Origin of the sequence: Sulfitobacter sp. 1A13421 (assembly GCF_043557285.1) — a bacterium.
In the GTDB taxonomy this organism is placed as follows: domain Bacteria; phylum Pseudomonadota; class Alphaproteobacteria; order Rhodobacterales; family Rhodobacteraceae; genus Sulfitobacter; species Sulfitobacter faviae.
In genome coordinates this window covers 1-56,408 of the sequence record NZ_JBIFFQ010000006.1, presented here as the reverse complement: position 1 = coordinate 56,408, position 56,408 = coordinate 1, and the positions used below count along the sequence as shown (strand labels likewise).

Sequence of the window (56,408 nt, the reverse complement as noted above, 5' to 3'; positions counted from 1 at the left end):
GCGCCGAGGCTGGCCTCGCCACCGCTTCGGGCATGGGGGCGATCACCTCGACGCTCTGGTCCTTCCTGCAGGCGGGCGACGAGATCATCATCGACAAAACGCTTTATGGCTGCACCTTCGCCTTCATGACCCACGGACTGCCGCGCTTTGGCGTCAAGGTGACGCTGGTCGACATGACCGAGCCTGCAAACCTCGCCGAGGTGATCAGCGACCAGACCAAGGTGGTCTATTTCGAAACTCCCGCGAACCCGAACAACCGGCTGGTGGACATCGCCGCCATCTCCGAGATCGCGCATCGCGTGGGCGCCAAGGTGGTTGTCGACAACACCTATGCCACGCCGGTCATCACCCGCCCCATCGAACATGGCGCCGACATCGTGCTGCATTCGGCGACGAAGTTCCTTTCCGGCCATGGCGACGTGGTTGCGGGCCTCGTGGTGGGCAATGCCGAGGACATGATGCAGGTGCGGCTCGTGGGTCTGAAAGACATGACCGGCGCGGTGATGTCGCCGCTCACCGCCATGCTGCTCTTGCGCGGGATCAAGACGCTGGAACTGCGCATGGAGCGTCACTGTGCCACCGCTGCCAAGGTCGCCGAGGCGCTGGAGCAGCACCCGGCGGTGCTGCATGTCGCGTATCCGGGACTGGAAAGCTTCCCGCAGGCCGAGCTTGCGCGCCGGCAGATGGGCAACTTCGGCGGCATGATCCCCTTCGAGGTCAAGGGCGGCAAGGCGGGCGGCATCGCCTTCATGAACCGGCTGAAGCTCATTCAGCGCGCGGTGAGCCTTGGCGACGCGGAAAGCCTGATCCAGCACCCCGCCAGCATGACCCATTCCACCTATTCCCCCGAGGAACGCGCCGAACACGGCATCGCCGAGGGGTTGGTGCGGCTTTCGGTCGGGCTGGAATCTGCGGAGGACATCATTGATGACCTTTACGCCGCGCTTGGGGCGCATAACATGCAAGCGGCCTGATCCGGCACGAACCGGACCAGTCGCGGGCGGTGTCGAGGAGGGCACCGCCCGAGGGATCCTCAGAATGAAAGACCTGCCATGACCGCTCTCGCCCCTGAACAGCTGAAGACCATCGAACAACGTCTGCTGTGGCTGTCGCACTGGATGATCCACAACGCCAACCACATCCGGCCCAAGGTGGACGGGATCAAGGTGGGCGGGCATCAGGCATCTTCGGCCTCCATGGTGTCGATCATGACGGCGCTTTACTTCAGTGCCCTGCGGCCCGAGGACCGGGTGGCGGTAAAGCCGCATGCCTCGCCGATCTTCCATGCGATGCAATACCTGATGGGCAACCAGACCCGCGAGAAGATGGAGAACTTCCGCGGGTTTCAGGGTGTGCAGAGCTACCCGAGCCGGACCAAGGACGTGGACGATGTGGATTTCTCCACCGGGTCGGTCGGGCTTGGCGTGGCGGTGACCTCCTTCGGCTCGCTGGTGCAGGACTACATCACCGCGAAAGACTGGGGCGCGGATGTCGATCTGGGCCGCATGGTCGCCTTGGTGGGCGATGCCGAGTTGGACGAGGGCAACATCTACGAGGCCCTGCAGGAGGGCTGGAAGAACGACCTGCGCAACACTTGGTGGATCATCGACTACAACCGCCAGTCGCTCGACGGGGTGGTGCGCGAGGGGCTGTTCAAACGCATCGAGCAGATTTTCGACGCCTTCGGCTGGGACGTGGTCAAGGTGAAATACGGCGCCCTGCAGCGTGCGGCGTTCGAGGAGCCCGGCGGCGACAAGCTGCGCGACTGGATCGACAATTGCCCCAACCAGCTCTACTCGGCGCTGACCTATCAGGGCGGCGCGGTCTGGCGCGAGCGACTGATGGAGGCGCTTGGCGATCAGGGCGATGTCACGGCGCTGATCGACGCGCGCTCGGATGTCGAACTGGCCGAGCTGATGGAGAACCTCGGCGGCAACTGCGTGCAGACGATGGCCGAGACCTTCGACGCCATCGACCACGACCGCCCGGTCTGCTTCCTCGCCTATACCATCAAGGGGTGGGGCACACCGATTGCGGGGCACAAGGACAACCACGGCGGTCTGATGACCAAGACCCAGATGGCCGACTGGCAGAAACACATGGGCGTGGCCGAGGGGGAGGAATGGGAGCCTTTCGCCACCGTCGAGGACCCGCAAGCGTTGCAGGCGGCGCTCGACCGCGTGCCCTTCTTCGCCAAGGGCCGCCGCCGCTACAATGACACGACACTGCCGGTACCGCAGATCGAACTGTCGAGCGACCGCGAAATCTCCACGCAGATGGCCTTCGGCAAGATCCTCGACGATCTGTCGAAGGGCGACAGTGATCTCGCCTCCCGCATCGTGACCATGTCGCCGGACGTGACCGGCACCACGAACCTTGGGCCATGGGTGAACCGGCGCAAGCTCTTCGCGCGCAGCGAACAGGCCGATACTTTCGTCAACGAGAAGATCCCCTCCACCGCGAAATGGGAATTCACGCCCGAGGGCCAGCATATCGAGTTGGGCATCGCCGAAATGAACCTCTTCCTGCTTCTGGGCGCCGCGGGCCTGTCGCATTCGCTCTTCGGCAAGCGGGTCATTCCTATCGGCACGGTCTACGACCCCTTCGTCGCCCGCGGCTTGGACGCGCTGAACTACGCGTGCTATCAGGATGCACGTTTCATGATCGTGGGCACCCCCTCGGGCGTGACGCTCGCGCCCGAAGGCGGGGCGCATCAATCCATCGGCACGCCGCTCATCGGCATGAGCCAGGACGGGCTGGCGAGCTTCGAGCCCGCCTTCGCCGACGAGTTGGCGGTCATCATGCAGTGGGCCTTCGACTACCTGCAACGCGACGGCGAGGGCGACCCGGACGAGCGCACATGGCTGCGCGACGAGACCGGCGGCTCGGTCTATCTGCGGCTCACCACCAACCCCATCGAACAGCCCGGCAAACGCGTCGACGAGGACTTCCGCCAAGGTGCCATCGACGGGGCCTATTGGCTGCGCAAGCCGGGGCCGAACTGCGACGTGGTGATCGCCTATCAAGGCGCCGTGGCCCCCGAGGCGATCAAGGCCGCGGGCAGCATCGCCGAGGGCCGCCGCGACGTAGGCGTGCTGGCGGTGACCTCCGCCGACCGGCTGAACGCCGGCTGGACCGCGGCACAGCGCGCCCGGGCGCGCGGCAATCACGCGGCGCAGAGCCATATCGAAACGCTGTTAGGTCAGCTGCCGCGCGACTGCAAGCTGGTGACGGTGATCGACGGCCATCCGGCGACGCTGTCCTGGCTGGGCGCGGTCGTGGGGCATCAGACGGTGCCGCTTGGGGTCGAGCACTTCGGCCAGACCGGCACCATCGCGGACCTCTACCGGCATTTCGGCATCGACGCGCGTTCAATCGTCGAAAAGGTGCAGGGTCTGACCCCGGGGCGGCAGATGCTCCACCGGGTGGCAGGTTAAGGTTCGAAGGGGGGCAAGCTGCCCCCCTCATCACCCGACGAACTTGGCTTTCAGATAGGCCAGATAGGCCGTCGGGTCGTAGGCCCCTGCCCCGATCCCGGCGAGGATCTCGGCCCGGCTGCGCGACCGACCATGCTGCCAGACGAGATCGCCCAATGCCGCATGAAGCGGCGCGTAGTCGCCCGCCGTCACGCCCGAGCGCACCTCCGGCTGCGTCGCATCCAGATGCGCCATGATCTGCGCGGCGGTCGAATTGCCCACCGTATAAGTGGGGAAGGAGCCGATATAGCCGTGCGACCAATGCACGTCCTGCAAACAGCCCGCGCTGTCGTCCGGCACCTCCAGCCCCAAATCCTCGCGCATCGCCGCGTTCCACGCCTCGGGCACGTCGGCGACCTTCAGCGAGCCGTCCATCAGCGCCATCTCGATCTTCACGCGCAACATGACGTGCAGATCATAGGTCAGCTCGTCCGCCTCGACCCGGGTGAGGCCGGGGGAGACGCGGTTGATGGCGGCGACGAATTCCTCTTCGCTCACGTCGCCGAGCTGCTCGGGGAAGGTGTCGCGCAGCCGCCCGTAGTGCACCGCCCAGAAGGCGGGCGAGCGGCCGATGTGGTTTTCCAGCAGGCGCGACTGGCTTTCGTGCATCCCGAAGCTGGTCCCCGCCACGGCATAGAGCCCGATCATATCCGTCGCATGCGCCCCGCGCGTGAGCGCCGGATCGGCGCCCATCTCGTAGAGCGCATGGCCCGCCTCGTGGATCGTGCCGAAGATCGACATCGGCAGGTAGTTCGGGTTCCAGCGCGAGGTGATCCGCACGTCGTTGCGGGTCATGGAAATCTCGAAGGGATGCACCGCCGTGTCGAGCCGCCCACGGTCCATGTCATAGCCCAAGGCCTCGGCGATATAGGCACAAAAGGCCTGCTGGCCGGCGACGGGATAGTCGCGGAACAGGAACTCGCTGCGCGGCACGGGCCGGGCGAGCGCCGCGTTGAGGATCGGGCGGATGCCGTCGCGGAGCTGGTCGAAGAACCGGGTGAGCTGCACCGCGGTGGCGCCGGGCTCGAAAACATCGGCAATTGGATCGTAGGGGTGGCCGTCATGGCCGAGCGCCTCAGCCTTCTCGCGCGCCAGATCGACGATGCTTTGAAGATGCGGCTGGAACAGGGCGAAATCGCCGGTGCGGTGCGCCTCGGTCCAGGCGGCGCCGGCGGTGATCGATTGCTCGGCCTGTCGGCGCAGCAAGGCTGCGGGGATGCGGGCGTGATGGGTGCGCGCCTCCTGCACCGATTGCGCGGCGCGGCGCTCGATCTCGGGCGCGTCGCTCTTGAGCACGGCTTCGGCGGCCTTGCCCATCTCGGGGTCGAGGATCATCTCACGCGCGATGCCCATCAAGGTGGCGATCTGGTGGCCGCGCGTCTCGGCCCCGCCCTTGGGCATCATCACCCGCGCGTCCCAGTTCAGCAGGTTTACCGAGACGAGCACGTCGTTCAGCCGCCCCACGCGGTCGGTCAGGGTCAGGCTCATGCGGCGGCTCCTGTTTCGGCGCCGGTGCCCCCGTCATGCAGGTGGCAGGCGACGCTGCGGTTGTCTTTCGGGTTCACGAGGCGCGGCACCTCGGTCTTGCAACGCGGCCCCGCAAACGGGCAGCGCGGGTGGAAGGCGCAGCCTTTCGGCGGGTTGATCGGCGAGGGGATCTCGCCTTTGATCGGGTGGAAATTGGCGCGCCCGGTGCCGAGGGTCGGCACGGAGGCAAAGAGCGCCTCGGTATAGGGGTGCAGCGGCTTGGCGTAGAGTTCATCCGCCGGCGCCGTCTCGACCACCCGGCCGAGGTACATGATCGCCACCCGGTCGCAGACGTGGCGCACGACCGAGAGGTCGTGGCTGATGAACAGCGCCGTGAGGTTCAACTCGCGCCGCAGCTTCATGAAGAGGTTGAGCACCTGCGCCTGAATGGACACGTCGAGCGAGGCGACGGCCTCGTCCAGCACCAGAAGCTCCGGTTGCATTGCCAGAGCGCGTGCGATGGCGACCCGCTGGCGCTGCCCGCCCGAGAACTGGTGCGGCAATCGGTTGGCGTAGGCGCCCTCCAGCCCCACCTGTTCAAGCAGGCTGCGCACCCGCTCCTGCACCTCGCGCGCCGGGATCAGCCCGTGGATGCGCGGGCCTTCGGCGATGATCTCGCCCACCTTCATGCGGGGGTTGAGGCTCGCGAAAGGGTCCTGGTGGATCATCTGCACGCGGGTCGTGAGCTTGTCGACATTGCCGCGATGGTCGCGCGCCACCGGCTGGCCTTCGAGCGTCACCGTGCCCTCACTCGGCGCATAGATGCCCGAGACGACGCGCCCCAAGGTGGACTTGCCGCAGCCGCTCTCACCGACGATGCCCAGCACCTCGCCGCGCGGAACGCTTAAATTGACGTCGTTCACGGCATGGACGGTCTGGGTGGAGTCGCGCCCCGACAGGCGGTCCAGCCCCCGGACCACCAGCCCCGGCTTGCGGGTGAACCGTTTGGAGACGCCCTCGATTTTCAGAATGGGATCGGTCATGTGGCCTCGATCGGATGGTGGCACAGGACGGAATGTGCCTCGGTTCCAGTGTTGGGTGGGAGCGTCGCGCAAACCTCGCTTGCCCGCGGGCAGCGCGGGCGGAACGGGCAGCCCGAAGGCAGGTTCGCCAGCTGCGGGGTCGAGCCCGGGATCTGCGGCAAATCGCGGCCCGGCTCGTGCAGGCCGGGGACCGAGTCGATCAGCCCGCGCGTATAGGGATGACGCGGATGGGCGATGACCTCCTCGGCGCTGCCGCTTTCGACGATCCGGCCTGCGTACATCACCGCGATGTCGTCGGCGAGCGAGGAGACCACGGCGAGGTCATGGGTGACCCAGACGATAGCCGTGCCGGTCTCATCCGCCAGCCGCCGCACCTCGGCGAGGATCTGGCCCTGGATCGAGACGTCGAGCGCGGTGGTCGGCTCATCGGCGAGGATCACGGCGGGGCGGTGCAGCAGGGCCGTGGCAATGGCGACGCGCTGACGCATGCCGCCAGAGAGCTGATGCGGATAGGCTTGCAACCGCTCGGCGGGCGCCGGAATGCCGACGATCTCAAGCGCTTCGCGGGCACGCTCCCATGCGGCGGCCTTGCTGACCTTGTCGTGCACCCGCACCGCCATGGCCATCTGGTCGCCCACCCGCAGCACGGGGTTGAGGGTCATCATCGGGTCCTGAAACACCATCGAGACATTGCGACCGCGCATCTGGCGTCGGCCCTCGGCGCTGAGGCTGCGCATATCGGTGCCCTGCACCAGAACCTCGCCTGCGGTGATCCGACCGGGTTCGTCGATGAGCCCCATGATCGAAAACCCTGTGACGCTCTTGCCCGAGCCGCTCTCGCCCACCAGCCCGAGGATGCGCCCCGGCTGGACTGAAAAGCTCACGTCATTGACGGCGGTGACGGCCCCCTTGCGGGTGCTGAATTGCGTGGTCAGTCCCCTGACCTCCAGTGCGGCGCTCATCGGCTGTTCCTCGGGTCGAGCACCTTGCGGACCTGATCGCCCACGAGGTTGATTGCGACAACGGTCACCATCAGCGCCAATCCGGGATAGATCGACAGCCAGTAGCGGTCCGAATGGATGTATTTGAACCCGTTGGAGATCAGCGATCCCAGCGAGGGTTCCGTCAGCGGCAGGCCCACGCCGAGGAAGGACAGCGTCGCCTCCAGCGCGATGGCGCTCGCGACCTGCACCGTGGCCACAACGATCAGCGGCGGCAGCACGTTGGGCAGCAGGTGCCGGAACAGCACCCGGCGCGTCGGCAGCGGCGTGGAGCGCGCGGCCTCGATATAGTCCTTGCCACGCTCGACCTTGGCCGCGCCGTGCGTGGTGCGGGCGAAATAGGCGTATTGCGCGACCACCAGCGCAAGGATGATCTGCACGATACCTTGGCCCAGCATCGCCACCAGCACCAGCGCCAGCAGGATCGCGGGCATCGAGAGTTGCAGGTCGACGATCCGCATCAAGAGCGCCTCGATCCGCCCCCCGAAATAGGCCGCGGTGAGACCAACCGCGATGCCGACCAACAGCGCCAGTGCCCCGGCGGACAGGCCGATCACGAAGCTGGTGCGCAGCCCGTAGAAAATGGCCGAGAGCATGTCGCGGCCCGCGTTGTCGGTGCCCAGCAGATGGACATAGCCGCCCGAGCCTTCGGTGCCCGGGCGCAAGAAAGCGTCGAGCCAATCGAGCGCGGCCATGTCGTAGGGGTCCTGCGGCGAGACCAGCGGCGCGCCGAAGGAGAGGAACAGAAGCACGGCAATCACGATGAGCGCGCCCACGGCGACCCAGCTTTCGCGGAAGTCCGACCAGAAGTTGCGCAGCCGCTCGGCGCGCGTCTCCACCGGCGGGGCCGAGGGCACGGCCATGGTGTTTTCAGCGACGATCTCGGGCATCATGCGCCTCCTTTCAGGCGGACCCGCGGGTCCAGTCGGGCGTAGACCAGATCAACCACGAGGTTGATGAGGACAAAGAGGATCACGACCATGATGAGGTAGGAGACCATCACCGGGCGGTCGAGTTGCAGGATCGAGTCGATGATCAGCTTGCCCACGCCCGGCCAGTTGAACACGCTTTCGGTCACCACCGCGAAGGCCAGCGTCGAGCCAAGCTCGAGCCCCAGCACCGTGACGATTGGGATCGAGATGTTGCGCAGGATGTGGCGAAAGACGATCTGCCGGTCCGGCAGGCCCTGCGCGCGGGCGAACTTGACGTAGTCGGTGCCCATCGCCTCTACCATGCCGGCGCGGGTGAGGCGGATCATCAGGCCCATCTTGAAGAGCGACAGGTTGATCGCGGGCATGATGACATGGCTCCAGCCATCGGGGGTGAAGAGCGAGGAGGTGATGCCAAGGAAGGTCGCCTCGTCGCCGCGCCCGCCCGAGGGCAACCAGCCAAGCTCGACGGCGAAGCCCATGATCAGCAGCATGCCGATCCAGAAAGTCGGCACCGAGAAACCCAGCACCGAGAGCGCCATGATCATCTTCGCGCCGAGGCTCTCGGGGCGGTAACCGGCCCAGAGACCGGCGGGAATGCCCACGCCCACGGCGATCAGCACCGAGGTCAGCACCAGTTCCAGCGTGGCGGGAAAGCGCGAGAAGACGAGGTCGACGACCGGGATGTTATAGACCATCGAGGTGCCCAGATCGCCCTGGGCCACGTTCTGGAGGAAGGTCCAGTACTGCACGACCAGCGGTTGATCGAGCCCGTATTGCTCGATCAGCTTCTGGCGGATCTCGGCGGTGGCGCCCGGATCGATCATCACGTCGATCGGATTGCCGATGGCAAAGACGCCGACAAAGACGATCACCGACATGGCAAAGACCACGACCACCGCCTGTGCCAACCGGGTTACAAAATAGCTGAGCATTCGACCTCGCCCATCAGACTTGAAAAAAAGAGGCGCCCGCCGGCTAGCAGCGGGCGCCCGGTGCGTTATGCAGCCTTATTCGACCGGGGTGATCGCATAGGCGCGGGTTTCCTGATCGACGCGGGGCGTCATCTCGATGGTGTCGGCATTGGCCGCCCAGACGGTCTGCAAGATCACCGTCGGGATCAGCGCGCGGTCTTCCATCGCGATGAAGGAGGCCTCTTCATAGAGCTTCTTGCGCGCTTCCGGGTCGAGGGTCTGGGCGCCTTCGCCGAAGACCTTGTCGAACTCGGGGTTGGAATAGCCCGCGCGGTTGAAGTTGCCGAAGCCCTTCTCGGGGTCTTTGGTGTGCACCAGCGCGCCGTAGGTATAGGCGGCCTCACCGGTGAGCGTGCCCCATGCGGACATGGTCATGGTGTATTCCTCACGCGCGGCGGCGGGGAAGAAGACCGTGCCATTGAGCGCCTGTGCGTTCACCTTCAGACCCAGACGCGACCACATCTGCGCCAGCGCCTCGCAGACCACGGCATCGCCGGGCACGCGGTTGTTGGTGCAGGTGAAATCGATCTCAAAACCCTCGGGGTAGCCGGCCTCGGCCAGCAGCTCCTTGGCTTTCTCGATGTCATACTCGCGCTTGCCCAGTTCCGGGCTGTAGCCAAAGAAACCTTCGGGCATCAGCTGGTTGGCGGGCGTGCCCAGACCTTCGAGCACCACGTTGACCAGCACGTCGCGGTTGATCGCCAGGTCCAGCGCCTTGCGCACACGCAGATCCTGCAGCGGGTTGCCCTCGACCTCTTCGCCGTTGACCTTAATCGGCTGCGGCTCTTCGTCCTTCACCGACGGCGCGATGTTCAGGATATAGACCGAGTCGGAGACGAATGTTTCGATGTCGCCATCATTCTTCATCGCGAGGTAGTCGGAGGCGGGAACGTAGTTGATCAGGTCAACCTCACCCGAACGCAGCGCCGCGACGCGAGAGGTGTCTTCGGGGATCTCGCGGCGGGTGACGGTTTCCCACGCGGCCTGACCGCCCCAGTAGTCGTCGAAACGCTCAAGCACCAGATCGCCTTTGGGCTGCCAAGAGACGAAGGTATAGGGACCGGTGCCAATCGCCTTCTCGCCCGAGTTGAACTCCTCGTTGCCCGCTTCCATGCCGGTCTCAGACGGCACGACGAAGAGGCGGGTGAAGTCGTTCGGCAGCGAAGGCGCCATGCCCTTGGTCTTCACGCGCAGGGTGTAGTCATCGACCACTTCGACGCTGTCGACATATTTTGTGTAGAGGGTCATCGGCATTGGGCCGGTCACCTGCGGGATACGCTCGATCGAGAATTTCGCGTCCTCGGCGGTGAAGTCGGTGCCATCATGAAATTTCACGCCTTCGCGCATCTTGAATTCCCATGTGGTGTCGTCGATCGGCTCCCAGCTGACGGCAAGGCCGGGCTTCAGCTGCAGCTTCTCGTCGACATCGACGAGCGTGTCGAAGACATGGCGCAGGGCTTCGGCCTGCGAGCCCAAGGTCGACCAATGCGGGTCAATCGAATCCGGGCCGGCACGCAGGCCGATCACCAGATCGGCGGCCATCGCTGCTGGCGCGGCAGCGATCAGCGCCAATGCGGCGACGGCGGATTTCAGGGTAAGCTTCTTCATTGGTCAAAACCTCCATGTGTTATATCTTGCAGTTACACTAGACAGCTATAATTGTGACGGTCAACACAAATATGTAACATTGGAACCTTCGACCGCCGCATAAGCCCAATATATAAGCTTGTCGCGCTACTGTTTTTGAGGCAGTGTTACAGGCATGAGTGACAAACAGGCAAAATTTGAACGGGCAATGGATCGAATCGTACAGGCGATGGATCGCAGCTCGTCCGTATCTCTTTCCGTTCAGCTCCGCGGAGCGCTGGAATTCGGGATCGCGTCGGGCGAATTGCCCTCCGACGCGCGCCTGCCCTCGGTCCGCGCTTTGGCCGCGCGGATGAAGATTTCCCCGGTCACGGTCAGCAATGTCTACGCCGCGCTGCAATCCTCGGGGTTGGTCGAGGGGCGCGTCGGTTCGGGTACATTCGTCAGCGGCGGTGGCAGCCGCGCCCACGACGGGCGCTTTCGGCAGCTTGATCAACAGATCGCTGAACTGTTGAGCCTTGCGAAATCCTGTGGCGTCAGCGCGTCGGAACTGGCTGTGCGCATTTCCATGGCCAGCAGCGCCAGCCCGCGCCCGCTGCGCATTCTGATGGTCGGCAATTTCATCGACGCGACCCGCGCTTATGCCGATGAACTGCGCCAGCATCTGCCCGAGGGCGATGAGATCGACGCCGCCGTTCTGGATGAGATCGCACCCAATCCACCCAAGGACATCGACCTGATTATCGCACCCAAAACTCTGCTGTCCAAAACGCGAGAAATCTTGCCGAATGTCGAAGTGCTCGGCCTGACGCTCATCCCCAACGAGGCGACCCGCGTGGCACTGGCTTCGATCCCGCCTGACGCCAAGACGCTCGCTTACTCCTATTTTCCCGGCTTCGTTACGATCATGAAAGCGGGCATCCTGCGGTTTGCCCCCCATGTCACGCAGTTGACCATGAAGGTTCGTGACGAGAATGGCCTGTCATCGGCCATGCGCGAGGCAGATGTGGTCATCTATGCCACCGGTGCCGACTACCTTCGTGGCGCGTTGCGCCCCGAGCAGACCGCTTTTGAATACCGTCACACCCCAGACGTACACGCCATCCGTTCAGAAATCCTGCCCGCCATTGAGACATGCCGGGCCTCTCTCAAATCCGCAAAGGCCGCCGAAGAATGAAGATATCCGAAAGCAATTGGTTCGAGATCGAAGAATACCTCAAGACCGACGACCGCTGTGTCCTGCCCTTGGGCAGCACCGAGCAGCACGCCTACCTCAGCCTCTCGGTCGATTCGATCCTGTCGGAGAAGGTCGCCGCCGATGCCGCCGAACCTCTGGGCGTGCCGGTGTTTCCGGCCGTGGCCTATGGTCTGACGCCCTATTTCATGGGTTTCCCCGGCTCGGTCTCGCTGAAGCTTTCGACCTATGCGGCGCTTTTGCGCGACATCCTCGACAGCCTCTATGCCACCGGCTTTCGCCGTGTGCTCATCGTCAACGGTCACGGCGGCAACAGCCCGGTCCAGCCCGTCACGATGGAGTGGATGGAGGCCAATGAAGGCGCCCGCTGCCGCTTCCATGACTGGTGGCGTGCGCCCGAGACGTGGAACTGCGTGCAGGAGATCGACCCCGTCGCCTCCCATGCCTCCTGGATGGAGAACTTCCCCTGGACCCGCCTGCCCGGTCGTGAGCTTCCGGACGAGCAGAAACCCTTCGTCGATTTCGATCGCCTGCGCGACCGCAACGCCGCGGGCGTGCGCGCGCTCATTGGGGACGGCAACTACGGCGGCGTCTACCAGAAGCCCGACGCCGACACCGACCGCCTGTGGGAGATCGCCGTGCGCGAAACCCGCGCGCAGCTTGAGGGGGACTGGGCATGAGCGAGACCCCGATCCTGATCTGGGGCGCCGGTGCCATCGGCGGCATCCTCGGCGCCTATTTCGCCCGCGCAGGTCATGCCGTGCATATGGTCGATGTCGTGGAAGAGCATGTCGAAGCAATGCGCAGCAGCGGGCTGCGCATTGAAGGCCCGGTCGAAGCATTTACTCAAGTCCTCCCGGCCAGCACGCCGGACGAACTGACTGGCCAATACGACCGCATTTTCCTCTGCGTGAAGGCGCACCACACCGCCGCCGCTTTGGAGATGCTTGCCCCCCATCTCGCGCCGGGCGGCTATGTCGTCTCGGCCCAGAACGGGCTCAACGAAAAGGTCATCGCCGCGCGCATCGGGGCCGAGAACACGGTGGGCTGTTTCGTCAACTTCGGCGCTGACTGGTTGGAGCCGGGCCGCATCCTCTTCGGCAACCGCGCCGCCGTAGCTGTGGGGGAACTCGACGGGCGCATGAGCGACCGCGTGGCCGAGGTGCATGAGCTGTTGCAACTGGTCGAGCCCGAGGCCGTCGCCACCGACAACATCTGGGGCTACCTCTGGGGCAAGATGGGCTACGGTGCGCTGCTCTTTTGTACCGCCCTCACCCCCGACAGCATGTCCGACGCCATGGCCCGCGACGAACACCGCGCCGCCTACCGCGCGCTTGGTCACGAGGTGATGACACTGGCCGCGCATGAGGGCGTCTCCCCCCTCGGTTTCAACGGGTTCGACCCGGAAGCCTTCCGCAAGAACGATACCGCGGCCATCGACGCCGCGATGGAGAAGATGATCGCCCACAACCGCAAGACCGCCAAGACCCACTCCGGCATCTGGCGCGACCTCGCGGTGCGCAAGCGCAAGACCGAGGTCGACGCACAGATCGGTGTCATGGTCGAGTTGGGCCGGGAGGCAGGCATCTCGGTGCCGACACTGGCGCGCATGGTGGACCTCATCCACGACATCGAGGACGGCAAGCGCGCCCAATCCGCCGACCTCGTCAATTTGCTGGTGGCGGCATGAAGATCGATCTGACCGGCAAGGTCTTTGCCGTAACGGGCGCGGCCCAGGGCATCGGTGCCGCGATCCTTAGCGAGCTGCGCGACGCCGGGGCCACCGTGGCCGCGATGGACATCGACGCCGCGGGCCTCGCCCCGCTGGAGGCCGAGGGCGTGACGCTGCATAGCGGCGATCTGGGCAACCGCGAAACAACCCTCGCGCTCTGCGCCGAGATCGTCGAACGGCACGGACGGATCGACGGGCTGGTGACCTCCGCCGGTGGCGTGCGCGGTCAGGTCGGCCGCCCGCTCGATGAGATCAGCGAAGCCGATTGGCAGGCGATCTTTCAAGCCAATGTCGATGCCGCCATGTGGTGTGCTCAGGGTTTCGCGCCCGCGATGAAAGAGGCAGGCGCAGGCCGGATCGTCACCATTTCCTCCGGCGCGGGGCTGAAGCCCAGCCTTACCGGCATCCAAGCCTATGCGGCGGCGAAACACGCGCTTGTGGGTCTCACCAAGCAGCTGGCCCTGGAGCTTGGGCCGCAGGGCATCACCGTGAATTCCGTGGCCCCCGGCTTTGTCCTGTCGAACCCCTCGACGGAAAAGCAATGGGACGCCTTCGGCCCCGAGCGGCAGAAGCAAATCATCGGCGGCATCCACATGCGCCGCTTGGGCCGCGCGCAGGACATCGCCGATGCGGTCACCTTCCTCTGCTCCGACCGCGCCGGTTGGATCACGGGCCAAATCCTTTCCGTCGACGGAGGCCACGCATGAGCGAGCCGCATGAATGGGACGAGCCGCATTGGCGCGGGCTGGTCGAACAGGTCCGCGCCGGGCAGAACCTGTTGCCGAAATCCTGGCCCGGCGGCGCGCGCTGCGCCGTGGCGCTGAGTTTCGACAGCGATCACGAGACCAACGAACTGCGCGACGGGGGCGAGAGCATTGCCCGCCTCGGCTGGGGTGAATACGGCGCGCGGCGCGGCATTCCGCGCATCCGCAAGGTACTGGATCGGCATGGGGTAAAGGCAAGCTTCTTCGTGCCCGCCGTCTCAGCCCTGCTGCACCCCGAAGAGCAGCGCAGCCTTGCCGAGAAGGGCCACGAGATCGGCCTGCACGGCTGGATCCACGAGCGCAACACGCAGGTCCCGCCGGAGGCCGAGCGCGAGTTGATGCTGCGCGCCTCGGACACGCTGGAAAAGATCACCGGCACCCGCCCTGTCGGCATGCGCACACCGTCCTGGGACTACAGCGCCCACACGCTCTCGATCGCCCGCGAGATGGGGCTCCTGTACGACAGCTCCCTGTTCTCTGACGACGACCCCTATGAGATCGTGGAGAAAGGCGAAGCGACCGGGATCGTGGAACTGCCGGTGGAGTGGATTCGCGACGACGCCGTCTATTTCATGATGAACCGTTTTGGCGCGCAGCGGCCCTATACGCCGCCCGCGGATGTGCTCGACATTTTCCGGCGCGAGTTCGACGGGGCCTATGACGAGGGCGGGCTCTTCCTCTTGACCATGCACCCGCATGTGACAGGCTACCGCTCGCGCATCTTCATCCTCGACGAGCTGATCGACCACATCAAATCCCGCGGCGATTGCTGGATCGCCACCCATGCCGAGATCGCCGCCTATTGCGCCGAAGAGGCCGGATTGAAAGGACACACATGACCTATTCCCTTGCCATTCACGGCGGTGCCGGAACCATCCTCAAGGAAAACATGACGCCCGAGAAGGAGGCCGCCTATCACGACGGTCTCGCCCGGGCGCTGGAGGCGGGCGAAGCGGTACTGCGCGACGGTGGCAGCGCGATGGACGCGGTGGTGGCCGCGGTCTGCGCGCTCGAAGATGAGCCGCTGTTCAACGCAGGGCGCGGCGCGGTCTATACTTCCGAAGGAGTGCAGGAGATGGACGCCGCCGTGATGGACGGCGCCGACCGGCGCGCGGGCTCGGTCGCCGGTGTTTTCGGGCCGAAGAACCCGGTGAAACTGGCGCGCGCCGTCATGGAACGGACCGAGCATGTCACCCTCATCGGCCCCAACGCGCTGGAGATCGCGCGGCAGGCGGGCCTCGAGTTCGCCGACCGTGACTATTTCTTCACCCAGTCCCGCTGGGACGCTTTGCAGGAGACGCTCGAGATGCGCGCCCGCGGCGAGGTTTCGGACGATCCGGCGCGGCGGCATGGCACCGTGGGGGCCGTGGCGCGCGACGCGGCGGGCAACATTGCCGCCGCCACTTCCACGGGGGGCATGACCGCCAAGGCCCCGGGCCGGGTTGGCGACACGCCGATGATCGGCGCGGGCACCTTTGCCGACAACGAGACCTGCGCGGTCTCCGCCACCGGGCACGGCGAGATTTTCATCCGCTGGAACGCCGCCGGGGAGATCGCCGCGCGGATGCGCCACGCAGGCGAGGATCTGGCCACCGCCGCCGAACATGTGGTGATGCAGGAACTGGCACCCAACGACGGCTCGGGCGGGATCATCGCGGTGGATGCCGCGGGCAATATCGCCATGCCGTTTAACTCGCAGGGCATGTACCGCGGCATGGTGCGAAAAGGCAGCGCGCCCGAAACCAGTATCTATTGAGCGGCGCGGCCCTTCGGTTGCCTTCCTGCCACGGGAAGGCGACAAATGCCGCCGGGAAGAGCCGCCTGCCATCTAAATCTTGACATTTTGTCCCCTCCCTTTGATTGACGATCAAACGAACTTGACGGGAGAGGGGACAAGGTGCGTTTTTTAGCAGCAATTGCCAGGGTGATCTGCGCGGTGAACTTGGTCATCGGCAATCTCTTCTCATGGCTCGCACTCGGCATCGTGTTGGTCTGTTTCACCGTGGTCGTGCAGCGCTATGTCTTCGCGATCAGCTTCGTTTGGATGCAAGACCTTTATATCTGGCTCAACGGCGCGATGTTCACGGCCGTGGCCGGTTTTGCGCTGCTGCGCGATGACCATGTGCGCGTCGACATCTTCTACCGCCCCGCCACCATGGCCCGCCGCGCGCTGATTGACCTGATCGGTGTCATTGTCTTTCTGCTGCCCTTCTGCTGGATCGTCTACAGCTATTCGATCCCCTTCGTGATCCGCGCTTGGGGCTATCAGGAGGGGTCGGCCAATGTGGGCGGCATGCCGGGGCTTTACATTCTCAAAGCCTTCATCATCGGCTTCGCATTTCTACTCGCAATTCAAGGGATTGCATGGATCATCCGCTCCATCCTCGTGCTCAGCGGCAATGCTGAGCTGGTGCCCAAATCCATGCAATACAGCCGGGACCAAATCCCCGCAGACCATCCGCAGGGAGCCGTTTGATGGATCCGATTTTCATTGGCGAGATGCTCGCCGCGCTCATGTTTTTTGGCGTGATCGGTTTTTTGCTGCTCGGCTTTCCGGTGGCTTTCACTCTAGCTGGCGTGTCGCTGCTGTTTGGCGCCGTGGGCATGGGCTTCGGCGTTTTCGATCCCTCGAACTTCGGCTCGCTGCCGAACCGCTATATCGGCTTCATGACCAACGAAGTCTTGGTCGCCGTGCCGCTCTTTATCTTCATGGGGGTGATGCTGGAACGCAGCCAGATCGCCGAGCAGCTTTTGCTCACCATGGGCAAGCTTTTCGGCAATATGCGCGGCGGTTTGGGGATTTCGGTGGTGCTTGTGGGCGCGATGCTCGCGGCATCCACGGGCGTCGTGGGGGCCACGGTTGTCACCATGGGCCTGATCTCGCTGCCCGCCATGCTGCGGGCGGGCTATGACCCCAAGCTTGCCACCGGGGTGATCTGCGCCAGTGGCACCTTGGGGCAGATCATTCCGCCCTCCACCGTGTTGATCTTCATGGGCGACATGCTTTCGGGCATCAACTCCCAGGTGCAGATGGCCAAGGGCAACTTTGCCCCCACGCCCGTCTCGGTCGGGGATCTTTTCGCCGGGGCGCTGCTGCCGGGGATTTTGCTGGTCTCGCTTTATCTCAGCTACGTTCTGTTCAAAGCCGCGACCGCGCCCGCCTCCTGCCCCGCGACGCCGGTTCCGGCGGATGAGAAAAGCCAACTGGTGCGGGATTTCTTTGTCGCCCTGATGCCGCCCCTGTTGCTGATCCTCGCCGTGCTGGGGTCGATCCTCGGCGGCATCGCCACCCCGACCGAGGCGGCCTCTGTCGGTGCTGTGGGGGCGATGGTGCTTGCGGCCATGCGCTGGCGGCTGTCCTTCCGCATCTTGCGGGAGACGATGATCGCCACGGCCACGATCACCAGCATGGTCTTTGTCATTCTGCTAGGGGCTTCGGTCTTTTCCATCGTGTTCCGCATGATGGGCGGCGATAATCTGGTGCATGAGTTCCTCAGCAACCTGCCCGGCGGCCCCTTGGCCGCAGTGGCGGTGGTGATGATCATCATGTTCTTCCTGGGTTTCATCCTCGATACCTTTGAGATCATCTTTATCGTGATCCCGATCACGGCACCGGTGCTGTTGATGCTGGACATCGATCCGATCTGGCTGGGTGTCTTGGTCGGGGTCAACTTGCAGACATCCTTCCTGACGCCGCCCTTCGGCTTTGCGCTGTTCTATCTGCGCGGGGTGGCCCCGGCGGATCTGCCAACGAGCGCGATTTACAAAGGGATCCTGCCCTTCGTGATGTTGCAGGTGGTGGCGATTGCGATCCTCTTTGCCTTCCCGCAGATCGTGACTTGGTTGCCTAAGGTGATCGCGGGGTGAGATAGCCCCCCCCGACGTTCAAAGGCCCGGCAGCAATGCCGGGCCTTTTTCGGTTGAGCGGTAAGGGCATCGCCCTCCCTGGTGGGCGATCGAACCCGTGAAAGGGGCTGCGCCGGTGCCCATCTCGCGAACCGATCCGGCGCGGGCTACGTCGCAAAATCGCCCTCCGGGGGGAGGGAGGGCGATGCCCGGTGTGCCACCGGGCGAGGCAGATTTCTTGGGGTTCGCCCAAGAAAAAGGCCCGGCGTTTCCACCGGGCCTTTCCAATCACATTCAGCGCGAGGCTCAGTACTTCAGGAACTTCTGACGCGCCTGCACATAGGGGCTGTCGATGTTCTCGGTCCGGGTACGGACGAGGTTCAGCGCTTCGACAAAGCTTTCGGCGGTCTTCTTGACCAGCGGGTCGTCGCTGTTGCGCAGTTCTTCGACCACTTCGACCGAGGCCTTGGCACCGGCTTCCATGATGTCATCGGGGAAGTTACGCACGGTCACGCCATGCTCTTCCTGCAGGGTCTTCAGCGCGCGCGGATCGTTGGCGTAGAAGTCCGCGGCGACTTGGTCGTACTCCGCTTGGCTGACGTCACGGATGATCGCCTGCAGGTTCTCGGGCAGTTCCTGATACTTCTTCTTGTCGACGACAAGCTCGGTCGCCAGACCCGATTCCACGAAGGACGGCATGTAGTAGTTCTTGGCCACCTGATGGAAGCCGAGCGCCAGATCGTTGTAGGGGCCGACGAATTCCGCAGCGTCGAGCGTGCCCGACTGGAGCGCTTGGAAGATCTCGCCCGCGGCCATGTTGGTCACGGTCGCGCCCAGCTTCTCCCACACGCGGCCACCAAGGCCCGGCGTCCGGAAACGCACGCCTTTAACATCATCGAGGCTTTTCAGTTCATCGCGGAACCAACCACCCGTCTGGGTGCCGGTGTTGCCGGACAGGAAGCCCTGAACGCCGAACTGGTCATAGATCTCGTCCCAGATTTCCTGACCGCCCATGTAGCGCATCCAAGCGGTAAGCTCGGGCGTGGTCATGCCATAAGGAACGCCGGTAAAGAAGGACAGCGCAGGCGATTTGTTCTGCCAGTAGTAGGCCGCACCGTGGCTCATCTCGGCGGTGCCGTCGATCACGGCGTCGAGCGATTGCAGCGGGGGCACCATCTCACCAGCCGAGAAGACCTGAATGGTCAGCTCGCCACCCGAGGCGGCGGTGATCCGGTCGGCCAGACGCTGCGCGCCGACACCCAGACCGGGGAAGTTCTTGGGCCATGTGGTGACCATGCGCCATGTGATGTTGCCCTGCGCAATAGCGGGCGCTGCAAGTGTCGTGGCGGCAGCACCTGCCCCCATCACACCGGCTTTGCGGATAAATGAACGACGATCCATGTTTTTCCTCCCAAACGGATATTTGCTTAGCCTCCCCCGACGTCGACGCGGAGGGCCATGCGCAGCAGATAATCGTCGCTTTTCGAAAATGTCCATGGCTTAGGCAAATTGAAATTTCACCTTCTGGACAATCCCGCCCCAAGCCGCATACGTAGTGCTACTTAAAGCAGCATTATTAATGGTCTTTTGCCTTGTTTTCGGCAGAAAGGCCAATAATGTGCGAGCTGCCAGGGAGGGCTCAGATCTTGATAAAATTCATCGACCAGATGAACGAATTCGTCGGGCGCATCGTGTCGGTCGTCGCCGTCATTTTCGCCGCAATCATCATCTATGACGTCTTCATGCGCTATGCGCTGAATGACCCGACCCGCTGGGCCTTTGACGTCACGAAACAACTTTATGGCTTCTATTTCGTGATGCTGGGCGGCTATGCGCTGCGCCATCAGGCCCATGTGCGGGTCGATCTGATCACCGAAACTCTTGGCCCCAGCCTGCGCCGTTGGGTGGAAGCGGCGGGCTATGTGATCTTTTTCTTCCCCTTCGCGTGGATCTTCACCACCCGCTCTTATGAATTCGCCATGCGTTCCTATGCTCAGGGTGAGACGACATATGGCTCCGTGCAGCTGCCGGTCTACCCGCTCAAGATGGCCATGGCCCTCGCCGCCGGTCTGCTATTGCTGCAAGGCGTGGCGGAATTTTTGAAACTCGTACTTAACCGTCAGGAACTGACCCGTGACGCCTGAACTCATTGCTCTCACCATGTTCGGCCTGCTTTTGCTGGGCCTTTTCATGGGCCACCCGCTGGCCTTCGTTCTGGGCGGCACCGCCGTATTGGGCGCTGTCATCGCCGGCAAACCGATGGTGCTGGGCATCGTCATCAACCGGATTTTCGGCGATGTGCTAGACAACTTCACGCTGATCGCGATTCCGCTCTTTATCTTGATGGCACGGTTCCTGTCCGATTCGGGCGTGACGGATAAGATGTTCGAATCACTGCGGCTTTTGATGTCGAACATTCGCGGCGGTCTGGCGCTCGCGGTGGTTTTCATCTCGATCCTGCTCGCCGCGACCACGGGTATCATCGGCGCCTCGATCACAGTGATGGGCGTGATGGCCCTGCGCCCGATGCTGCAATATGGCTATAGCCCCACGCTGACCACCGGGGTCATCGCGGCATCCGGCTGTCTGGGCATTCTGATCCCGCCGTCGATCATGTTGATCCTCATGGCCTCTTATTCCCCCCTCTCGGTCGGAGAGCTTTTCGCGGGCGCCATGGTGCCGGGCGTGGTGCTGGGGCTGCTCTATGCGGTCTGGGTTTTCGTCGTCGCCGTGGTACGGCCCGACATGGCCCCCGCCGTTGAGCCGGATGAGAAAATCTCGAAACCCGCCCTCGTGCGCATGCTGCTCATCGAAGCCGTGCCGCCGCTGGTGCTGATCCTCGGCATTCTGGGCTCCCTGCTCGCGGGCATCGCCACGGCAACCGAAGCCTCCGCCATCGGCGCGGCACTGGCGCTGGTTATCGTCATCATGCGCCGCAAATTCAGCTGGTCTTCCTTCTATGGTGCCATGCTGGAAACCGGGCGCACTTCGGCGATGATCCTGTTTATCGTTGTCGGTGCCACGGCATTCACCGGCGTGTTCAACATCACCGGCGGTCTGCGCGCGACGCAAGAGATCATCCGCAACCTCGATATGGCGCCTTGGCTGCTGATCGCGATGATGATGTTCATCGTCTTCATCCTCGGGGCCTTCCTCGACTGGACCGGCATCGTGCTGCTGTCCTTCCCGATCTTCCTGCCGATCGTGCAGGAGATGGACGTGAGCCTGTTGTGGTTCGTCGTCCTGATGTCGGTGGTTCTGCAAACGTCCTTTTTGACCCCGCCCTTTGGATATGCGCTCTTCTACCTGCGCGCCATTGCCCCGCGTGAGGTCAAGACATCGCATATCATCGTCGGCGTGCTGCCTTTCATCGGTCTGATCCTGATGATGTGCGTGGCCATCGCCCTGTTCCCGCAGCTTGTCACTTGGCTGCCGGAAACGCTCTATACAAAATAATCAATGGAGGAGAGAGATTATGAAATTGAAATCAACCCTTGCCGGTCTGGCACTCTGCGCGGGCGTTGCCACGCAGGCCGCGGCGCAAGACAGCTGGACCATGACCACCACATGGCCGACGTCGCTGGAACTGATCGAGATCGACAAGCACTTCGTCGAACTGGCCAACAAGCTGACCGGCGATGACCTTAACATTGAGTTCTTCGAAGGCGGCTCCCTCGTCCCCGCGGGCGAAGTCTTTGGCGCCGTTGAATCCAACACCGTGCAGGCCGGCGCCGACTGGCCCGGTTACTGGGCTGGCCGCAACTCCGCCTTCTCGCCGCTGGCGACCACGGCGAGCCTGTTCAACGCGGTCGACTACGTCAACTGGATCGAACAGTGGGGCGGCAAAGAGCTCTATAACGAAATCTACGGCAAATTCGGCATGGTCTATCTGCCCTACGGCGTAACCAACAACGAATCCGGCTTCCGGACCAATGAGCAGATCGTCACGCTGGAAGACCTCAAGGGCAAGCGTCTGCGTCTGTCTGGTCTGGAGCAGGGCCGTCTGTTGGAAAAACTGGGCGGGTCGCAGGTCTCGATGGCCGGTGGCGAAATCTATCAGTCGCTTGAGCGCGGCGTGATCGATGGCGCGGAGTTCTCGACCCCGAACGTCGACTTCTCGGGCGGTTTCCAGCAGGTCACCAAATACTGGGCGACACCGGGCTGGCACCAGTCGGCGTCGATCTTCGGTGTGATGATCAACAAAGGCGCATGGGACGCCCTGTCGGACGAGACCCGCGAAGCGCTTGAGATTGCGGCGCAGGCCAACCTTGTTTGGTCGCTGTCTTTCACCGAGAAGCGCGCGACCGAAGCCTACCAGCAGTTCCTCGACGCGGGCATCGAAATCAACCGCTATGATGACGAGACGCTGACCAAGGTTCAGGAGATGGCGAACGAGACCATCGAAGAGACCGCCTGCGAGAACCCCGATTCCGCTAAGGTTTACCTGAGCCAGCTGGAGTACCTGAACGACTACGCCAAATGGCGTGACGCTTCGGCGCCGTTCAACCTCGGCCGCACACCGAACGGTCCGGACATCGAGAAGATCCGCGCCTGCGCGGAGTGATTTGAGCCGTCAGGTTTAAACGGAAAGGCCCGCCAAATGGCGGGCCTTTTTGCGTTTGGGGAAGAAGATCGAGGGCCATCGCCTGCCCGCGGGTCGGCGATCTGACAGATGTTCGGTCGCACTTCATGGTTCAACTATGATGTGTCTTCCCGAGGTTGCACCCAGCCTCACCAAATCGCCTACCCGGGGGGCGGGCAGGCGATGGCCCGGCGCCTGCGGCTTGTCCCGGGCCCGGGTGGCAAAATCACTCTACCCCTCAACCCGTTTCAAGAACTTCTGCAACCGCGCATCCTTCGGCGCGCCAAAAATCTCCGACGGCGCACCGCTCTCAACAATCTTCCCGCCGTCCATAAAAATCACCCGATCCGCGATCTCCCGCGCGAACTGCATTTCATGGGTCACGATCAGCATGGTCTGCTTGCGCTCCGCCACCGCGCGCATCAGGTCGAGCACCTCCCCCACCCATTCCGGATCGAGTGCCGAGGTCGGCTCATCGAACAACATCAGTTCCGCCCCGAGCGCCATGGCGCGACCGATGCCAACACGCTGTTGCTGCCCGCCAGACAACGCCGCCGGAAAACTGTCAGCCTTATCGGCCAAGCCCGTCTCAGCCAGGACCGAGAGCGCGCGTTCTTCGGCCTCGGCCTTGGGCCGTTTCTGCACCGTGACGAGCGCTTCCATGATGTTCTCTTTCGCCGTCTTATTGGCGAAAAGCGCGTAGTTCTGGAACACCATCGCCGTCCGACGCCGCAGCGCTAGAATATCCGCCTTGCGCGCCTTGGCGGCGTCGACGGTCACATCGCCGATGCGAATGACCCCCTCTTGCGGCACGTCGAGGAAATTGAGGCAGCGCAACAGGGTCGACTTGCCGGTACCCGAGGGACCAATCACGACCACCCGCTCGCCCTCGGCAATCTGCAAATCAATGCCGTTCAGAACCGGCGCGCCGCCGAAATCTTTGGTCAGCCCAGTGATATCGATCATCGCACGAACGCCTTATTCAGATAGGTTTCAAGCCGCTTTTGCACTTGGCTCAGCGCTTCGACGATGACCCAATAGATCATGGCGACGACGAGATAGGCCTCGAAATAAAGAAAGCTCCCGGCGGCTTCTTTCTGGGCCGCGCCCATCATCTCGGTCACGCCGAGGGTAAAGGCGAGCGAGGTGCCTTTGATCATGTCGATGAAATAATTCACCAACGTCGGCGCGGCGATCCGGGCGGCCTGTGGCAGGATGATCCGCCACATCATCTGACCTTGGGTCATGCCGATGGACTGGGCGGCCTCCCATTGGCTGCGGTCCACCCCCATGATCGCGGCGCGGATGCTTTCGGCCATATAGGCGGCAAAATGCAGGGTCAGCCCCATGATGGCGGCAGTCACACCGCTGATATTGGTCAGGAACGACAGCACCTGCGGCAGACCGAAGTAAAAGAGGAACAGTTGCACCAGTAGCGGCGTGCCGCGGAAGAAGCTGATGAAAACGATCACGAACCAGTCGAGCACGGGCACTTTCACAACCCGTTCGACCGCCAAAAGCGAGGCGAGGATGAGTGCGAACACCATCCCCGCCACCGCCATGAACAAGGTCAGCGGTACGTAGCCCAATATGACGGGCACCAGCCCCAGCATGTAGTCAAGGTCTAGCGCCCGCATGGGTTACTCCGCTTTGGTGATGTCTGTGCCGAACCACTTGTCCGAGATTTCAGCCAGTGTACCGTCTTCGCGCAGGGATTCCAGCGCAGTGTCGACACGGTCACGCAGCGCGCGGCCTTCGCCATTGTCTTGGAACGGCAGGGCGTTGCGGATCTCAGAGAAGGGCTTGCCCGCCAGTTGCAGCGGCAGGGGGCTTTCCTGAATGAGCTGCGCCGAGGAAACCCGGTCCATCACAAAGGCATCGACCCGGCCAAGCGCGGTATCTTGGGCGATGTTGGACTCATAGGTCTTGATCTCGATCTCATCCGCGAAGGAGAGCTCGTTCAAAAGCTGCTCGAAGTTCGACCCGAGGTTCACCGCAACGGTTTTGCCACGCAGGTCTTCGACGCCGCCGATCTCTTCGTTGCCCTCTTTGGTCACGACCTGCGCACCGTCAAAGACATAAGGCGCGGTAAAGGCGAACTTTTCCTGACGCTCGGGCGTGATGGTGATCTGGTTGGCGATCGTATCAATGCGGCCTGCGTCCAGCGCGCCGATCAGGCCGGAGAAGGCCATGGTCTCGAACTCGACCTCAAAACCTGCCTCTTCGCCAACGGCGTTCATGACATCGACCTCAAACCCCTGAAGCACATCCTGCTTCACAAAGGTGAAGGGGAAATAGCCGCCCGACATGCCGACGCGGAGCGTGTCATTGTCTTGGGCAAAGGCTGCGGTGCCGGTGACCGCGGCGAGCGCGGTGGCGGTAACGATCTGTTTCAGCATTGAATTTACTCCTCTAACGCTTGCGCTTCAGATGTCACCGGGGGCCGCCCGCTTCAACACCATCGCTGAAACAGGAACGTTTGGCGGGTAGGATCGGTTCAGATGGAATAACGGGTCTAGGGAAGCGCCTGCGGCAGGATAATCTTCTTAGATCAATACCCATAACGGAATGATATTCCACGAAGCCGACGCAGATTCCCCAGATGCGGAACAGATATGCGCGTTTCGCATAGCTTTATCCGTCAAAGCGCCTCGATATCCAACCCTTCGGCGGCCCAAGCGGCGAGCTTGCGGTCGACGGTTTTGCGCGACACGCCCAAGCGGCGCGCGGCTTCGGCCCGGTTGCCGTTCGACAGATCAAGAATGTGCAGCATATGGCGCTGCGTGACCAGTTCGAGGTCTTCGATCGCCCGTGGCCCATCGACCGCGCCATGGCCCGCAAAGGCTTCGGGCAGGCTGCCGAGGATCACCGAGCGTTCGATGAGGTTTCGCAATTCGCGCACATTTCCGGGCCAGTCGTAACGGCGCAATTTCAGCAAAGTCTCCGCATCCAAACGCAGCGCGGGCATGCCGAGCGCGGTCGAAAACTGCTGCATGAACATCGCCGCCAGTTCGACGATATCCTCAGACCGGTCCTTGAGAGGCGGCATCGCGACCTCGACCACGTTCATGCGGTGATAGAGGTCGGCGCGGAAACGCCCCTCTTCCACCGCCTTGGGCAGATCGGCGTTGGTGGCGAACAGGAACCGCAGATTCAGCGGGATCTCCCGCTCTGCCCCGTCGGGCCGGATGCGCTGGTCTTCCAACACCCGCAAGAGCGCCGCCTGTAGCTGCTCCGGCATCTGCGCCACTTCGTCGAGAAACAACGTGCCGCCGTCGGCCAAGAGGAACAGCCCCGGTTGCAGGGTCTCGTTCCCCTCCACCGCGCCAAAGAGTTCGGGCACGATCCGGTCCGGCGTGATGGCGGCGCAGTTCACCGCGACGAAGGGATTATCGGCGCGGTCAGACATTTGGTGCAACTGCCGCGCGGCCAACTCCTTGCCCGTGCCGCTGGGACCGGTGAACAGCACCGGCGTCGGCACCGGGGCAAGACGGTTGAGCATGCCGCGCACCTTCGACAGCGCCTCGGATTTGCCGAGCATTTGCACCGCCGTGCCACCCTGCAACTCCCGCCTGAGCAGGGTATTGTCGCGGCGCAGGTTCTTGCGATCCAAGGTGCGCGACACCGCGCCGAGGATCTGGTTCGCCCGGAAAGGTTTCAGCACGAAATCACTGACGCCTGCCCGCAGCGCGGCGATGGCTGTTTCCAGATCGGCATAGGCGGTGATCAGGACCGTGTCGGCGTAAAACCCTTTGCGGCGCTGCTCGACGATCCATTCCAGACCGGTTTTGCCGGGCATCACATTGTCCAAGACGACCACATCGAAATGCGCCTCGTCCAAAAGTTTGGTGGCCTCCGCAGGAGAGGCCGCTTGTGCCACGCGTTTGACGCGCGGCTCCAATATCTTGGTGAGGAAATGGCGCATCCCCGGTTCATCGTCGATCACAAGGATCGACGCGCCTTCGAGCGTGCCACCGTATTCATCGCCTGCCGCCATGATATGCCTCTTTGGTGTCAGTCCAGCCGGACGTTTTCACCTGAATAGACCTCGGCGGAGGAAAAGCCTATCTCATGCAGCCCGAAATAGGCCACGACGCCGATCACCGCGACGCCCAGAAACCCTGCCAACATGGCTTTCATCGCGCGACTCCTTTGATTTGAACGCCGCCGCCCGTCATTCTGCGGGGGTCCGTTTGTCTTGTTTGACCTCATCGAGCCAGAGCGAGTGGTGCTGTTCGGCCCAACGCTCATCGACCTCGCCATTGCCCATGGCGTCAAAGGCGCCTTCCATGCCGAGCGTCCCGATGTAGATATGGCCCAAGATCACCGCCATCATCAGAAAGCCGATGATCGCGTGCCACAGCTGGGCATATTGCATTTCGGCATGCGGCGTCAGATCGCCCTGAAGCGGACCAAAGCCCGCGGCCTCGGCCATGCCGATGTCATTGATGATGTTGAACGTATGCCCGAAAAGCTGGATCTCGAAGGGAAAGAGCAGCGACAGCCCCGAGAGCGAGACCGAGAAGCCCAGCAGGATCACGGCCCAGAAGACGATCTTTTGGCCGAAGTTGAACTTCTTGGCGGGCGGGTGTTTGTCACCGATGAAACCGCCGCCCTGTTTGATCCAGACCCAATCGGTCTTGTTCGGGATATTGTGCCAAATCCACATGACGAAGACCATGACGAGCGCAATCATGAAGGCCCATGAGACGTTATTGTGGATGAACTTCGAGCCGGTCAACAGGGTCGAGTTGAACTCATGCCCCAGCAGAGGGATGACGACCTTGCGGCCAAAGAGCGTGGCCAAGCCCGTCAGCGCGAGCAGGATGAACGAGCCCGCCAGCATCCAATGCGCGAAACGCTCAATGGCTTTGAAGCGGGTGACGGTGCGCCCGACCTTGCCGCCTTCGATCCGGATCCGGCCCCGCAGAAGGTAAAAGAGCAGCAGCACAGCCAGCGTCCCGGCGAGCAGCCAAGCGCCATAGGTCGCAAGTGGGCCTTCGCGGAATTGCTGCCACCACATCCCGTTGTCTTGAACAAGGACGCGGCCCGTCTTGTTCATCGTGCTCACGCGCACGGGCAATTCGTTATAGCGGATGCCGCGCCAGAGGTCGGGGTCGGAGCGTCCGCCGAGCGGGCCAAGGCTTGGCACCGTGGCCGCATCGCCGCCCAGATTGTTGCGCCGGAACCCGTCGTCGATCTCTGCGCCATTCTGACGCCGTTCGATATCGGCCAAGTTCTGCGCGCCGCCGGTGCTGGCGCGGTCGATGGCCGAGGGGGTCGCGTTCTCGGGCAGGCGCACGTCCTGCGCCGTGACGCTGACCGGCAGCGCGGCCAAGGCGAGAATGAAAAGAGCCATCAGGTGGCGCAGCATGGGAAATCCCCCGGCTAGACAGATATGGAGAAAAGGGACGGCCCGATCAGGCCGCCCCCGAAAGCCGTTACTGGCCCTTTTGCTCGTAAGCCGTGCCCCAGCCCCATGCGCCGGAGCCGAAGCCGCGTGCGACCACGCGCTCGCGGTAGATGTCCGAGACCATGTCCCCGTCACCGGCCAGAAGCGCCTTGGTCGAACACATCTCGGCGCAGATCGGCAGCTTGCCTTCGGCGATCCGGTTGCGGCCATACTTCTGGAACTCGGCTTGGCTGTGGTTTTCCTCGGGGCCGCCAGCGCAGAAGGTGCATTTGTCCATCTTGCCGCGGCTGCCGAAGTTGCCGGCCTGCGGGTACTGCGGCGCGCCGAAGGGGCAGGCGTAGAAGCAGTAGCCGCAGCCGATGCAGAGGTCTTTGGAGTGCAGCACGATGCCGTCGTCGGTCTGGTAGAAACAATCCACCGGGCAGACCGCCATGCAGGGCGCGTCCGAGCAGTGCATACAGGCGACCGAGATCGAGCGTTCGCCCGGCTGGCCGTCCTGAATGGTCACCACGCGGCGGCGGTTGATGCCCCAAGGCACCTCGTGTTCGTTCTTACAAGCCGTGACGCAGGCGTTGCATTCAATGCAGCGCTCGGCATCGCAGAGAAACTTTGCTCTTGCCATTCTCTTGTCTCCTTACGCTGGCATGATCTTGCAGAGAGTCGCTTTGGTCTCCTGCATTTGCGTGACTGAATCGTAGCCGTAGGTCTGTACGGTGTTAGTGCTTTCGCCCAGAACGATCGGGTCGGCCCCGTCGGGGTATTTGTCCCGCAGGCTGACGCCGCCCATGTGACCGCCGAAGTGGAAGGGCATGAAGGCCACGCCCTCGCCCACCCGCTCGGTGACCAGGGCCATCACCTTGATCTTGCCGCCCTCCGGGCCTTCGACCCAGACATCGGACCCGTCGCGAACGCCGAGGTTGTTGGCGTCACGGGTGTTGATCTCGATGAACATGTTCTGTTGCAGCTCGGCCAGCCATGGGTTCGACCGGGTCTCATCCCCGCCGCCCTCATATTCGACCAGACGGCCGGAGGTGAGGATGATCGGGAATTCCTGCGAGAAGTCGTTCTTTTGGATCGACGCATAGAGCGTCGGCACCCGCCAGAAGGTCTTGTCGTCATAGGTCGGATAATCCGCCACCAGATCACGCCGGTTGGAGTAAAGCGGCTCGCGGTGTTTCGGCACCGGGTCGGGGAAGGTCCAGACCACGCAGCGCGCCTTGGCGTTGCCGAAGGGGGCACAGCCGTGTTTGATCGCCACCCGCTGGATGCCGCCCGACAGGTCGGTCTTCCAGTTGATGCCGCCGACTTGGGCCACATAATCGGAATCGATCTCACCCTGCTGCGAGGTTTCGCCGACTTCTGCCTGCCCGTCATCCGCGTTTTGTGGCGCTTCGTAGCCGGCGACCGCTTCGATGATGCGGCGCTCATCCGCTGTCAGGTCACCGTCCCAACCCAGATCCATCAGCATCTGCATGGTGAATTCGGGATAGCCATCCTTGATCTCGGACCCTTTGGAATAGACGCCCTCGGCCAGTAGGTTCTCACCATCACGCTCCACACCGAAACGGGCGCGGAAGGTCAGGCCACCATCGGCCACCGGCAGCGACATGTCGTAGAGGTTCGCGGTGCCGGGGTGCTTCATCTCGGGCGTGCCCCAGCAGGGCCACGGCATACCGTAGTAATCGCCATCCGCCGGGCCACCAACGGCACGCAGGGTGGTTTTGTCGAAAGTATGCTGGTTCTGCATGTGCATCTTCATCCGCTCGGGCGACTGCCCGGTGTAGCCGATGGTCCACATGCCCTTGTTGAACTCGCGCGTCAGGTCTTCGATGAGCGGCTCTTCACCATTCACCTCGATGTTGCGGAACATGCGATCTTCAAAGCCGAACTTCTTGGCGAATTTATACAGGATCGTGTGGTCGGGCAGGCTTTCGAACAGCGGCTCCACGACCTTTTCGCGCCACTGGAGCGAGCGGTTGGATGCGGTGACCGAGCCGGAGGTTTCAAACTGCGTACAGGCCGGCAGAAGATAGGTGTCTTCGGTGCGGTCATGCAGAACGGCGGAGACGGTTGGGTATGGGTCGACCACGACCAGCAGGTCGAGTTTCTCCATCGCCGTTTTCATCTCGCCCTGACGGGTTTGCGAGTTCGGCGCGTGGCCCCAGAGCACCATCGCTTTGGTGTTGTCGGGCTGTTCGAGGTTCTCACGATCCTCAAGCACGCCGTCGATCCAACGCGATACCGGGATGCCGGTGAGGTTGATCATGCGCTGCTCTTCGCCTGCGCCATCGGTCCAAGCGGCGAAACGGCTCTGGATCCACTCCAGATCCTCCCCCCAAACACGCGCCCAATGCGCCCAAGAGCCATCGGACAGACCGTAGTAGCCCGGCAGCGTGTCGGCCAGAACGCCAAGGTCAGTGGCGCCCTGCACGTTGTCGTGGCCGCGGAAGATGTTGGTGCCGCCGCCCGCGGTGCCCATGTTGCCAAGGGCCAGCTGCAGGATGCAGTAGGCACGGGTGTTGTTGTTGCCGTTGGTGTGCTGCGTGCCACCCATGCACCAGATCACGGTGCCGGGACGGTGGTTGGCCAGCGTGCGCGCGACGCGCTCAAGCTGGGAGCCCGGCACGCCGGTGACACGCTCGACCTCGTCCGGGGTCCAGTTGGCGACTTCCTTGCGGATCTCATCCATGCCCCAAACGCGGGTGCGGATGAATTCCTCATCCTCCCAGCCGTTCTCGAAGATGTGGTAGAGGATGCCCCAGACCAGCGCCACGTCCGAACCGGGACGCATGCGCACATATTCGTCGGCATGGGCGGCGGTGCGGGTGAAACGCGGGTCGCAGACGATGAGCGGCGCGTTGTTTTCCTCTTTCGCCTTCAGCACGTGCTGGAGCGAAACGGGGTGCGCCTCGGCGGGGTTGCCGCCGATGATGAAGATCGCCTTGGATTTGTGGATGTCATTGTAGCTGTTGGTCATGGCGCCGTAGCCCCATGTGTTCGCCACGCCCGCCACGGTGGTGGAGTGGCAAATCCGCGCCTGGTGGTCGACGTTGTTGGTGCCCCAGTAGGCCGCGAACTTGCGGAACAGATAGGCCTGTTCGTTGGAGTGTTTCGCCGAGCCCAGCCAGTAAACCGAATCCGGGCCAGAGGTGTCACGGATCGACAGCATCTTGTCGCCGATCTCGTTGATCGCCTGATCCCAAGAGATCCGCTGCCATTCGCCACCAACCTTCTTCATCGGGTACTTCAGGCGGCGCTCGCCATGGGCGTGCTCACGGACCGAGGCGCCCTTGGCGCAATGCGCGCCGAGGTTGAAGGGGCTGTCCCAACCGGGTTCCTGACCCAGCCAAACACCGTCCGACACTTCGGCGATGACGGTACAACCGACCGAGCAATGGGTGCAGACGGATTTCTTCACTTCCATCTTGCCGCTGACAGCGGCGGTGGCGGCGCTGGCCTGTTGCACGCTGCCCGCGGTGCCCGCGATCGCCGCAAGCCCACCGATGGCAAGGCCCGAGCCACGCAGGAACGCGCGCCGGTCAATACCGCTGCGCGCCACATCGGACATGATGCCTGTCCGCTGCGCAGACCGCGCGACCCCATTGGTCTTTTTCCTCAACATATCTTCACTCCCTATGCGCGGGCTGGCCCCGCCTGAGGTGGCTATTGAACGGCGGGCGTTGTCGCCCTGCCAATTTTCGGGGCCGCGCCCCGGTTATCTGGTCAGAACCGCGCAGCGGCGTAATAGGCGCGCGTGTGTTCGGTGTCTTGGATACGGTCCGACGACAGGTCGGGCGCCTTGGCCGCTTCGGCCTCGGTCCCGGTGGTGGCCACGGCGACGGCGGCCAAAGGCGCGGCGCTGCCCGCGAATTTCAGGAAGTCGCGCCGATCCTTGCGAACGGCTGTGTCGGTGGTTCCCTCTGGCTTGCGTGTCATCTTCTCTCTCCTGTTACGTCTCTTGTTCAGGGGCGCGCGGCCCCGCCTGTCTCATCCCGCTTGGTCTAGTCGTCTTTGCTCAGCCGGAAGGCTTCGGCCTCAATCTGCATGAAGGCGCGGCCGATCTTGCCCACCGGGGCGTAGAAGACCGAGTTTTTCGCGCCTTCGAGGTCGGCAAAGAAGTGCCCGGCCCAGGGGGCGATATGCCGGTTAAAGAATGTCTTTTGCTGCGCCACCGTGGCGGGGGCCGAGAAACGGCCTGCGATCATCGCGCCCATCATCTCCATCAATGAGGCGATGTTGTCTTCGGGCTCGAACACATTCGCCGCCCGCTCCAGCCCGCGTGCGACCATGTCTTGGCGCAGCGCCGCAAGCGGCTTTTCGTTGAGAAAGCCGGTGAGGTAGAAGCTGGCATAGGGCAATAGTTCGCCCCGGCCCAAACCGATGAAAAGCCGGTTGAACTCGCTCTCGGCCCCCGCCGGTTTGGTCTTGGCGGCCAGTTTGGAGAGCGCTTTGAACCCCTGCCCCAATTCGCTGTCGTCGCCCGACAGGGCGGCACATTGATCCAGCAGGATCTGATCCGGCGGGCCGGAAAGGATCAGCCCCATGAAGTTGTAGAGGTCCGCGCGCAAGCGGTCTTCTTCGGGCAGGGGCGTCGCGGCCAATTGGGTCATGCGCTGCTACCTTCCATGTCCTGTGCCAGATCGCTGGCGAAGTGAAACCGCATGCGGCGGTGGGTCGGCGCAGGCTGCGCCTCGGCGTCTTCTTCGGGGGTCACCATCTGCGCCTCGTAAGGTGCGTCTTGAGCCAGAGCCGTTTCGGTCCGGCGCGGGCCCGGCACGACGACATCATGGGTCGGTGCCAGCGCGGGCGCTTCTGCCTCAGCCACCTCTTCCGGCGCGTCGGCCTCGGCGGTCAGCACCTCTTCGACCTTCGCGACCATGCCCCGGCCCACTTTGTAGATCGTATTGACCGGCTTTCCAGCGGTGGCTGCCGCTGTGTAATCGTCGTCATAGTCGTTCAACCCGTCGAGGCAGGCGAGCACCGGATTGGTTTTCCAAAAGCTGCGCAGCGCACGGGTCTTGAGCCGTTGCGGCAGTTGCGCCTTGAGAAAGGCGCGCAGCTGTTCGCCGCTTACCAGATCCTCGGGCGCGGGCAGGTCGAACTCGGCCAAGAGATCATCATCGCTGCGCTCAGCCAGTGCGGCCTCTTCGGCGGCGGCTGCGCGGGCTTCGTGAAGCCGCGCTTCTGCCTCCGCCTCGGCGGCGACGGCGGCGCGGCGCTTTTGCCAAAAACCGCTCATGCCAGACGCTTTCGTTTCAACGCGGGCGAGGCGTAGATGTCAGCGGGCTTTTCGATGCGCGGGTCGCCGATACCGTCTTGCTTGCGATCGGTGCGCAGACGATCTCGGCGGCGTTTGACGAAGGCTTCCTCTTGATGGAACTCTTCGACGAATTCCTGCACCCATGCGATCAACCCCGGCGTCATCGCGACCTTTTCCACGACCTCTTCGGCGCTGTCGCAATAGTCCTGCGCCTCATAGGGCGAGGCCGTGACGAGGGCGAGTTTGAAGGATCGGTCTGTCGCGCCGGGAATGGGGCGCATCACGACATAGACACATGGCACATCCGCGCCCAGCCCGTGCACATAGGCTTCGGTCTCGGCGCCGTGGAGCTCCAGCTTGAGGGTCGCGGCGTGGTATTCGACGGTCTCACCCTCGCGACGCAGCTCACGCCAATCCGCTTTTTCTGCACCGGGCAGCACGGCGGTCGCTTTCCAGCTCCACTTGGCCCAACGGGTCACACCCGGCGCGCGCCGCAGCACAATGCCCAAGGGCATCGTCCGATACATTGTCGGGTTGTGAATCAAGTCGCTCCTCCGTTTCGAAGACCTTCGCCGGAAAGCCGGGCCCGGGGGAAGCGCTAATCCGCGCCGAGGCCCGAAAAACCCGGCTTTCGAGACAAGATGGCCCGCCGGTTCTGCCCGTCAATGGCGCCTCGGCCTATTTGTCTAACTTGAGTATTTTGATCGGAAAACCGGCAAATCGCCGATATCGAATCACCCGAGCCGTAAGGAGCCGCGCCGCCCCGCCGATCGCCCCTGTCGCGATGCTGTCGCGGCGCGAATTTCGGTTGTAGGGGGTGGCAAATCCCGTCTAGCTTGGGGCCTCAGCCGCCGCCGGAGAGGCCGCGGATTGACGGGCGAGATAAGGGAAAATTCATGGCCAAGACGTTGATAACATGCGATTGTGCAGGGTCGCAGCGTATCGATTCCGATGCATTGGCCGAGCGTAGCGGTTTGCCGGTCTCCCCCCCCTGTTCGGCCCTTTGCACCACCCAGATCGACCGCGCGGCCAAGGCGCTCACCGCGGGCGATGCGATTTTATGCTGCACCCAAGAAGAGCGGGTCTTTACCGAATTGGCCGAGGAATTGGGCCTGCCCCCTGCCCCCCTCTTGGACCTGCGCGACCGGGCCGGATGGTCCGATGACCCCCGGGACAAACTACCCAAAATGTCCGCCCTCGCGACGGAAGCGCTGTTGGACGTTCCGGCTGAAAAAACCATCGACGTCGCCTCGGAAGGTCTTTGCCTGATCGTCGGGCGTGGTCCGGCGGCTCTGGAAGCGGCGGCGCAACTCAAGGACCACCTCAGCGTCACGCTGTTGATGGACGACGCGGTGACCGAGGCTGACGACAGCCTGCCCGAAGTCCGCGATTTCGATCTGATCTCCGGCAAGCTGCGCCGCGCCAAGGGTGCGCTTGGCCAGTTCGAGGTGGTGATCGACGCGCTGCGGCAGGTCGATCCGCGCGGCCGTGGCCCGCTGACCTGGACCGCGCCGCGCGACGGCGCGCGCAGCCAATGCGACATCATCCTCGACCTGCGCGGCGAGACGCCGCTCTTCCCCGCGCACGAAAAACGCGAAGGCTACCTGCGCGCCGATCCGGGCCATCCGGCGGGCGTGGCCGCCGCCATTCTGGCGGCCTCGCATCTCACCGGCACCTTCGAGCAGCCGCTCTATGTCCGCACCGAGCCGCTGCTCTGCGCCCATTCCCGCGCCGGGCAGACCGGCTGCACCGCCTGCCTCGATCTCTGCCCCACCGGCGCGATCACCCCCAACGGCGATCACATCACCGTCGATCCGATGATCTGCGCGGGCTGCGGCGCCTGTTCATCGGCCTGCCCCTCGGGCGCGATCAGCTATGATGCGCCGCCGGTGGATTTCACCATGCGCCGGGTCCAGACGCTGGCGCGCGCCTATCTCGAAGCGGGCGGCGAAGCACCGCGCCTGCTAGTCCACGATGCCCACGGCGCCGAGATGATCCGCCTCGCCGCGCGCCACGGCCGCGGGCTGCCGGCGGACGTGGTGCCGATGGAACTCGACGCCCTCGCCGCCTTCGGTCATGCCGAGGCGCTGGCCGCGCTGGCTGCCGGTTTCGCCCATGTCTCCCTGCTCCTCGGCCCCAAGGCCGACCGCGACGCCATCGAGACCCAGACCGCGCTGGCCCGCGCCATCGCGGGCGAGGCGCGGATGTCCCTCATCGACACGCCCGACCCCGAGGCGCTGACCGACATCCTCTACGACGGCGCGGCCTCTGCCCCCGTCGCCCAGCCCGTGCGCCCCATAGGCAGCCGCCGCCAGATCGCCCGCCAATCGGCGCGCGCGCTGAACCCCGAAGCCGAGGTGCTGGACCTGCCCGCCGGCGCCCCCTACGGTGCCGTGCTCGTGGACAAGGACGCCTGCACGCTCTGCCTTTCCTGCGTCTCGCTCTGCCCCTCGGGGGCGCTTGGCGATAACCCGGACCTGCCGCAGCTGCGCTTTCAGGAAGACGCCTGTCTGCAATGCGGCCTCTGCGCCAATGTTTGCCCCGAGGATGCCATCACCCTCGCGCCGCGGCTCGACCTGACCGAGACGGCGCTGAGCCAGCGTGTGCTGAACGAGGAAGAACCCTTTGCCTGCGTGGAATGCGGCAGCCTCTTCGGCGTGAAATCCACGGTCGAGCGGATCACCGACAAGCTGCGCAGCCATTCCATGTTCGCCGACGAGGCCAAGCTGCGGATGATCCAGATGTGCGATGACTGCCGCATCAATGCGCAGTATCACAGCACCAATAACCCAATGACAGGCGACGAACGCCCCCGCCCCCGCACCACCGACGATTACCTCTCCAAACGGCGCGACCACTAGGCCGCCCTCAAGCACAGGAGCCCCCCATGAGCGAAGACTTCAACATGTCGATGCGCAAGTTTCTCAAGCAGGTCGGCGTGACCTCGCAACAGGCCATCGAAAAGGCCATGCGCGAGCATGACACGAGCGGCAAAAATTTCCCGGTAAAGGCCGTGATCTCGATCCCCGAACTGGGTCTGGAACATACCATCGACGGCACCATCGCCGGCGCGGATAAGGGCGAGGCATAAGCGACGTGACTGCCAGCAGAGACGCGGTCCTGACCGCCTTGAAGACCGTGACCGATCCGGCCACGGGCACCGATATCGTGGCCAGCGGCGTGATGCGCGCGTTGAACGTGGACGCCGAAGGCGCGGTGCGTTTCGTGATGGAAATTCCGCCCGCGCAGGCCAAGGCCTATGAGGAAGCAAAGACGCAGGCCGAAGCGGCATTGGCGCGGGTCGAGGGGGTCTCGAAAGTCTCCATCGTGCTCACCGGTCATAGTGAGAAAGCCCCGCCGCCCGACCTCAAGCCACAGCGCAAGGCGGAGCCTACGGGTCCGCAGAAAATCCCCGGTGTCGACCGCATCATCGCCGTCGCTTCTGGCAAAGGCGGCGTGGGTAAATCCACCGTTTCCGCGAACCTCGCCTGCGCGCTCGCGGCCCAAGGCCGCCGTGTGGGCCTACTGGACGCCGATGTCTACGGCCCCAGCCAACCGCGCATGCTCGGCGTTTCGGGCCGTCCAGCCTCGCCCGACGGCAAAACCATCCTGCCGATGCGCAACCACGGCGTCACCATGATGTCGATCGGCCTGATGACCAACGAGGATCAAGCTGTCGTATGGCGCGGGCCGATGCTGATGGGAGCGTTGCAGCAGATGATGACGCAGGTGCAGTGGGGCGCGCTCGATGTGCTGATCGTTGATCTGCCGCCGGGCACCGGTGACGTGCAGATGACGCTGGCACAAAAGGCGCAGGTGGATGGGGCAATCATCGTCTCTACACCGCAGGATGTGGCCCTGATCGACGCCCGCAAGGGCATCGACATGTTCAACCAGTTGAAGGTCCCGATCCTCGGCATGATCGAAAACATGTCGACCCATATCTGCACAAATTGCGGTCACGAAGAGCATGTCTTCGGCCACGGCGGTGTCGCCTCGGAGGCCGAGAAATGGGGCGTGCCGCTCTTGGCCGAAGTGCCGCTCGACCTGCAGATCCGTCTTGCCTCCGACGGCGGCGCGCCGATCACTGTCAGCCAGCCCGACAGCAAACAGGCCGCGGCCTTCCACGCCATCGCCAAGCAGCTTGTGGACGCCGGCGCGGCATGAGCGATGCACTGTCCTTCCCGCCGCTGATGTCGGGCGAGGCGGTGACGGGTGACGCCCTTGGCGCCGCCTGCGCCCAGGCGGCCGAGGGCTGCGACGCGGGGCTGATCACCTACCGGCTGGACGGGGCCGAGATTCAGGCGGCGCTCGTCTTCGCTCCCGAAGTACCGCTCACCCGGGCTGTGGCAATGCTGCCGCTCTGCGGTGTCGGCTTTCAAAATGCGCTCGGCGCTCTTTCCCCGCCCGAAGTGGCCGTGCAACTGGAGTGGGACGGCGGCATCCGCCTGAACGGTGCCTCCTGCGGGGCTTTCCGGATGGTTGCCTCGACCACCGATCCGGCGGCGGTCCCCGACTGGCTGGTCGTCGGCTTCACCCTGCCCCTCTATCCCGCCGAAGATCCCGACATGACAGAGACCGGCCTGACCCCTGATCAGACCGCGCTCTATGCCGAAGGCTGCGCCGAGGTGCAGCCCCCTGCCCTCGTCGAATCCTGGGCCCGGCATACGCTGCATTGGATCAACCGTTGGGAAGACCTTGGCCCAAAGTCACTGCACGCCGAATGGCGCGGGCTGGTCTTCGACCTCGACACGGAGGTGACCGTGCAGGGCCAAAGCGGTACATTCATCGGTGTCGACGAGGACTTCGGCATGTTACTCCGCGCGGGAAAGACCACGCATCTCATCCCGCTCACCACCCTTTTGGAGCCCGCCCCATGACCCTGAAACTCGCCCGCGCGATCCATTTCGACGAAAGCGACCGCAACGTATTCGCCTCCCCCGCCCGCACCGGCGAATGGTGCATCTCGGGCGGGTTCGAGTTCTCGGACTGGACAGAGGGTGATCTTACCGGCAAGGCGCGCCAAGCTTTCGCCAACGGCTGGCTGGGGCTGGAAACCTTTGGCCGCGTCACCTTCGTCGCTGTCACCCAGATCGAAGAGGCCGAGGTCGAAGCACTCACGGCCCTGCTGGCGCAGCATTTCGTGACCTATTACGGCGCGCCGTCGGTCGATGCCGCACGCCCCGTGGCGAAAGAAGAACTGGCGCAGATGGTCGATCTCTGCGCCGATCACGCGCCCAATTGCCTGCTTACCGTCGCGCGCGAGCTGACCGAGGCGGGCGTGCGCGAAAGCTTCCGCATGATCCAGCCGCAGGACGCGGGGCTTGAGCAATTCGCGATCCACGGCGACCTGCCCGAATGAACCACCCGCGCCCCGGCTGGCGCGGATGGTCTCTAACAAAGGCTATTCAGCCTCTGCCGCGTTGAAGACAAAGAGCGTCTCACCGTTGATCTTGTAGTCATTGATCAAGGTTTTCGCGCGGTTTGAGGTCAGCCAATCCTCCAGCTTCAAGGCCAGGTCGTTTTTCACATGGCCATGCATTTCGGGGTTCACCGGCAGATAGGCATATTGGTTGAACAAAACCGAATCGCCCGCGTAGAGCAGCGCCAGATCGCCCTTATTGCCGAAGTTCAGCCAGCTCGCGCGGTCCGACATGACATAGGCGGGCATCCCCGACGCGGTGTTTAGCGCGGCGCCCATGCCCGCGCCGACAGCGTTGTACCAATCCCCAAACGTCGCCGGGTCAAGGCCCGCTTCGGCCCAGAGGGACAGTTCCTTCTTATGGGTGCCGCTGTCGTCCCCCCGGCTCACGAAGGCATTCTCCGCCTCGGCGATTGCGCCCAAAGCAGCCGTAGCCGCCTCTGACCCTTCGATGCCCGCCGGATCGTCTTTCGGCCCGATGAAGACGAAATCGTTATACATGATCTCGGTTCGGTGGCTGCCATAGCCGCCTTCGACAAAGGCTTCTTCCGCCTTGCGCGAATGGACGAGGATCGCATCCACATCGCCCGCCTCGCCCAGTTTGATCGCCTGCCCGGTGCCGACGACCAACAGTTGCACCTCCAAATCGAGGTCCGCCGCAATCTCGGGCAAGAGCACGTCGGCAAGGCCCGAGTTGTTGAAGGAAGTCGTCACCGCCATCTTCATCACATCCGCCGCCTGCGCGGCGCTGCTCATCGCCAGCGCGGAAATTGCGCCGATCATCCAATGTTTCATTCTACGATATCTCCTCTTAGAAATGCCTGAGCCTCTGCGGTCTCAGGTCGGTTGAAAAACTCATCCGCGGGACCTGCCTCATGCAGACGGCCCCCCAGCAGAAACAAAACGTCATCGGCCAAACGGCGGGCTTGGCCAAGGTCATGTGTCGATAGGATCAGCCGCGTGCCGGTCGATTTCGCCGATTGCAAAATCGCCTCAATCTCTCGCGTCGCACGCCCGTCCAATGCGGCACAGGGCTCATCCAAAAACAGCAATTTAGGCTTGCAGATCAGCGCACGGGCAAGGGCCAGCTTTTGCTGCTCACCGCCCGAGAGCACCGGCGCCGCGCGGCCTAAAAGCGGCTCTAACCCGACGCGGTTGGCCCATTCCTCGGCTTCTTTTCGCGCGAGGGCCTTTGACACGCCGCGCAGGCGCAAGGGGTAGATGAGGTTCTCGAGGACAGTACGTCGCAGCATGACCGGGCGCTGAAAGACAAATGCTTGGTGATGCCGCGCCTCCTCGGTTGAGCAAGCCCACTCGATCTCTCCCGCCGAGAGCCGTGCGGTGCCGTGCAGCAATTGCAACAGCGTGGTCTTCCCCGCCCCGTTCGGCCCCATCACAACCGTAGCGCCCTGCCCGTCCAGCGTCAGAGCAATTGGCCCCACCAGCCGCTGCCCCCGCCTGCGGCTTTCGATCGCTTTGGCCTGCATCGGGAAAAGCTGCGTCACCACCGGCCCTCCCGCTCCGTCCGGCCCAGCCAATGGATGGCGAGGTTCACCGCCACCGCAAGCCCGATCAGCACAAACCCAAGGGCGAGCGCCAAGGCGAACTCCCCCTTCCCGGTTTCAAGCGCGATGGCCGTGGTCAGCACGCGCGTCGCATGGTCGATGTTGCCCCCGACGATCATGATGGCCCCCACCTCGCCAATCGCGCGGCCAAACCCCGCAAGTGCCGCAGTCAGCAATGCGCGGCGGGAATCCCAGAGCAGGGTCCGTATCTTCTGGCCCTGCGTGACATTCATCGAAATCAGAAGGTCATGATATTCCTGCCAAAGCTCGCGGATCGACTGATGCGCGATGGAAGCAATCAGGGGCACGATAATGATCACTTGGGCGATGATCATCGCCGTGGGGGTGAAGAGCAGTCCGAACACCCCAAGCGGCCCGGAGCGGGAGAGAACCACATAGACGATCAGCCCCACCACGACCGGCGGCAGCCCCATGAGCGCGTTCAATATCGCAATGACCAACCGCCTTGCGCGGAACCGTTTGACGGCGACCAAAGCGGCTAGGGGCAGCGCGATCAGGCAGGCGACAGTCAAAGCAGAGAGGGTGATACGAAGGGACCGGCCGGCGATCTCCACCAGCTCGGCATCGAAGGTAAAGACAAGCGAAAAGGCCTGCGTCATACCGCTCCAAATATCGACCATCTCGCGGAGGCCTCCCCCGAATAGGAGCCCGCGGCCCCATCGCCCGCGCAGAGTGTCAGGACTATCCTTCGGACGCCAGAGCCTGTGGGCGTGAATTTACCTAGGAAGACAGGCTGGCTTTGATTTTACCTCGCTTAGAAGGACAGAAGGTCAAGATGACCCGCCCGTGATTCCCGCGGAATGAAGGATGTGGCTCTAATAACGGGAAGCGACCTGGCCCGTGGGGCCAACTCGTGGCTGGCAAGGGCCTCTAGCCGCAAGATTAATTTTATTGTTTATTTACAATCACTTTCTCAGAACGAGGCATTCTATCTTTGCCTCTAGCCCAGATAATTAATGCCGCCTGGCCCTCTCCTTCCGCAAGAATCTATTGCAAGCTTCGCTCCAATCGCATTAAGTAACGGAAACAAAAGCGCTACCGAATAATAGCGTTACTGAGAGCGAGGGCAGATGTGACGGACACGGTACACATCAATACACGGATCCGCCGTAATGCGGAAACGCTTTCCGAGGCGTTGGAAAGTCACATGCTGAAGGTCTTTGCGCCCGACGCACGCAAGGAGTTGCGCCGGTTCTCCGCCGGGGAAGCGGCTGAATTGCTTGGCATTTCCACGAGCTTTCTTCGCAAACTCCATTTCGACAATAAGATCGTCGATGTCCAGACCAGCCCGGGCGGGCGGCGGCACTACAGTGCGGACGATCTGCTGTCGATCCGACGGACATTGGAATCCACCGCCAAAACGCGCGGCGCCTACCAACGCGGCCGACGTGAAGGGGACAAACTGCAAGTATTGTCCTTTTTGAACTTCAAAGGCGGCAGCGGCAAAACCACGAGCGCGATCCACGCGGCACAGCGGCTGGCCCTTAAAGGCTACCGTGTGCTCTGTGTCGATATCGACCCTCAAGCGTCTCTAACAACGCTGTTTGGCTATCGGCCTGAGTATGATTTCCTGAACTCCGGCACCATCTACGACGCGATCCGCTATGATGATCCCGTCCCCTTGGCCGATGTGATCCAGAACACCTTCTTTACCGGCATTGATTTGGCTCCTGGCGGATTGATGCTTCAGGAATTTGAGCATGAAACGCCTCAGGCACTGCTGAACAACACGCAACCACCGTTTTTCGCGCGTTTGGCGACATCCTTGCAGGACGTAGAGCAGAATTACGACGTGGTGATCTTCGATTGTCCGCCGCAATTGGGCTATCTGACCATGTCGGCGCTCTGCGCCTCGACGGGTGTGTTGATCACAGTGGTTCCGAACATGCTCGACGTCGCATCCATGTCTCAGTTCCTTCAGATGAGCGCCGATCTGCTCGATGTTGTCTCTAATGCGGGGGCAAGCATGGAGTTCGACTTTCTGCGCTTCCTCATCAATCGTTACGAGCCAAATGACGGACCGCAGCAGCAGGTTCTATCCTTCTTGCGGCAACTCTTTGACGAGGAAGTCATGGTGGCCCCGATGCTGAAATCCACTGCGATTTCTGACGCGGGGCTGACCCATCAGACCATCTATGAGGTCGACCGGTCGCAGTTTCATCGGACGACCTATGACCGCGCGGTGGATTCACTCAATCTTGTGAATGATGAGATCGAAAGCATGATCCAGAAAGCATGGGGGCGGTAATGGCACGTAAAGGCATTCTATCATCCGCACCGGCAAAACCTCCAAAGGCAGAGCCGAAAACACCTGCGTTAGAGACGAATAAGAGCCGGAGCAAGCCTAGCCTTATGCCCCGTGGGGCCGTTGGGGCGCTTCAGTCGTCATTGAACCGAATGCAAGAGAATGCGGTTCAAGAATTGGACGGCAACCTGATTGATATGGCCGGCGTCGAGGACCGATTGGGGACTGATGCGCAGGCTCAAAAGCAGCTTTACGACAGTCTGAAGACCTACGGCCAGCAGGTTCCGGTGCTGGTTCGGCCGCACCCGGAAACCCCAGGACGGTTCGAGATTGTCTACGGGCGACGGCGACTTCAGGCTCTGAAAGCGCTTGGGATGCCAGTTAAAGCGATGGTGCGTCAATTGGATGACCACGCTTTGGTAATGGCGCAGGGCCAAGAGAACACGGCCCGTCAGGATCTCTCTTTCATCGAAAAAGCCAGTTTTGCGGCGCAACTCGATGCGGGGGGCCATGGCCGGCAGACAATCGCGGATGCGCTTTCGATCGACCTGCCAATGGTCAGCCGGATGCTCAAGGTCGGCCATGCGTTCGATCTGCCCTTCCTGCGCCAGATCGGGTCGGCGCCATCCATCGGGCGTGATCGCTGGATGGCGCTGGTCAAGTTGTTTGAACAACCGAGCGCGAAAGAGCGGGCAGTAAAACGAATGGCGCGGCCCGATTGGGACGGGTTCACCTCGGATGAGCGGTTTGAGGCGATTTTCGCCGAGGCTTCGACGCCCCCTGTAAAGTCTGCCACCTCCCCTGCCCCATCGGCCAAACCCCGCACGCTACGGAGTCGGGATGGCAAGGCGCTGGCGGACATTCGCAGTGGCAAGCGTGGTGTCACGGTCACCGTGCCCGCCCGCGCGGCAGAGGGTTTTGATAAATGGCTCGATGCACATGCAGAAGAGCTTTTGCAGGAGATTCACGACCGCTGGCAGAAGACCCGCGCGTGAGACATTGAGGAAGTAGCAACAGGAGGCACATCCAAGACCACAAAAGAAAAGCCCCCCAGGATAAATCCCGGAAGGCCCTTCTCAAACTTTGCACCTTCGAGATAGCCCCAAAGATTTATCGATGTCAACTCTACCCGATGGGATAGGGCCGGTATTTTGTTGTCTTTCGTGATTTCAAATGAAAAACACGTTCCGAACTGCGTTCGGGCGGCCGAAATCGGCTACCCAAGTGGAATGCGAGGGGCCGGACAAATGGGCTTTGCTCGACCGGCTGACAACCGCGGCAGAGGCCTTCGAGCTGTCGCACCGCACTCTCACCGTATTGAAGGCTCTGCTGAGTTTTCTGCCAAGCCGGCATATTCCAGATGGCGCGGCGGGCATTGTATTTGCCTCAAACGCCCGGCTCTCTGAACGGCTTCACGGTATGCCGGAGAGCACTCTGAGGCGGCATCTGGCGCAGTTGGTCCGCGTGGGCCTGATTGCGCGACATGATAGCCCCAACCGAAAGCGTTTTGCACGAAACCAAGGGGGTGCAATTGCGCTGGCCTTTGGGTTTGATCTCGCCCCCCTCGTGGTGCAGGCAGCAATGATCGAGACGGCAGCTCAGGCGGCCGAGGCGGAGCGGGATCGCTTGCAGACGCTGAGGGACCGCGTTCTGGTCCTCCGGCATGCGCTGATCCGTGAGGGTTGCGGCGAGGGATTGGCTGATGAGGCGGGCCGGGTTCTGCGGCGCAAACCGGATGAAATGGCTTTGTCTCAGCTTGAGACGGCGCTCCTAGTGGCACTTGAAAATGCCCGTGGAAAGGAGTCTATGGGTGAAACAGCACCCGTCCCCCCTGCCCCGCTTACGGATCAAATGAGCGCCAACGACGGCGAAAATGAGCGGCACATACAGGATTCAGATAAATCCTATTTTGACTCTGAAGAGCGTGGCCACGGTGGTGTGGCCTCTCGTACGGCTGACAAAGCAGAACTTGATCATTCAGAGAAAGAAGAAGGCGTATCATTCGCGGATGTTGTGGATGCCTGCACAGAGGTTCGCAGCTTTTTCCCGGATGCGATGGGAAACTGGGGAGACCTTGTGCGGATCGGAGACCGGATTGCACCGATGCTGGGGATTGACCCGCCCGTGTTAAATGAGGCAAAACGAGATATGGGCGCGGAGAGCGCTGCGGTCACGGTGCTGTGCTTGCTTGAGAAAGCCGCGACGATCCGTAGCCCCGGAGCTTATCTGAGGCGTTTGACGCAGATGGCCCGAAATGGTGCGTTTTCCCTTGGTCCGATGGTCTCAGCCTTGGCAAATAGGCAAAATTGTCAGCTGACAATTTGAAAACAATAGGTTTTACAGTGACTTAGATTAACTTGCGCCTGGCAATTTAAGAAACTGGGCCTTCTATCGGGCAAAATCCCTCCATATGCTTCACCCTCCTCGGCTCACCGGCTAACTTAGGTGAACCTCTCCGGGAAAACCCATGACCTCTGTCCGCCTCCGCCTGCTTATCCTCGCGCTCACACCGCTCATTGTGCTGATGCCGCTTCTGTTGGTTCTGGGCATGTCACGTTGGACGGCGGATTATGACGAAGTCCTCATCGCGAATGTTGAAAGCGAATTAAGGATCGCCAACCAGTATCTAGCCCGGTTGTTGGCGCAGACGGGGAATGAGTTGGACGCCGTCGCCGGGTCCGTCGAATTCGCCCAGCAGGTTGATAGCCCGGCGCCAGAACAGGCGGCTTTCTTTGCCGAGATACAGGACCGGCTGGGTTTGGATTTTCTACAGTTTCTCCCCATTGAGGCCGCCATCGAAGACGGAGAGGATTGGCCGGTGATCGCCCGCGCCGCCCGAGGGCGAAGCGGAGCGGAGATCGATGTATTCAGCAACGCACGGCTGACAAGATTGAACGACGCCCTCGCGCTCCGCGCGCAGGTCCCGGTGATTGATACGCCCGCCGCCGTGCCCACGGACCGAGAGATCGAAGATCGCGGCATGGTGGTTCACGCCGCGAGCCCGGTTAACTTGGACGGCAGGCAAGGGGTCTTGGTCGGCGGGATGCTGTTGAACCGCAACCTCGACTTTATCGATACGATCAATGACCTCGTCTATCTCAACGCGGTGACCGGTGGGGACAGGCAGGGCACGGCGACGCTTTTCCTAGATGACCTGCGCATCTCGACCAATGTGCGCCTTTTCGAAGATGTGCGCGCCCTTGGCACCCGGGTCTCGGCAGAGGTGCGGGAGGCCGTGTTGATTGAGGGGCGTACTTGGCTCGACCGGGCCTTCGTGGTGAACGATTGGTACATCTCTGGCTACCAGCCGATCACGGATAGTTTCGGCGAGCGTGTAGGGATGCTTTATGTCGGCTTTCTCGAAGCACCCTTTGCGCAGGCGAAGCGGGAGGCGTTCTGGTGGATGCTAGCTGCTTTCTTTGCCGTGCTGGCGCTGTCGGCGCCGGTGTTCCTTTGGCTGGCCCGCGGTATCTTCTCGCCGCTTGAACGGATGACAAAAGTCATGCACCGCGTCGGCAAGGGGGAACTCTCGGCGCGGATCGGCGCGGTCCCAGCACGGGATGAGATCGGGGCGGTGGCGCATCACCTCGATTGGTTGCTGGAGCAGGTGCAGGAACGCGACCGGCAGTTGCGCAGCTGGAATGATGCGTTGAACCAACGGGTCGATCAGCGCACTGCCGAACTGCGCGAGGCGAACGAGAAGCTGGAGCAGACCTTTCGCCAACTGGTGATGAGCGAGAAGCTCGCCTCCATCGGGGAAATCACCGCGGGGGTGGCGCATGAAATCAACAACCCCGTCGCGGTCATCATGGGCAATGTCGATGTCATCCGGGAGACGCTTGGCCCGGATGCAGAACCGGTGGCCACGGAACTCGGCTTGATCGACCGGCAGCTGTCACGGATCGAGGTCATCGTCGGCAAATTGCTCAAGTTCGCCGCGCCATCCGAGTTTTCTGATTGTGAACATAATATTGCGCTTCGGCCCTTGGTGCAGGACTGTCTCGTGCTGGTCGATCACCTCATCAGCCGGGGCGGGATCGAGGTTCATTGTGATCTGGACGAGGTGCCGCCAGTGCGCGCGGACTCCGGTGAGATTCAGCAGGTCGTGGTGAACCTTGTAGTCAATGCGGTGCAAGCGATGCAGGGGGCAGGGCGGTTGGCATTGTACCTCAGTCCTGAGGATCGCGAGGGCGTGGCCGGTGTGGCGTTGTCGGTGCATGACAGCGGACCGGGGGTGCCTGAGGCGCTGCTCGGCTCGCTTTTCGATCCCTTCTTTACCACCAAACCGGGGGAGGGGACGGGCTTGGGCCTGTCGATCTCTCAGACGCTGATCCAGCGGGCCGGCGGGATCATCACGGTCCGCAATCGGGAGGAAGGGGGTGCGGCCTTTACCGTTTGGCTGCCGCAAGCCCCCGAGGATGCGGGCCCCCCTGAACACGCGTGATGCGCAGGGGGGCAGGGGCTTTAGGCTGCCTTGCCGTCAAAGCCCTCAAGATAGGCCACGAGGATGTCGAGTGCGGCTTGCAGGTCGCCTTTCGACACCATCTCGGTCACCGTGTGGATGTAGCGGGTGCCGACCACGATCCCCACGGCCCGCGCGCCAGCGGCGGCTTGCTGCGCCGCAGCGCCGTCTTGTCCCCCTGCGGCAAGCATGGTGCGTTGGAAGGGGATGTCGCGGGCTTCGGCCAGCTTTTCGATGTCGCGCACGAGGTCCACATCGGCGATGAAGCTGCTGTCGCGGACGTGCAGGCCAAAGCCTTTGCCGAGCCGCGTGGTCGAGAGGTGCTCAGGCACGCCGGGCGTGTCACAGGCCAGCGTCGTGTCGATGCCAAGGCCGATGTCGGGCTGTACCTTATAGGCCGCCGTGCGCGCGCCGCGCAGGCCGACTTCTTCCTGACAGGTGAAGGCCACATGAATCTCCGCGCCGCGCCCCTTGTCGGCCAGTTCACGGATCGCCTCGATCCCCAGCCAGCAGGCCACGCGGTTGTCGAGCGCTTTGGAGACGAACTGCTCACCCATCTCAAGGAAGGGCTCGTCCATGACGACGAAGTCACCGACCTTGACGATCTCCTTCGCCTTCTCGCCCAGCCCAAGGTCGACGAAGAATTCCGAGACTTCGGGGATCTTCTTACGGTCTTCGGGGGAGGAGATGTGAATGGGCTTGCCGCCGGGGTTCATCACGCCCTTCAGATCGCCCTGATCGGTGCAGACCAGCACCCGGCGCGAGAAGAGGTTGCGCGGATCGAAACCGCCGACGGGCTGGAGGTAGAGGAACCCGTCTTTCGACACATGGCTGACCAGAAAGCCGATCTCGTCCATATGGCAGAGCAGCATGATCTTGGGCGCCTTGCCATCGCCCGCCGTCGCATCCCGGCGGCAGAGGAGGGAGCCCATCGCGTCGGTCTCCACATGGTCGAACAGCCCTTCGATCTCACGGGTGATCAGATCGCGCACGCGGTGTTCGCGCCCCGGAACGCCGGGGGTTTCGCAAAGGTCTTTGAGTAGGTCGATGTTCATGCTGGCCTCATCCTTGGTGATTTGGCCGCACTATCGCGCCGCGCCTGCCGAAGTGCAAACAGACGCGGCGCGATGAGGCTGAGAGGGCAGGGGGCTACATCTGACCCGGCAGGAACAGCACCAGCGCGGGGAAGACGAGCAGCAAGATCAGCCGCAGGATATCGACCAGCCAGAACGGGGTGACGCCGCGAAAGATCGTGCCGGTGGAAACATCGCCCACCACGCCTTTAAGGACAAAGACGTTAAGGCCAACAGGCGGGGTGATCAGGCTGATCTCGGTCACGACAACGACGATGATGCCGAACCACACCGGATCGAAGCCAAGGCTCGTGACCAGCGGGAAGAAAATCGGCACCGTCAGCAGCAGCATCGACATGCTCTCGAAAATGCAGCCGAGCGCGATGTAGATCAGAAGGATCAGACCCATCACCACCCAAGGGCCAAGGTCGAGCGCGGTGACGGTGGCCAGCAGCCCTTCGGGCAGCCCCGCGAGGTTCACGAAGTTGGAGAAGATCCACGCCCCGATCAGCACCGAGAAGAGTGAGGCGGAGGTGAGCGTCGTCTCCTCCAGCACTTCACGCAGACCGTGCCAGCTGAGCCCGCCGCGCGCCCAAGCGATGAGGAAGGCCCCCGCCGCCCCCATGCCCGCGGCCTCGGTCGGGGAGAAGGCGAGGTGGATCGGCCAGAAGTCCAAGACCCCATAGAGCCCGCCGATAACCAGCGCAAAAAGCGCCAGCACCGACCAGACGTGATTGAGCGCGCGTAGCCGCTCGCCCCAAGTCGCACGGGGGCCGGCGGGGCCGGCCTCGGGGTTCATGGCAACGGAAAAGCGCACCGCGCAGAGATAGAGCAGGATGCCAAGCGCCCCCGGCACGATGCCCGCGATGAACAGCGCGCCGATGGAGGTCTCGGTCAGCAAGCCATAGATCACGAGGATCACCGACGGCGGGATCAGGATGCCGAGCGTGCCCCCGGCGGCGATGGAGGCGGTCGAGAGGCTGTCGGAATAGCCGTATTTGCGCATCTCCGGCATGGCGACCTTGGACATCGTGGCGGCGGTGGCGAGCGATGAGCCGCAGATCGCCGCGAAGCCCCCGCAAGCGACGATGGTGGCCATCGCCAGACCGCCCCGAAAATGGCCCAAAAAGGCGTTAGAGACTTGGTAAAGCTCGCGGCTGATCCCGCCTTTGTTGACGAAAAGCCCCATCAGGATGAAGAGCGGGATCACCGACAGGCCGTAGTCTTGACTGGTGTCGATGATCAGCCGCGACACCATGGAGATCGATGCGCGGTAGCTGGTCTCATAGACCAGCCCGATCATCCCGACGAGGCCCATGGCAAAGGCAATCGGCAAGCGCAGCAAGACGAGGACGAAAACGGCGGCAAAGCCGATGGCAGAGGCGATCATGTGGCAGGGTCCAGAAGTTGCGGCGCAAAGAGGCGCAAAAGCCCGCGCAGGATCAGCACGACAGCGGTGAGATAGGTCATCACCGCGATGAACATGCTGATGTAGAAGGTCGGGATTTCAAGATATTCGGTCACGTCGCCATAGCTCAGCGCCCGGTAGGCGAGGTCGACGACCCGCCCTGCCGGAAACCACAACATCACCCCGCAGCCCAGTGTCACTAGCCCGTCGCGCCAGCGTTGCAGCCCCCAGTTTTCAAAGGGGCGGTCCAAAAGATCGGCGGCGATATGCCCCTCGCGGCCCGACAGGACCGGCAAGGCAGAGAAAACGATCAGCGCGATGCCGATGCGGATCAGCTCGGTTGCAGCTTCGATGGGTGCATTGAAGACCGACCGCATGATGACATCGGCAAAGGTCAGCACCATCAGCGCGAAGAGCGCGAGAGAGGCCATCGTCATCGGCAGGGCCGAGAGGGCGGTGGTTAGGCGGATTAAAGAGCGCATGGCGGTTCCCTGGCTGGGGGCCGACCGCGTTTGCGCCCGGCCCCTTTGGCGGTGGGGGTTATTTGCTGGCCTTCGCCATTTCCTCACGCATCATCTCATAGGCGGCCTGCCCATCGACACCGGCCTCGTCGAGCTCTGCGATCACCTTGTCGCGCACCTTGGCGGCCATCTCGGCAAAGCGGGCTTGATCCTCTTCCGAGGCGGTGACGATCTTGTTGTCGCCCGCGGCCTCGGTCGCCTCACGCGCGTCAACGTCGCTCTGGTCCCAAACGGCACCCATCATGCGGCTCGCCGTCTCGCCAAAGACTTCGCTGTCGAGCTTTTGCTGCACGTCTTCGGGGAGGCTATCGAAGGTCTCTTGGCTCATGATGACCGAGAAGGAACCGCGGTAGAAGCCGCCGGGCATCTCATAGACGTTCTTGGCCACTTCGTTGAGCTTGAAGCTGATCCGCTCGCCCATGTTCATGGCCACCGCATCGGCGGCCCCGGAATCGAGTGTTTCGTAAACCTTGGGCGCGGGCACCTGAATGCCGACGAGGCCAAGCTCCGCCCCCACATCCGCCGAGACACCACCGCCGAGACGGGTTTTCAGCCCTTGCAGATCGTCGAGGGTGTTCACCTCTTTGTTGGAGTGGATTTGCCCCGGTCCGTGGGTTGTGAGCGCGATTACCTTCACGCCGCGGTGCTCGTCCAATTCAGACAGCATCGCCTCATGCACACGCCAATGGGCGACCGATGCGGCCTCGGCATTGCCTTCGTAGCCGGGGATTTCCACCAGTTTCGTGCCGACGAAACGACCGGGCGTGTAGCCGTGGAACAGAATGGCGATATCGGCGGCCCCGTCGAGCAGCAGGTCCATCTGCGCGGGCGGCGGGGCGAGGCCGTTTTTCAGCTCGGTCTCGATTAGCCCATCGCTGGCCTCGGCCATCATGTCGGTCAACTGGGTGAACATGCCGGTGTTGACCGGGTGGCTTGGCGGCAGCCATGTGGAAATGGTCAGCGTCTCGGCGGCGAAAGCGCCGGTCGCCGTGCAGAGCGCAAGCGCACTCGTCGTGAGAAACTTGGTGAATTTGGTCATTTTGGGCTCCTCCCCATACCGTTCGATATGCCTTGGCAGGGTTCTCCCAAACCCGTATCGCCAAGTATATGCTTTTTCATGTATTCACATTTACAGCACGATTGGAACCATTTTTTGCGCCCGGGGCAAGGGCGGTGATCAGCCGCGAAGATCGCCCGTGTCATCCAAAGCGGCGAGCAGCGATTTCAGCGCGGGCTTCAACTGGGCCCCCTCATTGCCCTTCAGCATCTCCATCAAGGCGGCCTCGTGGCGGCGCGCTTGCGGCACCAGTTCGGCGGCCAGCGCGCGGCCCGCGTCGGTCAGATACACCCGCACGCGGCGGCCATCGGCAGGGTCGCTGCGGCGGATCAGCAGGCCGCGTTCCTCCATCTGGGCGATGATCCGTGTGAGGCGGGATTGTTCGGCCAGCGCCCGGCGCGCGAGCTGGGTGATCATCGCGCCATCAGTGTCCGACAGGCAGGCCAACACGCGCCATTCCGGCACCCGCAGCCCCGCCTTGCGCACCTGCGCGTGGAACTGTGCGCTCGCCACATCGCTGGCCGCCGCCAAGAGATACAGCAGGTAATCCGAGACGAATCCCCCCTCCTGACCCGTCTCCTTTTGGGCGGTTGCTTCGGTCTTTTGCTGCGTCACACCAGTTAACCCTTTGATGGAAAGAGGGCTCCTTGCGCCTCGGCCTCTCTAAATGGCGGGCAAATTCGCGCTTGGCAAGAAAACCCTTGACCGAAACTATATGAAAAATCATATTGTTTGGCGGGGGAGGACATCACATGTCGAAGATCAACGCCATCGTGCGCAGGGTCACAGCGCTGACCGACCGTATCAGCGAGTTCGAGATTGCAGCCGCCGACGGCAGCCCGTTGCCGCATTGGGGCGCCGGGGCGCATGTGCTTTTCGATCTGCCCGATGGCGACAGCCGCGCCTATTCCCTGATCACCTTCGATCCGATCCCCGAGGCCCCGGAAAGCTACCGCATCGCCGTTCAACGCGAATCCGGGGGCAAGGGCGGCTCGACCCATATGCACGGGCTGAAGCCGGGGGCAGAGATCACCTGCGCCGCGCCAAAAAACGATTTCCCCTTGTCCCCGGATGCGCCCGCCGTGCTGCTGGCGGGGGGGATTGGCATCACGCCGATGATCTCGATGGCGGCGACGCTCAAGGCCGCGGGGCAGGACTTCGCCTTTCATTATACGGGCCGCAGCGCGCCCGTTATGGCCTACCGCGATGCCCTGCGCGACAATTTCGGCGATGCGCTGCATCTGCATTGCGATGATGATGCGACGGCGCTGGACCTCGGCGCGGTGATCGACAGCCTTGGGGCCCAAGCGCATCTCTATGTCTGCGGCCCCAAAGGGTTGATCGACGCGGCCAAGGCAAAAGCCGAAGCCGCGGGCATCGCCGCCGAGCGCATCCATTTCGAACTCTTCGACGCGCCGCAGGAACAAGAGGGCGACAGCGCCTTCGAGGTTGAAGTCGCCTCAAGCGGAGAGGTCTTCACCATCCCCCCCGGCCAATCGATCATCGATGTGTTGGAGGCGGGCGGTGTCGATGTCATGTACGACTGCCAGCGCGGCGATTGCGGCATCTGCCAATGCGATGTGCTCAGCGGCACCCCCGATCACCGCGACGTTGTCCTGTCCGAGGCCGAGCGCGCGGCGGGCAATGTCATGCAAATCTGCGTCAGCCGCGCGAAATCTCCGCGCCTTGTGCTCGACATCTGAGGGAGGAACTCATGGGACGTTACGACAGCCCGGCGGCCTTGGCCGCCCTCGTGCAGCCACATCAGGTGCACCGCGATATCTACACCGACCCAGAGGTATTCCAGCAGGAGATGAAGCATCTCTTCGCCAATGCTTGGGTCTTTGTCGGCCATGAAAGCCAGACCCCGAATACGGGCGATTATTTCAGCACCCATATCGGCACCCAGCCCGTCATTCAGGTGCGCCATTCGACGGGCGACATCCATGTCCTGCTGAACCGCTGCCCCCACAAAGGCACCAAGATCGTGATCGACCGGCAGGGCAACACCGGCAAATTCTTCCGCTGCCCCTATCACGCGTGGAGCTTCAAGACCGATGGCTGCCTCTTGGCGATCCCGCTCAAGAAGGGCTACCAGAACACCGGGCTGGAAGAGACCGACAGCGGCAAGGGGATGCGCAGCGTCGGCGATGTAAAAAACTACCGCGGCTTCATCTTTGCCCGTTTGGCCGAAGAGGGCATGAGCTTTGAAGAGTTCTTTGGTGAAAGCCTGTCCTCGCTCGACAATATGGTTGACCGCTCCCCCGCCGGACGGCTCGAAGTGGTCGGCCCGCCGCTGCGCTATATGCACCATTGCAACTGGAAGATGCTGGTCGAAAACCAGACCGACACCTGTCACCCGATGGTGGCACATGAAAGCTCTGCCGGGACGGCGGTGAAGCTCTACGAAGAACTGGGCCTGCCTGAGGACGCACCCAAACCCCCCGCGATGGAGATCATCGCCCCCTTCATGTCGCCTTACGATTTTTTCGAAGGCATGGGCATCCGCACATGGCCCAACGGGCATGGGCACACCGGCGTAAACCACTCTATCCACTCGGATTATTCCGCCATCCCCGGCTATTTTGAGGCGCTTTGCGACAGCTATGGAGAGGAGAAGGCCAAGGCGATCCTTGATGAGAACCGCCACAACACGGTCTATTTCCCAAACATCATGATCAAGGGGCCGATCCAGCAATTGCGGGTTTTCATCCCCATCGCCGCCGACCGGACCGTGGTGGAAAGCTACATCTACCGCCTTGTCGACGCACCCGATGAGTTGACCGCCCGCACCGCGATGTACAACCGCATGATCAACGCGCCCACCTCCATCGTCGGCCATGACGATCTGGAGATGTACGAGCGGGCGCAGGAAGGGCTGACGGTCGACGGGCTGGAATGGGTGAACATCCAGCGCCTGATCGAAGAGGACGAGGATTTCGAGGTCGAGGCGGTCGAAAACGGCACCACCGAACGCCAGATGCGCAACCAATTCCACGCATGGGTCAAGTTCATGACCATGGGCCAAAAGACGGAGGCGGCGGAATGAGTGTGACGCGCGAAAGCCTGATCGACTTCATCTATGATGAAGTGCGCATGTTGGATGAGGGGCGCTATACCGAATGGCTCGACCTCTGGCTGCCGGATGGGCACTATTGGATGCCGTTGGACTATCAACAGAAAGACCCGATCAACGAGACCTCGTTGATGTATGAGGATATGTTCATGCTCAGGCTGCGCGTCGAACGTCTGAACGGCGCGCGTACCTTCAGCCAAAAGCCAAAAAGCCGCTGTCACCATGTGATCCAACGGCCCTTCGTCGACGAAATGGACACGGAGGCAGGGCGTTTCGTCACGACCACCTTCATGCACTACGTCGAGACGCGTTTGGACGAGCAGCAATTGCTCGCCGTCACCGCGCGGCATGAGTTGGCGCTGGTCGAGGGGCGGCTCCGCATTGCCAACAAACGGGTCGATATCGTGAATTGCGACGCGGCCTTCCGCAATATCCAGTTGCTGCCATGATCGGGGCAGAGACTAAGACGGTCTTCGCAGCCTTTGAAGACACCGCCGCGCGGCACCCCGAACGGGGTTTCCTCAACGTCCTGCCGGAAACAGCGGACATCTACGGCATCGCGGCGGGGGAGGTGAGTTATGCCGAAGCCGCGCGCGAGGTTGCCGCCCTGCGCAAGCGCATTTCGGCGGCGGGCTATCTGCCCGGGCAGCGCGTCATGCTGCTGATGGAGAACCGCCCGGCCTTCTTCCTCTGGTGGCTGGCGCTGAACGGCTTGGGCCTGTCGGTCGTGCCGGTGAACCCCGACCTGCGCGCGGCGGAGCTGAGCTATATGATCGACCATGCCGAGCCGGTCCTGGCCGTGGCGATACCCGCGCGGGGTGAGGACCTGCGCGCGGCGGCGCGGCGAGCGGGGCGCGACATGCCGGTGATCGCGCCGGAGGATCCCTTGCCCGCACCCGCAACGCTTGAGACCATCGCGGCACGGCAGGGCGAAGCGGAGGAGGCCGAGGCCGCATTGCTCTACACCTCGGGCACCACCGGCCAGCCCAAAGGTTGCATCCTGACGAACACCTATTTCCTCGATGCCGGGCGGTGGTACGCTGACACCGGCGGGCTTTGCGCCCTCTCGCAAGACGGCGAGCGGATGATCACGCCGTTGCCGATCTTTCACATGAACGCGATGGCCTATTCTTTCATGGCGATGATCGCAGTGGGCGGCTGCCTAACTGCGCTCGACCGCTTCCACCCCCGCAGCTGGTGGGCCTCGGTCCGCGCCTCGGGGGCGACCTGCCTGCACTACCTTGGTGTCATGCCATCCATGCTGATGGGGGCCGAAGAAAGTGAAGCCGATCGCGACCATGCCGTGCGCTTCGGCTTCGGCGCGGGGGTGGACCCGAAACTGCACGCCGCCTTCGAGGCGCGTTTCGGTTTTCCATTGGTCGAGGCTTGGGCCATGACCGAAACCGGCGCGGGGGCGGTGATCTGCGCCAACCGCGAACCGCGCCGCGTGGGCGAAAGCTGCCTCGGCGCGCCCGAAGGGGGGCTGGAGGTCCGGCTGCTCAACGATGCCGGGCAAGAGGCCGATCAAGGCGAACTGCTAGTGCGCCGGGCCGGTGCCGACCCGCGGCGCGGGTTCTTTGCGTGCTATTTCAAGAACGCCGAAGCCACGGATGAGGCTTGGGCGGGCGGTTGGTTTCACACCGGCGACATCGTGCGCCGCGCGCCGGATGGGGCGATGTATTTCGTCGACCGCAAGAAAAACGTGATCCGCCGCTCGGGCGAGAACATCGCGGCGGTCGAGGTGGAATCGACCATGATGCGCCACCCCGCCGTGGCCAGCGCCGCCGTGACCGCCGTGCCTGACGCGGTGCGCGGGGATGAGGTTTTTGCCTGTATCGTGCCGAAGGACGCGGGCGCTGACCCTGCCGTCTTGGCCCGTGAAATCACCGAATGGTGCCTGACCCAGCTTGCCTATTACAAAGCCCCCGGCTTCATCGCCTTTGTCGAGGCGCTGCCGCTGACGGCGACGCAGAAACTCCAACGCGGGGTGCTGAAAACGCTGGCCGCCGACCTACTGGACGATCCCGCCACGCAAGACCTGCGCGGGATGAAGAAACGGACGGCAGCATGAGGCGCAGGGGCTATGACGGCGTCGTGCTCGCGGCGCCTACCTCGGTGCCCTATGCCCGCTATAGCAATGAGACCGCCCATTGGTGGATCGCCCGCGCGCTGCGCGCGATGCTGGGCAAGGCCGGGATCGCGCCGGGGGCGTTGGACGGGTTCTCGGTCTCCAGCTTCTCGCTCGCGCCGGACACGCCGGTCGGGCTGACCCAGCATTTGGGGCTCAGC

53 protein-coding genes and 1 pseudogene (1 of these 54 running past the window's edge) are annotated in these 56,408 nt (G+C 63.0%); 27 read left to right on the top strand and 27 right to left on the bottom strand.

Annotation, left to right across the window (positions count from 1 at the left end; translation table 11 throughout):
- Positions 1-974, top strand: partial view of a methionine gamma-lyase gene (locus tag ACGYLI_RS12210; protein WP_394419376.1) — the 3' portion only. 229 nt of this gene lie to the left of the window's left edge; the window shows 974 of its 1,203 coding nt (coding positions 230-1,203); the start codon falls outside the window, past its left edge; its stop codon occupies positions 972-974.
- 78 nt (positions 975-1,052) lie between these two features.
- Positions 1,053-3,437 carry a transketolase-like TK C-terminal-containing protein gene (locus tag ACGYLI_RS12205; RefSeq protein ID WP_394419375.1) on the top strand — a complete coding sequence of 795 codons (2,385 nt, stop codon included), beginning with the start codon at positions 1,053-1,055 and terminating at the stop codon, positions 3,435-3,437.
- Positions 3,438-3,467: 30 nt separating this feature from the next.
- Here the strand turns inward: ACGYLI_RS12205 and ACGYLI_RS12200 are convergent, their stop codons facing one another.
- The 6 genes from ACGYLI_RS12200 to ACGYLI_RS12175 all read right to left on the bottom strand — a co-directional run bounded on the left by ACGYLI_RS12200 (position 3,468) and on the right by ACGYLI_RS12175 (position 10,498).
- Positions 3,468-4,964: a carboxypeptidase M32 gene (locus ACGYLI_RS12200; RefSeq protein WP_394419374.1), complete on the bottom strand. Its 1,497-nt coding sequence runs from the start codon at positions 4,962-4,964 to the stop codon at positions 3,468-3,470.
- The gene (locus ACGYLI_RS12195) at positions 4,961-5,986 is read right to left on the bottom strand and encodes an ABC transporter ATP-binding protein (protein WP_394419373.1); all 1,026 of its coding nucleotides are present in this window, start codon (positions 5,984-5,986) and stop codon (positions 4,961-4,963) included. The genes ACGYLI_RS12200 and ACGYLI_RS12195 overlap by 4 nt, the downstream gene beginning before the upstream one ends.
- A complete protein-coding gene (locus tag ACGYLI_RS12190; protein WP_394419372.1) occupies positions 5,983-6,948 on the bottom strand; it encodes an ABC transporter ATP-binding protein in 966 nt (321 codons plus the stop codon). Before ACGYLI_RS12190 ends, ACGYLI_RS12195 begins: the two co-directional genes overlap by 4 nt.
- On the bottom strand, positions 6,945-7,877 hold the full coding sequence (locus ACGYLI_RS12185) for an ABC transporter permease (RefSeq protein ID WP_394419371.1): 933 nt from the start codon (positions 7,875-7,877) through the stop codon (positions 6,945-6,947). Before ACGYLI_RS12185 ends, ACGYLI_RS12190 begins: the two co-directional genes overlap by 4 nt.
- On the bottom strand, positions 7,877-8,851 hold the full coding sequence (locus tag ACGYLI_RS12180) for an ABC transporter permease (RefSeq protein ID WP_394419370.1): 975 nt from the start codon (positions 8,849-8,851) through the stop codon (positions 7,877-7,879). Before ACGYLI_RS12180 ends, ACGYLI_RS12185 begins: the two co-directional genes overlap by 1 nt.
- A 75-nt stretch (positions 8,852-8,926) precedes the next feature.
- On the bottom strand, positions 8,927-10,498 hold the full coding sequence (locus ACGYLI_RS12175) for an ABC transporter substrate-binding protein (protein WP_394419369.1): 1,572 nt from the start codon (positions 10,496-10,498) through the stop codon (positions 8,927-8,929).
- A 187-nt stretch (positions 10,499-10,685) separates the two neighbouring features.
- On the opposite strand from ACGYLI_RS12175, the gene ACGYLI_RS12170 reads away from it, so the two are divergent.
- From ACGYLI_RS12170 to ACGYLI_RS12135, 8 genes are all read left to right on the top strand, one after another.
- The gene (locus ACGYLI_RS12170) at positions 10,686-11,654 is read left to right on the top strand and encodes a GntR family transcriptional regulator (RefSeq protein WP_271693963.1); all 969 of its coding nucleotides are present in this window, start codon (positions 10,686-10,688) and stop codon (positions 11,652-11,654) included.
- The gene (locus ACGYLI_RS12165; protein ID WP_271690301.1) at positions 11,651-12,352 is read left to right on the top strand and encodes a creatininase family protein; all 702 of its coding nucleotides are present in this window, start codon (positions 11,651-11,653) and stop codon (positions 12,350-12,352) included. Before ACGYLI_RS12170 ends, ACGYLI_RS12165 begins: the two co-directional genes overlap by 4 nt.
- Entirely contained in the window at positions 12,349-13,362 is a 1,014-nt protein-coding gene (locus ACGYLI_RS12160) for a ketopantoate reductase family protein (protein WP_394419368.1), read from the top strand. Before ACGYLI_RS12165 ends, ACGYLI_RS12160 begins: the two co-directional genes overlap by 4 nt.
- Complete coding sequence (locus ACGYLI_RS12155) at positions 13,359-14,111, top strand: SDR family NAD(P)-dependent oxidoreductase (protein ID WP_394419367.1); 753 nt, start codon at positions 13,359-13,361, stop codon at positions 14,109-14,111. The genes ACGYLI_RS12160 and ACGYLI_RS12155 overlap by 4 nt, the downstream gene beginning before the upstream one ends.
- Positions 14,108-15,007, top strand: a complete 900-nt coding sequence (locus tag ACGYLI_RS12150; RefSeq protein ID WP_394419366.1) for a polysaccharide deacetylase — start codon at positions 14,108-14,110, stop codon at positions 15,005-15,007. Before ACGYLI_RS12155 ends, ACGYLI_RS12150 begins: the two co-directional genes overlap by 4 nt.
- The gene (locus ACGYLI_RS12145) at positions 15,004-15,924 is read left to right on the top strand and encodes an isoaspartyl peptidase/L-asparaginase family protein (protein ID WP_394411789.1); all 921 of its coding nucleotides are present in this window, start codon (positions 15,004-15,006) and stop codon (positions 15,922-15,924) included. The genes ACGYLI_RS12150 and ACGYLI_RS12145 overlap by 4 nt, the downstream gene beginning before the upstream one ends.
- A gap of 141 nt (positions 15,925-16,065) precedes the next feature.
- Entirely contained in the window at positions 16,066-16,644 is a 579-nt protein-coding gene (locus tag ACGYLI_RS12140; protein ID WP_271693953.1) for a TRAP transporter small permease subunit, read from the top strand.
- Positions 16,644-18,035, top strand: coding sequence for a TRAP transporter large permease subunit (locus tag ACGYLI_RS12135; protein WP_209219229.1), 1,392 nt, complete (start codon positions 16,644-16,646; stop codon positions 18,033-18,035). The genes ACGYLI_RS12140 and ACGYLI_RS12135 overlap by 1 nt, the downstream gene beginning before the upstream one ends.
- A gap of 285 nt (positions 18,036-18,320) precedes the next feature.
- Here the strand turns inward: ACGYLI_RS12135 and ACGYLI_RS12130 are convergent, their stop codons facing one another.
- Positions 18,321-19,415, bottom strand: coding sequence for a TRAP transporter substrate-binding protein (locus ACGYLI_RS12130; protein WP_271690295.1), 1,095 nt, complete (start codon positions 19,413-19,415; stop codon positions 18,321-18,323).
- Between the two features lie 242 nt (positions 19,416-19,657).
- Here ACGYLI_RS12130 and ACGYLI_RS12125 point away from each other — a divergent pair, with 242 nt between their 5' ends.
- From ACGYLI_RS12125 to dctP, 3 genes are read left to right on the top strand one after another with little or no spacing between them, the layout of a single operon-like run.
- Positions 19,658-20,158 (top strand): TRAP transporter small permease subunit, encoded by a 501-nt coding sequence (locus ACGYLI_RS12125; RefSeq protein WP_271690342.1) that lies wholly within the window; start codon positions 19,658-19,660, stop codon positions 20,156-20,158.
- Between the two features lie 16 nt (positions 20,159-20,174).
- Positions 20,175-21,470, top strand: a complete 1,296-nt coding sequence (locus tag ACGYLI_RS12120) for a TRAP transporter large permease subunit (RefSeq protein ID WP_394419493.1) — start codon at positions 20,175-20,177, stop codon at positions 21,468-21,470.
- Between the two features lie 19 nt (positions 21,471-21,489).
- A complete protein-coding gene (gene dctP, locus ACGYLI_RS12115; RefSeq protein ID WP_394419365.1) occupies positions 21,490-22,578 on the top strand; it encodes a TRAP transporter substrate-binding protein DctP in 1,089 nt (362 codons plus the stop codon).
- A 249-nt stretch (positions 22,579-22,827) separates the two neighbouring features.
- On the opposite strand, the gene ACGYLI_RS12110 is transcribed toward dctP, so the two are convergent.
- From ACGYLI_RS12110 to ACGYLI_RS12055, 12 genes are all read right to left on the bottom strand, one after another.
- Positions 22,828-23,562, bottom strand: a complete 735-nt coding sequence (locus ACGYLI_RS12110; RefSeq protein ID WP_394419364.1) for an amino acid ABC transporter ATP-binding protein — start codon at positions 23,560-23,562, stop codon at positions 22,828-22,830.
- Positions 23,559-24,233, bottom strand: a complete 675-nt coding sequence (locus ACGYLI_RS12105; protein ID WP_322329781.1) for an amino acid ABC transporter permease — start codon at positions 24,231-24,233, stop codon at positions 23,559-23,561. Before ACGYLI_RS12105 ends, ACGYLI_RS12110 begins: the two co-directional genes overlap by 4 nt.
- A 3-nt stretch (positions 24,234-24,236) precedes the next feature.
- Positions 24,237-24,995: an amino acid ABC transporter substrate-binding protein gene (locus ACGYLI_RS12100; RefSeq protein WP_394419363.1), complete on the bottom strand. Its 759-nt coding sequence runs from the start codon at positions 24,993-24,995 to the stop codon at positions 24,237-24,239.
- A 242-nt stretch (positions 24,996-25,237) separates the two neighbouring features.
- Entirely contained in the window at positions 25,238-26,593 is a 1,356-nt protein-coding gene (locus tag ACGYLI_RS12095) for a sigma-54-dependent transcriptional regulator (protein ID WP_394419362.1), read from the bottom strand.
- Positions 26,594-26,610: 17 nt separating this feature from the next.
- Positions 26,611-26,736: a hypothetical protein gene (locus tag ACGYLI_RS12090; RefSeq protein WP_259950196.1), complete on the bottom strand. Its 126-nt coding sequence runs from the start codon at positions 26,734-26,736 to the stop codon at positions 26,611-26,613.
- A 34-nt stretch (positions 26,737-26,770) separates the two neighbouring features.
- A complete protein-coding gene (locus ACGYLI_RS12085) occupies positions 26,771-27,970 on the bottom strand; it encodes a formate dehydrogenase subunit gamma (protein WP_276154053.1) in 1,200 nt (399 codons plus the stop codon).
- Between the two features lie 67 nt (positions 27,971-28,037).
- Complete coding sequence (gene fdh3B, locus ACGYLI_RS12080) at positions 28,038-28,631, bottom strand: formate dehydrogenase FDH3 subunit beta (RefSeq protein WP_067266580.1); 594 nt, start codon at positions 28,629-28,631, stop codon at positions 28,038-28,040.
- A gap of 12 nt (positions 28,632-28,643) precedes the next feature.
- On the bottom strand, positions 28,644-31,631 hold the full coding sequence (locus tag ACGYLI_RS12075) for a formate dehydrogenase subunit alpha (RefSeq protein ID WP_394419361.1): 2,988 nt from the start codon (positions 31,629-31,631) through the stop codon (positions 28,644-28,646).
- 101 nt (positions 31,632-31,732) lie between these two features.
- On the bottom strand, positions 31,733-31,945 hold the full coding sequence (locus tag ACGYLI_RS12070) for a twin-arginine translocation pathway signal protein (protein ID WP_394411770.1): 213 nt from the start codon (positions 31,943-31,945) through the stop codon (positions 31,733-31,735).
- Positions 31,946-32,010: 65 nt separating this feature from the next.
- Positions 32,011-32,619, bottom strand: coding sequence for a molecular chaperone (locus ACGYLI_RS12065; RefSeq protein ID WP_067266571.1), 609 nt, complete (start codon positions 32,617-32,619; stop codon positions 32,011-32,013).
- Positions 32,616-33,248: a DUF3306 domain-containing protein gene (locus ACGYLI_RS12060; protein ID WP_394419360.1), complete on the bottom strand. Its 633-nt coding sequence runs from the start codon at positions 33,246-33,248 to the stop codon at positions 32,616-32,618. The genes ACGYLI_RS12065 and ACGYLI_RS12060 overlap by 4 nt, the downstream gene beginning before the upstream one ends.
- Positions 33,245-33,784, bottom strand: a complete 540-nt coding sequence (locus ACGYLI_RS12055) for a DUF3305 domain-containing protein (protein ID WP_394419492.1) — start codon at positions 33,782-33,784, stop codon at positions 33,245-33,247. The genes ACGYLI_RS12060 and ACGYLI_RS12055 overlap by 4 nt, the downstream gene beginning before the upstream one ends.
- Before the next feature lie 381 nt (positions 33,785-34,165).
- On the opposite strand from ACGYLI_RS12055, the gene ACGYLI_RS12050 reads away from it, so the two are divergent.
- The 5 genes from ACGYLI_RS12050 to ACGYLI_RS12030 are packed head-to-tail and all read left to right on the top strand — an operon-like array spanning position 34,166 to position 38,631.
- Entirely contained in the window at positions 34,166-36,130 is a 1,965-nt protein-coding gene (locus tag ACGYLI_RS12050) for a 4Fe-4S binding protein (protein ID WP_394419359.1), read from the top strand.
- Between the two features lie 26 nt (positions 36,131-36,156).
- A complete protein-coding gene (locus ACGYLI_RS12045; protein ID WP_394413057.1) occupies positions 36,157-36,360 on the top strand; it encodes a DUF6494 family protein in 204 nt (67 codons plus the stop codon).
- A 5-nt stretch (positions 36,361-36,365) separates the two neighbouring features.
- Complete coding sequence (apbC, locus tag ACGYLI_RS12040; protein ID WP_394419358.1) at positions 36,366-37,436, top strand: iron-sulfur cluster carrier protein ApbC; 1,071 nt, start codon at positions 36,366-36,368, stop codon at positions 37,434-37,436.
- Complete coding sequence (locus tag ACGYLI_RS12035) at positions 37,433-38,149, top strand: DUF4444 domain-containing protein (RefSeq protein ID WP_394419357.1); 717 nt, start codon at positions 37,433-37,435, stop codon at positions 38,147-38,149. The genes apbC and ACGYLI_RS12035 overlap by 4 nt, the downstream gene beginning before the upstream one ends.
- A complete protein-coding gene (locus tag ACGYLI_RS12030; protein ID WP_271690283.1) occupies positions 38,146-38,631 on the top strand; it encodes a DUF6505 family protein in 486 nt (161 codons plus the stop codon). Before ACGYLI_RS12035 ends, ACGYLI_RS12030 begins: the two co-directional genes overlap by 4 nt.
- A gap of 42 nt (positions 38,632-38,673) precedes the next feature.
- Here the strand turns inward: ACGYLI_RS12030 and ACGYLI_RS12025 are convergent, their stop codons facing one another.
- From ACGYLI_RS12025 to ACGYLI_RS12015, 3 genes are read right to left on the bottom strand one after another with little or no spacing between them, the layout of a single operon-like run.
- The gene (locus ACGYLI_RS12025; protein ID WP_394419356.1) at positions 38,674-39,486 is read right to left on the bottom strand and encodes a substrate-binding domain-containing protein; all 813 of its coding nucleotides are present in this window, start codon (positions 39,484-39,486) and stop codon (positions 38,674-38,676) included.
- Positions 39,483-40,196 (bottom strand): energy-coupling factor ABC transporter ATP-binding protein, encoded by a 714-nt coding sequence (locus tag ACGYLI_RS12020; RefSeq protein WP_394419355.1) that lies wholly within the window; start codon positions 40,194-40,196, stop codon positions 39,483-39,485. The genes ACGYLI_RS12025 and ACGYLI_RS12020 overlap by 4 nt, the downstream gene beginning before the upstream one ends.
- Entirely contained in the window at positions 40,193-40,897 is a 705-nt protein-coding gene (locus ACGYLI_RS12015; RefSeq protein ID WP_394419354.1) for an ABC transporter permease, read from the bottom strand. The genes ACGYLI_RS12020 and ACGYLI_RS12015 overlap by 4 nt, the downstream gene beginning before the upstream one ends.
- A 452-nt stretch (positions 40,898-41,349) precedes the next feature.
- On the opposite strand from ACGYLI_RS12015, the gene repA reads away from it, so the two are divergent.
- From repA to ACGYLI_RS11995, 4 genes are all read left to right on the top strand, one after another.
- Positions 41,350-42,525 (top strand): plasmid partitioning protein RepA, encoded by a 1,176-nt coding sequence (repA, locus tag ACGYLI_RS12010; RefSeq protein ID WP_067266546.1) that lies wholly within the window; start codon positions 41,350-41,352, stop codon positions 42,523-42,525.
- Positions 42,525-43,517 (top strand): plasmid partitioning protein RepB, encoded by a 993-nt coding sequence (gene repB, locus ACGYLI_RS12005; RefSeq protein WP_394419353.1) that lies wholly within the window; start codon positions 42,525-42,527, stop codon positions 43,515-43,517. Before repA ends, repB begins: the two co-directional genes overlap by 1 nt.
- Before the next feature lie 178 nt (positions 43,518-43,695).
- The gene (gene repC, locus ACGYLI_RS12000) at positions 43,696-44,847 is read left to right on the top strand and encodes a plasmid replication protein RepC (protein WP_394419352.1); all 1,152 of its coding nucleotides are present in this window, start codon (positions 43,696-43,698) and stop codon (positions 44,845-44,847) included.
- Between the two features lie 142 nt (positions 44,848-44,989).
- Positions 44,990-46,966, top strand: coding sequence for a cache domain-containing protein (locus ACGYLI_RS11995; protein ID WP_394419351.1), 1,977 nt, complete (start codon positions 44,990-44,992; stop codon positions 46,964-46,966).
- Between the two features lie 20 nt (positions 46,967-46,986).
- Here ACGYLI_RS11995 and ACGYLI_RS11990 read toward each other — a convergent pair whose 3' ends face one another.
- The 5 genes from ACGYLI_RS11990 to ACGYLI_RS11970 form a co-directional block, all read right to left on the bottom strand.
- Positions 46,987-48,039 (bottom strand): M42 family metallopeptidase, encoded by a 1,053-nt coding sequence (locus ACGYLI_RS11990; RefSeq protein WP_394419350.1) that lies wholly within the window; start codon positions 48,037-48,039, stop codon positions 46,987-46,989.
- 94 nt (positions 48,040-48,133) lie between these two features.
- Positions 48,134-49,447, bottom strand: a complete 1,314-nt coding sequence (locus ACGYLI_RS11985; RefSeq protein WP_394419349.1) for a TRAP transporter large permease — start codon at positions 49,445-49,447, stop codon at positions 48,134-48,136.
- Entirely contained in the window at positions 49,444-49,947 is a 504-nt protein-coding gene (locus tag ACGYLI_RS11980) for a TRAP transporter small permease (RefSeq protein WP_394419348.1), read from the bottom strand. The genes ACGYLI_RS11985 and ACGYLI_RS11980 overlap by 4 nt, the downstream gene beginning before the upstream one ends.
- 58 nt (positions 49,948-50,005) lie before the next feature.
- Positions 50,006-51,025 carry a TRAP transporter substrate-binding protein gene (locus ACGYLI_RS11975; protein WP_394411719.1) on the bottom strand — a complete coding sequence of 340 codons (1,020 nt, stop codon included), beginning with the start codon at positions 51,023-51,025 and terminating at the stop codon, positions 50,006-50,008.
- A 138-nt stretch (positions 51,026-51,163) separates the two neighbouring features.
- Entirely contained in the window at positions 51,164-51,658 is a 495-nt protein-coding gene (locus tag ACGYLI_RS11970) for a MarR family winged helix-turn-helix transcriptional regulator (protein WP_394419347.1), read from the bottom strand.
- A gap of 137 nt (positions 51,659-51,795) precedes the next feature.
- On the opposite strand from ACGYLI_RS11970, the gene ACGYLI_RS11965 reads away from it, so the two are divergent.
- The 5 genes and pseudogenes from ACGYLI_RS11965 to ACGYLI_RS11945 form a co-directional block, all read left to right on the top strand.
- Positions 51,796-52,746: a PDR/VanB family oxidoreductase gene (locus ACGYLI_RS11965; RefSeq protein ID WP_394419346.1), complete on the top strand. Its 951-nt coding sequence runs from the start codon at positions 51,796-51,798 to the stop codon at positions 52,744-52,746.
- A gap of 11 nt (positions 52,747-52,757) precedes the next feature.
- Entirely contained in the window at positions 52,758-54,092 is a 1,335-nt protein-coding gene (locus tag ACGYLI_RS11960) for a Rieske 2Fe-2S domain-containing protein (protein ID WP_394419345.1), read from the top strand.
- Positions 54,089-54,568: an aromatic-ring-hydroxylating dioxygenase subunit beta gene (locus ACGYLI_RS11955; RefSeq protein ID WP_394419344.1), complete on the top strand. Its 480-nt coding sequence runs from the start codon at positions 54,089-54,091 to the stop codon at positions 54,566-54,568. The genes ACGYLI_RS11960 and ACGYLI_RS11955 overlap by 4 nt, the downstream gene beginning before the upstream one ends.
- Entirely contained in the window at positions 54,565-56,190 is a 1,626-nt protein-coding gene (locus ACGYLI_RS11950; RefSeq protein ID WP_394419343.1) for an AMP-binding protein, read from the top strand. The genes ACGYLI_RS11955 and ACGYLI_RS11950 overlap by 4 nt, the downstream gene beginning before the upstream one ends.
- A pseudogene (locus ACGYLI_RS11945) lies at positions 56,187-56,408 on the top strand (thiolase family protein); the annotation flags it as partial. The gene ACGYLI_RS11950 and the pseudogene ACGYLI_RS11945, both read left to right, overlap by 4 nt.

Excerpts from the sequence above, each read along its gene's own strand:
- ACGYLI_RS11955 (WP_394419344.1), top strand. The coding sequence starts at position 54,089 with ATGAGTGTGACGCGCGAAAGCCTGATCGACTTCATCTATGATGAAGTG.
- ACGYLI_RS11995 (WP_394419351.1), top strand. The coding sequence starts at position 44,990 with ATGACCTCTGTCCGCCTCCGCCTGCTTATCCTCGCGCTCACACCGCTC.
- ACGYLI_RS12135 (WP_209219229.1), top strand. The coding sequence starts at position 16,644 with ATGGATCCGATTTTCATTGGCGAGATGCTCGCCGCGCTCATGTTTTTT.
- ACGYLI_RS11950 (WP_394419343.1), top strand. The coding sequence starts at position 54,565 with ATGATCGGGGCAGAGACTAAGACGGTCTTCGCAGCCTTTGAAGACACC.
- ACGYLI_RS11960 (WP_394419345.1), top strand. The coding sequence starts at position 52,758 with ATGGGACGTTACGACAGCCCGGCGGCCTTGGCCGCCCTCGTGCAGCCA.
- repC (WP_394419352.1), top strand. The coding sequence starts at position 43,696 with ATGAAAAACACGTTCCGAACTGCGTTCGGGCGGCCGAAATCGGCTACC.
- ACGYLI_RS12110 (WP_394419364.1), bottom strand. The coding sequence starts at position 23,562 with ATGATCGATATCACTGGGCTGACCAAAGATTTCGGCGGCGCGCCGGTT.
- ACGYLI_RS12180 (WP_394419370.1), bottom strand. The coding sequence starts at position 8,851 with ATGCTCAGCTATTTTGTAACCCGGTTGGCACAGGCGGTGGTCGTGGTC.
- ACGYLI_RS11980 (WP_394419348.1), bottom strand. The coding sequence starts at position 49,947 with ATGCGCTCTTTAATCCGCCTAACCACCGCCCTCTCGGCCCTGCCGATG.
- dctP (WP_394419365.1), top strand. The coding sequence starts at position 21,490 with ATGAAATTGAAATCAACCCTTGCCGGTCTGGCACTCTGCGCGGGCGTT.
- ACGYLI_RS12085 (WP_276154053.1), bottom strand. The coding sequence starts at position 27,970 with ATGCTGCGCCACCTGATGGCTCTTTTCATTCTCGCCTTGGCCGCGCTG.
- ACGYLI_RS12170 (WP_271693963.1), top strand. The coding sequence starts at position 10,686 with ATGGATCGAATCGTACAGGCGATGGATCGCAGCTCGTCCGTATCTCTT.
- ACGYLI_RS12045 (WP_394413057.1), top strand. The coding sequence starts at position 36,157 with ATGAGCGAAGACTTCAACATGTCGATGCGCAAGTTTCTCAAGCAGGTC.
- ACGYLI_RS12205 (WP_394419375.1), top strand. The coding sequence starts at position 1,053 with ATGACCGCTCTCGCCCCTGAACAGCTGAAGACCATCGAACAACGTCTG.
- ACGYLI_RS12090 (WP_259950196.1), bottom strand. The coding sequence starts at position 26,736 with ATGAAAGCCATGTTGGCAGGGTTTCTGGGCGTCGCGGTGATCGGCGTC.
- ACGYLI_RS12075 (WP_394419361.1), bottom strand. The coding sequence starts at position 31,631 with ATGTTGAGGAAAAAGACCAATGGGGTCGCGCGGTCTGCGCAGCGGACA.
- ACGYLI_RS12060 (WP_394419360.1), bottom strand. The coding sequence starts at position 33,248 with ATGAGCGGTTTTTGGCAAAAGCGCCGCGCCGCCGTCGCCGCCGAGGCG.
- ACGYLI_RS12195 (WP_394419373.1), bottom strand. The coding sequence starts at position 5,986 with ATGACCGATCCCATTCTGAAAATCGAGGGCGTCTCCAAACGGTTCACC.
- ACGYLI_RS12160 (WP_394419368.1), top strand. The coding sequence starts at position 12,349 with ATGAGCGAGACCCCGATCCTGATCTGGGGCGCCGGTGCCATCGGCGGC.
- repB (WP_394419353.1), top strand. The coding sequence starts at position 42,525 with ATGGCACGTAAAGGCATTCTATCATCCGCACCGGCAAAACCTCCAAAG.
- ACGYLI_RS11990 (WP_394419350.1), bottom strand. The coding sequence starts at position 48,039 with ATGAACATCGACCTACTCAAAGACCTTTGCGAAACCCCCGGCGTTCCG.
- ACGYLI_RS12150 (WP_394419366.1), top strand. The coding sequence starts at position 14,108 with ATGAGCGAGCCGCATGAATGGGACGAGCCGCATTGGCGCGGGCTGGTC.
- ACGYLI_RS12190 (WP_394419372.1), bottom strand. The coding sequence starts at position 6,948 with ATGAGCGCCGCACTGGAGGTCAGGGGACTGACCACGCAATTCAGCACC.
- ACGYLI_RS12165 (WP_271690301.1), top strand. The coding sequence starts at position 11,651 with ATGAAGATATCCGAAAGCAATTGGTTCGAGATCGAAGAATACCTCAAG.
- ACGYLI_RS12145 (WP_394411789.1), top strand. The coding sequence starts at position 15,004 with ATGACCTATTCCCTTGCCATTCACGGCGGTGCCGGAACCATCCTCAAG.
- ACGYLI_RS12030 (WP_271690283.1), top strand. The coding sequence starts at position 38,146 with ATGACCCTGAAACTCGCCCGCGCGATCCATTTCGACGAAAGCGACCGC.
- ACGYLI_RS12100 (WP_394419363.1), bottom strand. The coding sequence starts at position 24,995 with ATGCTGAAACAGATCGTTACCGCCACCGCGCTCGCCGCGGTCACCGGC.
- ACGYLI_RS12050 (WP_394419359.1), top strand. The coding sequence starts at position 34,166 with ATGGCCAAGACGTTGATAACATGCGATTGTGCAGGGTCGCAGCGTATC.
- ACGYLI_RS12095 (WP_394419362.1), bottom strand. The coding sequence starts at position 26,593 with ATGGCGGCAGGCGATGAATACGGTGGCACGCTCGAAGGCGCGTCGATC.
- ACGYLI_RS12055 (WP_394419492.1), bottom strand. The coding sequence starts at position 33,784 with ATGCCCTTGGGCATTGTGCTGCGGCGCGCGCCGGGTGTGACCCGTTGG.
- ACGYLI_RS12120 (WP_394419493.1), top strand. The coding sequence starts at position 20,175 with ATGTTCGGCCTGCTTTTGCTGGGCCTTTTCATGGGCCACCCGCTGGCC.
- ACGYLI_RS12130 (WP_271690295.1), bottom strand. The coding sequence starts at position 19,415 with ATGGATCGTCGTTCATTTATCCGCAAAGCCGGTGTGATGGGGGCAGGT.
- ACGYLI_RS12185 (WP_394419371.1), bottom strand. The coding sequence starts at position 7,877 with ATGCCCGAGATCGTCGCTGAAAACACCATGGCCGTGCCCTCGGCCCCG.
- ACGYLI_RS12175 (WP_394419369.1), bottom strand. The coding sequence starts at position 10,498 with ATGAAGAAGCTTACCCTGAAATCCGCCGTCGCCGCATTGGCGCTGATC.
- ACGYLI_RS12105 (WP_322329781.1), bottom strand. The coding sequence starts at position 24,233 with ATGCGGGCGCTAGACCTTGACTACATGCTGGGGCTGGTGCCCGTCATA.
- ACGYLI_RS12070 (WP_394411770.1), bottom strand. The coding sequence starts at position 31,945 with ATGACACGCAAGCCAGAGGGAACCACCGACACAGCCGTTCGCAAGGAT.
- ACGYLI_RS12025 (WP_394419356.1), bottom strand. The coding sequence starts at position 39,486 with ATGAAACATTGGATGATCGGCGCAATTTCCGCGCTGGCGATGAGCAGC.
- ACGYLI_RS12015 (WP_394419354.1), bottom strand. The coding sequence starts at position 40,897 with ATGGTCGATATTTGGAGCGGTATGACGCAGGCCTTTTCGCTTGTCTTT.
- ACGYLI_RS11975 (WP_394411719.1), bottom strand. The coding sequence starts at position 51,025 with ATGACCAAATTCACCAAGTTTCTCACGACGAGTGCGCTTGCGCTCTGC.
- ACGYLI_RS12200 (WP_394419374.1), bottom strand. The coding sequence starts at position 4,964 with ATGAGCCTGACCCTGACCGACCGCGTGGGGCGGCTGAACGACGTGCTC.
- ACGYLI_RS11985 (WP_394419349.1), bottom strand. The coding sequence starts at position 49,447 with ATGATCGCCTCTGCCATCGGCTTTGCCGCCGTTTTCGTCCTCGTCTTG.
- ACGYLI_RS12155 (WP_394419367.1), top strand. The coding sequence starts at position 13,359 with ATGAAGATCGATCTGACCGGCAAGGTCTTTGCCGTAACGGGCGCGGCC.
- ACGYLI_RS12065 (WP_067266571.1), bottom strand. The coding sequence starts at position 32,619 with ATGACCCAATTGGCCGCGACGCCCCTGCCCGAAGAAGACCGCTTGCGC.
- ACGYLI_RS12035 (WP_394419357.1), top strand. The coding sequence starts at position 37,433 with ATGAGCGATGCACTGTCCTTCCCGCCGCTGATGTCGGGCGAGGCGGTG.
- fdh3B (WP_067266580.1), bottom strand. The coding sequence starts at position 28,631 with ATGGCAAGAGCAAAGTTTCTCTGCGATGCCGAGCGCTGCATTGAATGC.
- ACGYLI_RS11965 (WP_394419346.1), top strand. The coding sequence starts at position 51,796 with ATGTCGAAGATCAACGCCATCGTGCGCAGGGTCACAGCGCTGACCGAC.